This is a genomic window from Propionivibrio soli (assembly GCF_025770765.1).
Classification (GTDB): domain Bacteria; phylum Pseudomonadota; class Gammaproteobacteria; order Burkholderiales; family Rhodocyclaceae; genus Propionivibrio; species Propionivibrio soli.
Map to the genome: position 1 here is coordinate 225,626 of NZ_JANZKY010000007.1, position 41,749 is coordinate 267,374.

The 41,749-nt window shown below is 59.4% G+C and carries 42 protein-coding genes (1 of these 42 only partly in view); 21 read left to right on the top strand and 21 right to left on the bottom strand.

Annotated features, from left to right (window positions below; all coding sequences use genetic code 11):
• Window positions 1–221, top strand: partial view of a lipocalin family protein gene (locus tag NZ453_RS10370; protein WP_338051155.1) — the end only. The gene continues 361 nt to the left of window position 1, outside the view; only the last 221 of its 582 coding nucleotides appear in the window; its start codon lies off the left edge, out of view; its stop codon occupies window positions 219–221.
• A gap of 106 nt (window positions 222–327) precedes the next feature.
• On the opposite strand, the gene NZ453_RS10375 is transcribed toward NZ453_RS10370, so the two are convergent.
• The gene (locus NZ453_RS10375; RefSeq protein WP_263770484.1) at window positions 328–1,272 is read right to left on the bottom strand and encodes a LysR family transcriptional regulator; all 945 of its coding nucleotides are present in this window, start codon (window positions 1,270–1,272) and stop codon (window positions 328–330) included.
• A gap of 224 nt (window positions 1,273–1,496) precedes the next feature.
• On the opposite strand from NZ453_RS10375, the gene NZ453_RS10380 reads away from it, so the two are divergent.
• From NZ453_RS10380 to NZ453_RS10410, 7 genes are all read left to right on the top strand, one after another.
• Window positions 1,497–2,522, top strand: coding sequence for a TRAP transporter substrate-binding protein (locus tag NZ453_RS10380; protein ID WP_263770485.1), 1,026 nt, complete (start codon window positions 1,497–1,499; stop codon window positions 2,520–2,522).
• Window positions 2,523–2,632: 110 nt separating this feature from the next.
• Window positions 2,633–3,631, top strand: coding sequence for a zinc-dependent alcohol dehydrogenase (locus NZ453_RS10385; protein WP_263770529.1), 999 nt, complete (start codon window positions 2,633–2,635; stop codon window positions 3,629–3,631).
• Window positions 3,632–3,666: 35 nt separating this feature from the next.
• Window positions 3,667–4,329, top strand: coding sequence for an aspartate/glutamate racemase family protein (locus NZ453_RS10390; RefSeq protein ID WP_263770486.1), 663 nt, complete (start codon window positions 3,667–3,669; stop codon window positions 4,327–4,329).
• A gap of 49 nt (window positions 4,330–4,378) precedes the next feature.
• Window positions 4,379–5,224 (top strand): transketolase, encoded by an 846-nt coding sequence (locus tag NZ453_RS10395; RefSeq protein ID WP_263770487.1) that lies wholly within the window; start codon window positions 4,379–4,381, stop codon window positions 5,222–5,224.
• Window positions 5,224–6,174 carry a transketolase family protein gene (locus tag NZ453_RS10400; protein ID WP_263770530.1) on the top strand — a complete coding sequence of 317 codons (951 nt, stop codon included), beginning with the start codon at window positions 5,224–5,226 and terminating at the stop codon, window positions 6,172–6,174. The genes NZ453_RS10395 and NZ453_RS10400 overlap by 1 nt, the downstream gene beginning before the upstream one ends.
• A gap of 165 nt (window positions 6,175–6,339) precedes the next feature.
• A complete protein-coding gene (locus NZ453_RS10405; protein ID WP_263770488.1) occupies window positions 6,340–6,846 on the top strand; it encodes a TRAP transporter small permease in 507 nt (168 codons plus the stop codon).
• 19 nt (window positions 6,847–6,865) lie between these two features.
• Window positions 6,866–8,143: a TRAP transporter large permease gene (locus NZ453_RS10410; protein ID WP_263770489.1), complete on the top strand. Its 1,278-nt coding sequence runs from the start codon at window positions 6,866–6,868 to the stop codon at window positions 8,141–8,143.
• Window positions 8,144–8,250: 107 nt separating this feature from the next.
• Here the strand turns inward: NZ453_RS10410 and NZ453_RS10415 are convergent, their stop codons facing one another.
• Window positions 8,251–9,303, bottom strand: a complete 1,053-nt coding sequence (locus tag NZ453_RS10415) for a sugar ABC transporter substrate-binding protein (RefSeq protein WP_263770490.1) — start codon at window positions 9,301–9,303, stop codon at window positions 8,251–8,253.
• Window positions 9,304–9,654: 351 nt separating this feature from the next.
• Between NZ453_RS10415 and putA the strand changes: the two genes are divergently transcribed.
• Window positions 9,655–13,530, top strand: coding sequence for a bifunctional proline dehydrogenase/L-glutamate gamma-semialdehyde dehydrogenase PutA (gene putA / locus NZ453_RS10420; RefSeq protein ID WP_263770491.1), 3,876 nt, complete (start codon window positions 9,655–9,657; stop codon window positions 13,528–13,530).
• A 60-nt stretch (window positions 13,531–13,590) separates the two neighbouring features.
• Here putA and NZ453_RS10425 read toward each other — a convergent pair whose 3' ends face one another.
• From NZ453_RS10425 to NZ453_RS10450, 6 genes are all read right to left on the bottom strand, one after another.
• On the bottom strand, window positions 13,591–15,096 hold the full coding sequence (locus NZ453_RS10425) for a tripartite tricarboxylate transporter permease (protein ID WP_263770492.1): 1,506 nt from the start codon (window positions 15,094–15,096) through the stop codon (window positions 13,591–13,593).
• Window positions 15,097–15,104: 8 nt separating this feature from the next.
• Window positions 15,105–15,611: a tripartite tricarboxylate transporter TctB family protein gene (locus NZ453_RS10430; RefSeq protein ID WP_263770493.1), complete on the bottom strand. Its 507-nt coding sequence runs from the start codon at window positions 15,609–15,611 to the stop codon at window positions 15,105–15,107.
• Between the two features lie 73 nt (window positions 15,612–15,684).
• Window positions 15,685–16,647, bottom strand: coding sequence for a Bug family tripartite tricarboxylate transporter substrate binding protein (locus NZ453_RS10435; RefSeq protein ID WP_263770494.1), 963 nt, complete (start codon window positions 16,645–16,647; stop codon window positions 15,685–15,687).
• 114 nt (window positions 16,648–16,761) lie between these two features.
• Complete coding sequence (locus tag NZ453_RS10440; protein ID WP_263770495.1) at window positions 16,762–17,646, bottom strand: N-acetylneuraminate lyase; 885 nt, start codon at window positions 17,644–17,646, stop codon at window positions 16,762–16,764.
• Between the two features lie 13 nt (window positions 17,647–17,659).
• Window positions 17,660–18,484, bottom strand: coding sequence for an SDR family oxidoreductase (locus NZ453_RS10445; protein ID WP_263770496.1), 825 nt, complete (start codon window positions 18,482–18,484; stop codon window positions 17,660–17,662).
• Between the two features lie 106 nt (window positions 18,485–18,590).
• Window positions 18,591–19,304, bottom strand: coding sequence for a FadR/GntR family transcriptional regulator (locus NZ453_RS10450; RefSeq protein WP_263770497.1), 714 nt, complete (start codon window positions 19,302–19,304; stop codon window positions 18,591–18,593).
• A 414-nt stretch (window positions 19,305–19,718) separates the two neighbouring features.
• Here NZ453_RS10450 and NZ453_RS10455 point away from each other — a divergent pair, with 414 nt between their 5' ends.
• The 6 genes from NZ453_RS10455 to NZ453_RS10480 all read left to right on the top strand — a co-directional run bounded on the left by NZ453_RS10455 (window position 19,719) and on the right by NZ453_RS10480 (window position 25,863).
• Window positions 19,719–20,717, top strand: coding sequence for an aldo/keto reductase (locus NZ453_RS10455; RefSeq protein ID WP_263770498.1), 999 nt, complete (start codon window positions 19,719–19,721; stop codon window positions 20,715–20,717).
• Between the two features lie 531 nt (window positions 20,718–21,248).
• Window positions 21,249–22,391, top strand: a complete 1,143-nt coding sequence (locus NZ453_RS10460) for an ABC transporter ATP-binding protein (RefSeq protein WP_263770499.1) — start codon at window positions 21,249–21,251, stop codon at window positions 22,389–22,391.
• 70 nt (window positions 22,392–22,461) lie between these two features.
• The gene (locus tag NZ453_RS10465) at window positions 22,462–23,613 is read left to right on the top strand and encodes an ABC transporter substrate-binding protein (RefSeq protein WP_263770500.1); all 1,152 of its coding nucleotides are present in this window, start codon (window positions 22,462–22,464) and stop codon (window positions 23,611–23,613) included.
• Entirely contained in the window at window positions 23,613–24,464 is an 852-nt protein-coding gene (locus tag NZ453_RS10470; protein ID WP_263770501.1) for an ABC transporter permease, read from the top strand. Before NZ453_RS10465 ends, NZ453_RS10470 begins: the two co-directional genes overlap by 1 nt.
• The gene (locus tag NZ453_RS10475; protein ID WP_263770502.1) at window positions 24,461–25,303 is read left to right on the top strand and encodes an ABC transporter permease; all 843 of its coding nucleotides are present in this window, start codon (window positions 24,461–24,463) and stop codon (window positions 25,301–25,303) included. The genes NZ453_RS10470 and NZ453_RS10475 overlap by 4 nt, the downstream gene beginning before the upstream one ends.
• Window positions 25,300–25,863 carry a hypothetical protein gene (locus NZ453_RS10480; protein ID WP_263770503.1) on the top strand — a complete coding sequence of 188 codons (564 nt, stop codon included), beginning with the start codon at window positions 25,300–25,302 and terminating at the stop codon, window positions 25,861–25,863. Before NZ453_RS10475 ends, NZ453_RS10480 begins: the two co-directional genes overlap by 4 nt.
• Window positions 25,864–25,922: 59 nt before the next feature.
• On the opposite strand, the gene NZ453_RS10485 is transcribed toward NZ453_RS10480, so the two are convergent.
• From NZ453_RS10485 to NZ453_RS10510, 6 genes are all read right to left on the bottom strand, one after another.
• Entirely contained in the window at window positions 25,923–26,060 is a 138-nt protein-coding gene (locus NZ453_RS10485; protein WP_263770504.1) for a hypothetical protein, read from the bottom strand.
• A 157-nt stretch (window positions 26,061–26,217) separates the two neighbouring features.
• Complete coding sequence (locus NZ453_RS10490) at window positions 26,218–27,396, bottom strand: FAD-dependent oxidoreductase (protein ID WP_263770505.1); 1,179 nt, start codon at window positions 27,394–27,396, stop codon at window positions 26,218–26,220.
• The gene (locus tag NZ453_RS10495) at window positions 27,393–27,560 is read right to left on the bottom strand and encodes a rubredoxin (protein ID WP_263770506.1); all 168 of its coding nucleotides are present in this window, start codon (window positions 27,558–27,560) and stop codon (window positions 27,393–27,395) included. The genes NZ453_RS10490 and NZ453_RS10495 overlap by 4 nt, the downstream gene beginning before the upstream one ends.
• 48 nt (window positions 27,561–27,608) lie before the next feature.
• On the bottom strand, window positions 27,609–28,379 hold the full coding sequence (locus NZ453_RS10500) for a cytochrome b/b6 domain-containing protein (protein WP_263770508.1): 771 nt from the start codon (window positions 28,377–28,379) through the stop codon (window positions 27,609–27,611).
• Window positions 28,380–28,400: 21 nt separating this feature from the next.
• On the bottom strand, window positions 28,401–28,916 hold the full coding sequence (locus tag NZ453_RS10505) for a diheme cytochrome c (protein ID WP_263770509.1): 516 nt from the start codon (window positions 28,914–28,916) through the stop codon (window positions 28,401–28,403).
• Between the two features lie 29 nt (window positions 28,917–28,945).
• The gene (locus NZ453_RS10510; protein WP_263770510.1) at window positions 28,946–29,353 is read right to left on the bottom strand and encodes a DUF1924 domain-containing protein; all 408 of its coding nucleotides are present in this window, start codon (window positions 29,351–29,353) and stop codon (window positions 28,946–28,948) included.
• 109 nt (window positions 29,354–29,462) lie between these two features.
• Between NZ453_RS10510 and NZ453_RS10515 the strand changes: the two genes are divergently transcribed.
• From NZ453_RS10515 to NZ453_RS10535, 5 genes are all read left to right on the top strand, one after another.
• A complete protein-coding gene (locus NZ453_RS10515; protein WP_263770511.1) occupies window positions 29,463–29,798 on the top strand; it encodes a PepSY domain-containing protein in 336 nt (111 codons plus the stop codon).
• A gap of 14 nt (window positions 29,799–29,812) precedes the next feature.
• Window positions 29,813–30,472: a response regulator transcription factor gene (locus NZ453_RS10520; RefSeq protein ID WP_263770512.1), complete on the top strand. Its 660-nt coding sequence runs from the start codon at window positions 29,813–29,815 to the stop codon at window positions 30,470–30,472.
• The gene (locus NZ453_RS10525; RefSeq protein ID WP_263770513.1) at window positions 30,469–31,851 is read left to right on the top strand and encodes a sensor histidine kinase; all 1,383 of its coding nucleotides are present in this window, start codon (window positions 30,469–30,471) and stop codon (window positions 31,849–31,851) included. The genes NZ453_RS10520 and NZ453_RS10525 overlap by 4 nt, the downstream gene beginning before the upstream one ends.
• 39 nt (window positions 31,852–31,890) lie before the next feature.
• Entirely contained in the window at window positions 31,891–32,844 is a 954-nt protein-coding gene (locus NZ453_RS10530; protein WP_263770514.1) for a cation diffusion facilitator family transporter, read from the top strand.
• A 104-nt stretch (window positions 32,845–32,948) separates the two neighbouring features.
• The gene (locus NZ453_RS10535; RefSeq protein ID WP_263770515.1) at window positions 32,949–33,761 is read left to right on the top strand and encodes an alpha/beta fold hydrolase; all 813 of its coding nucleotides are present in this window, start codon (window positions 32,949–32,951) and stop codon (window positions 33,759–33,761) included.
• Between the two features lie 86 nt (window positions 33,762–33,847).
• On the opposite strand, the gene NZ453_RS10540 is transcribed toward NZ453_RS10535, so the two are convergent.
• The 6 genes from NZ453_RS10540 to NZ453_RS10565 form a co-directional block, all read right to left on the bottom strand.
• Entirely contained in the window at window positions 33,848–35,032 is a 1,185-nt protein-coding gene (locus tag NZ453_RS10540; protein ID WP_263770516.1) for a hypothetical protein, read from the bottom strand.
• A gap of 15 nt (window positions 35,033–35,047) precedes the next feature.
• Window positions 35,048–35,665 (bottom strand): LysE family transporter, encoded by a 618-nt coding sequence (locus tag NZ453_RS10545; RefSeq protein WP_263770517.1) that lies wholly within the window; start codon window positions 35,663–35,665, stop codon window positions 35,048–35,050.
• A gap of 73 nt (window positions 35,666–35,738) precedes the next feature.
• Window positions 35,739–36,326, bottom strand: coding sequence for a hypothetical protein (locus NZ453_RS10550; protein WP_263770518.1), 588 nt, complete (start codon window positions 36,324–36,326; stop codon window positions 35,739–35,741).
• Window positions 36,327–36,511: 185 nt separating this feature from the next.
• Complete coding sequence (locus NZ453_RS10555) at window positions 36,512–36,970, bottom strand: hypothetical protein (protein ID WP_263770519.1); 459 nt, start codon at window positions 36,968–36,970, stop codon at window positions 36,512–36,514.
• A gap of 97 nt (window positions 36,971–37,067) precedes the next feature.
• The gene (locus NZ453_RS10560; RefSeq protein ID WP_263770520.1) at window positions 37,068–37,436 is read right to left on the bottom strand and encodes a YbjQ family protein; all 369 of its coding nucleotides are present in this window, start codon (window positions 37,434–37,436) and stop codon (window positions 37,068–37,070) included.
• Between the two features lie 188 nt (window positions 37,437–37,624).
• Window positions 37,625–38,227 (bottom strand): DUF6624 domain-containing protein, encoded by a 603-nt coding sequence (locus NZ453_RS10565; protein WP_338051156.1) that lies wholly within the window; start codon window positions 38,225–38,227, stop codon window positions 37,625–37,627.
• Between the two features lie 558 nt (window positions 38,228–38,785).
• Between NZ453_RS10565 and NZ453_RS10570 the strand changes: the two genes are divergently transcribed.
• On the top strand, window positions 38,786–39,796 hold the full coding sequence (locus NZ453_RS10570) for a PLAT/LH2 domain-containing protein (RefSeq protein WP_263770522.1): 1,011 nt from the start codon (window positions 38,786–38,788) through the stop codon (window positions 39,794–39,796).
• 745 nt (window positions 39,797–40,541) lie between these two features.
• On the opposite strand, the gene NZ453_RS10575 is transcribed toward NZ453_RS10570, so the two are convergent.
• Window positions 40,542–40,997, bottom strand: a complete 456-nt coding sequence (locus NZ453_RS10575) for a hypothetical protein (RefSeq protein ID WP_263770523.1) — start codon at window positions 40,995–40,997, stop codon at window positions 40,542–40,544.
• Between the last annotated feature and the right edge of the window lie 752 nt (window positions 40,998–41,749).

Sequence of the window (41,749 nt, forward strand, 5' to 3'; positions counted from 1 at the left end):
TGTCGTTTCTCCCGGCTGTTTGGGGTGATTACTGGGTCATCGATCTCGATGCCGACTACCGGTTGGTGGCGGTGAGCGAGCCCAAGCGAGAATACCTGTGGATACTAGCGCGCACGCCGGAGGTGGACCAAGTGGCGTACGCGAGCTTGCTGAAGCGGTTGAAGGGCAGGGGTTTTGATCCCGAGCGTCTGGAAACGACGTTGCACATCAATGGCGAGTGAGGTCGGATTCCGCTCCCGCCACGCGATCGCTAATGAAAGATAACACTGTACATAATGAGTGCCGGAGCGACCGAAGGCGAGCTGCACCGATACCTGACACCTTTGCTCAAGAGTAGAGATCTGCCGCTACCGAGCGGACGTGCCTCAGTACCAAATTGGCGCCCTCCGACAGAAGCTGATCACGGGAGGTGATGATACCGAAACGCTCCATTCGGCATGGAATGTCGATCGGCAAGATGGTCAATTCGCCGGTTTTTACGTAATAGCGCGCCACTTCCTGCGGCATTACGTGCAAGTAGTTCGTCTGTGACAACAAACTCATCGTCACTGACATCGCGGTGGTTTCGACAACGTTCGACGGCATATCGAGGTCGGCGCGACGAAACAACATGTCAAAGCGGTTGCGCAGAATGCTTCCGCGCGCCGAAAGAATCCATGTGGCATTTGAGAGGTCTCTCAATGTCAGGTCTTTTCGGCCAGACAGCGGATGCTTCCTGCGGCCAACAACACACACGACTTCCTCACTCATGTCTTCGTAGAGGAGGTTAGGTTCATCTTCTTGTTCCAAGATCCGTGCGATCAAGAAGTCGTGACGCTCCTGCTTCAATTTCACGACCAGGTCATTGCTGGTACTTACTTCAACGCCGATACACAGGTTCGGCGCTTCCTCCTTGGCGCGTGCAATTGCTCTCGGTATCAGGGTCAGGGCAGGGGCCACGATTGCCCCAATGCTGACGTAACCCGAGAGTCCCGACTGCAACGTTGCGATCGATTCCTGGCCGTGCGCGAGGTGCGCCAATGCCATGCGAACATGACGAATTAATGTCTCTCCGTAGGCCGTGGGCCGGATACCACGTGGAAGGCGTTCGAAGAGCATGACCCCCATCAGGTCTTCGATGTCCTTGAGCATCTTCGAAGCACCGGGCTGGGTCATGTTTGTTTCTGCTGCGGCTTGATGCATGTTGCGCGTTTCATCGAGTGCGATCAGAAGAAACAAGTGCCTGGTCTTAAGCCTTGTACGCACACGACGTGCGGCATCGTTCTCGTTCATCCTCCATTCCCCTCCTGAAAGAATTTCCTTCCGCTCTCGTTTGATGAGCAGAAGATCGATACGAAAAATGGTATCGGAAATTACTATTTATTCATTTGTTTTGTATTTTACGTCTCCTTAATCTTCCTCCCACAAAAACAACGACGGCGTGCAACGCCGCGATTGCGGTTGTTGCCGTACCGGCTTCTTCGCATCACCGACCTACTATTCTTGGGAGGCAAGACATGACTTACGGTTTTCGCACCATCGCTACTCTTGTCGCCGCTGTCGCGGCAATGCTTCAGGCTCCATCGCTTCTTGCGCAGACTGCTCCCGAACGGAGCCTGCGTCTCGGCATCTGCATCGCCGAGGAACACCCACTCGGGCAAGGCTCGATCAAGTTCTCCCAGATCATGGACAAGTTGAGTGGGGGCAAGACGAAAGTGAAGCTTTATCCAGCCTGCCAGCTTGGGTCTGAGACGCAGCAAATAGCCGCCGTGCGCGGCGGTGTTCAAGATCTGACGATCGTGTCGTCCGCGCCAGTCGCCACCATCATCAAGGAGTTCATGCTGTTCGATCTTCCTTTCCTTTTCCAGACAGAAAAAGAGACCGACACGGTTCTCGACGGGAAACTTGGGCAGCACATGCTCGATCTTGCTCAATCGAAAGGAATGATTGGCCTGTGCTACTGGGAAAATGGATTCAGGCAACTGACCAACAGCAAGCGGCCCGTGGCGACCATGGATGACATGGTGGGACTCAAGGTGCGCGTGATGCAAAACCCGGTCTATCTCGATACGTTCAAGGCGATGGGTGCGAACGCTATCCCGATGCCCATGCCTGAGCTCTATTCGGCGCTCGAGACCAAAGCGATGGATGCGCAAGAGAACCCGATCGCGAACATCCACGCCAACAAGATGCACGAGGTTCAGAAATACCTCAGCCTGACAAACCACGCCTACGCCCCTTATGTCGTGCTCATCAGTAAGGCGTTGTGGGAAAAGATGGACTCCAAGGAGCGCGACAACATGCGGACGGGTTGCAATGAGGCCCGGGATTATCAACGCAAGCTGATCCGGACCCTATCCGCAGACCTTCTTCAAGACCTCAAGGCCAAAGGCATGACGGTCACCGCCGTATCCGACGCCGAAATGGCCAGGATGCGTGAGCGGACGAAACCGGTTGTCGATAAGTTCATACAGGAAATCGGTAAGGACATCGTTGCCCAGGCACAGCAGGAAATCGCGGCAGTGCGCAAGAACGGCAACTGATCAATCGAACGGGCAGGGTAATGCTCTGGCTTTACGCCTGCCGGTGCGAAACGCTTCATTGGGCAAGGAGAATGAATTTGAAAGCGCTCTACTACGTCGGCGAGAAGGCAATGGAACTCAGGGATGTGCCTGAGCCGCCCGCACAGGCCAACAAGTATCGGGTAAAGGTACGCTCGAACGGTATCTGCGGTTCAGACTTCGAAGGTTATCTGGGCAAGACGGGGCGTCGATTGCCGCCGATGATCATGGGCCACGAAGCTTCCGGCGTTATCGATTCTGTTCCCGGCGGCGGCAAGCTTCGTCGAGGGGAGCGAGTCGTCATCTTCCCAAAGCCTTTCTGCGGGGAATGTTTTTTTTGCAAAAAAGGCATGGTGAACGTCTGCCCCGCCGGCGTCTGCATGGGCGTCATGGATCAAGACGGCAGCATGGCGGAGTTCGTCAATGTCGAAGAGAAGTACCTGATTCCGTTCGGCCCGACGCTATCGTTCAACGAGGCCGCGATGACCGAACCCCTGGCCGTGGCCTACCGTTCGGTGCAAAAAGTATCGGATAACGAGATCGCCGAGTCGTCGTTCTGCATGGTCATTGGTGCCGGCACCATCGGTTTGCTTGTTGTCGCTCTGCTCAAACTCAGAGGTGCGAAGAACATCATCGTCTCCGATGCAGCCGATTTTCGCCTCGGCGTGGCGAGGAAGATGGGGGCGGATCATACGATCAATCCACGTAATGTGGATTTCCTCGATACGGTCAAGACAATCACCCATGGCGCAATGTGCGACTTCGCGATCGAAGCCGTAGGAATAGCCCAGACCGCAAGCAATTCTCTCGATTGCCTTCGTATTGGCGGTACGGTGATCTGGATCGGGAACGCTCAGAAGATGGTCGAGGTAAATATGCAGAAGATAGTGACCACCGAGCTGACGATCAAAGGTAACTATGTTTATGACTTCCAGGGTTTTGTCGAAAGCCTGAAGCTTCTGGAGGCGAAAAAAATAGATATCGCGCCTCTCATGACCAACGTCTATCCGCTCAGCGAAGGCGTTCGTGCCTTTAAGGATCAGGAAGAGAACAAAGAAGGAAAGATGCTGAAAGTCTTCCTTGAGAACTAAGGGTTCCTCACTTCACATCAACGAAGAGTACGGTAATGAAAAAAGTCGTTTTACTACAAACTAGCATGGTGTCATTCGATACCTTCAATCGTTTGTTTCGAGAAGTGATACCCGAGGCCGAGGTCTCGAATCTCGTCGACGAAGATCTCCTCGACACGTTGAACCGGAACCGGGGAATTACGCCCTCAATCATCCAGCGCATCGCCCAGTATTGTGTCGCTGCCGAGGCCGCGGGCGCTGACGTGATATTCAGCCAGTGCTCTTCGACTCGTGAAGGCATCGAATGTGCGCGGAAAATGACCCAGATTCCGATCGTGATGGTCGATGACGGCATGGCAGAGAAAGCCGTCACCATCGGCTCGCGAATCGGCGTTGCAGCTACCGCGGCGGCGACGCTCAAACCGACATCGGCGGCGCTCACGCAGGCGGCGCAGAGAGTGGGCAAGACGATTTCTGTCAAAACCTATCTGGCTGATGGCGCCTTGGACGTCTTGATGAAGGAAAAGAACCGCGAGAAACACGATCGGCTCGTTCTCGATTATCTCAGGGCGGCCGAGAAAGAGAATGACGTCATCGTTCTGGCGCAGGGCAGTATGGTCACCTTGGAGCCTTACCTTTCGGAGATGGCGGTTCCTGTGCTGACCAGTCCGCGCCTCGGCGTCGAGAAGGTACGCGAGATTCTGTTTCCCTGCCGGTGATGCACGCCCGAGCGCGGGCATCGGTTTGTACACAAGCGAGAATGACTGAATGGACGACCAAAAAATCAGGCACCTGCAGGCTACGGCTCAACAGCTTCGCCGCAACGTACTGGAAATGATCGGGATCGGAAAAGCCGGGCATTGGGGGGGCTCCAGCTCACTCGCGGAAACCATGGCGGTGCTCTATTTTCATGCCATGAGGGTAGATGCGCGTGAGCCATGCAACCCGGCGCGTGACAGGTTGGTTCTCTCGAAGGGGCATGCTGTGCTGATCCAGTACGCTGCGCTGTGCGAGCTGGGGTATTTCCCTCGTGAAGAGTTGAAGCGGGTAAAGAGCCTGGATGGCTTGCTCCAAGGGCACCCTGACCTGACGATCCCAGGCATCGAGGCGGTCACCGGGTCTCTTGGCCAGGGGCTCTCGATTGGCGTTGGCATGGCGTTGGCGCTTCGTCTTGAAAAGCGCCCGGCGCACGTCTTCGTGATCATGGGCGATGGAGAGCAATCAGAGGGCCAACTTTGGGAGGCAGCCATGGCTGCCAGCAACTTCGAGGTGGATAACCTTACGGCTTTCATCGATCTGAACCGGATTCAAGCAACCGGGCACACGGATGAAGTCTTCCGTATTCCCGATCTGGTGCAGAAATGGAACTCGTTTGGCTGGGAAGTGCTTAACGCGCGCGGGCACGACGTTACCAGCATTGCGGAGAACATCGACAAGGCAAGGTCCATCAAGGGCAAGCCAGCTCTGATAATCCTCGAGACGATCAAAGGGAAGGGGGTGTCGTTCGCCGAAAATACAGCGACATATCACAACGGGGTCTTTGACGATGCTCGATTCGCGCAAGCGATGCACGAAATCGCTCTGGCCACTGACATGAGAGAAGAGGTGGCGTGATGGAGACAAAAAGCCTGCGGCTAGCGTATGGCGAGGCGCTCGTCGAAGAAGGACGAGCCAACACGGATATCGTCGTGCTCGAAGCTGACCTTGGCAAGTCGACAATGTCCTGTCTCTTCAAGGATGCCTATCCGGAACGCTATTTCGAGATGGGCATTGCGGAGCAGAACATGGCATCGACGGCGGCCGGCATGGCGCTCGCCGGGAAAGTGCCCTTTTACAGCACCTTTGCTGTATTCGCGGCGGGGCGTGCCTACGACCAGATCCGTTGTGCCATCGCAATACCAGAGGCAAACGTGCGCATCTGCGGTTCAAGCTGCGGCCTTTCGGATTTTGGGGATGGCAAGACACACCAGTCGGTCGAAGATGCAAATATCATGTGTTCGATTCCCAACATGACCGTCCTTAATCCTTGCGATGCCGTTGAAACGCGCAAGATGGTTCGCGCGATGTTGTCGCACAAAGGCCCGGTGTATATCCGGATCAACAGAAACGAACTTCCGGTTTACACGGCTGCGGATACCGACTATGAGATTGGTCGCATGTACCGAATCCGTAAAGGATCGGATGTGGTGATCTTTGCCACCGGCTCCATGGTTTGGAAATCGATGCTCGCTGCGGACCTTCTCGAGGCCGCAGGAATTTCGGCCGAGGTGGTGAACGTGAGTTCGTTGAAGCCGCTCAGGAAGGAAGAAATCCTCAAATACACGCTCGGGAAGAAAGCGATTGTCACTGCTGAAGAGGCAAATCGCATCGGAGGTCTCGGCTGCGCGATTGCTGGCCTGATCATCGGCGAGGTTCACCTGCCTTTCGCCCAGGTAGCGATTGATGACCAATTCGGCACTTCGGCGTATGGCTACGATGAATTGCTTGAGCGTTACGGCTTGACGGAGCGACACATTGCTGAAGCGGCTTGCGGGGCGATAGCCAAACGGGCCATACGCCACTAGAAGATCAGCATTTTGGACAATCGGAGCAAAGGCGGAGGAACTCGATAACGCTCACGGGAGCGATGCCGGGAAAAGGACTTTGCGTCTTCAGGATTGCAGGGCGGTCTCGGTCGATTTGGCGGTTTTCAATCGAAACACGGTCAGTACTCATAAAAGGAGCGTCACATGGGAGCGTTGAACCGTCTGATCCATTTCGTGGAATGGATCTTGGTGGGGATGTTTGGGGTGATGGCGATACTGGTGTTTGGGAACGTGGTGTTGCGGTACGGATTCAACTCCGGGATTGTGTTTTCGGAGGAAGTGGCGCGTTTCATGTTCATGTGGCTGACGTTGATCGGAGCACTGATGGTCATGAAGGATCATGGCCACCTGGGCATGAGCAGCGTGGTGAGCCACTTTGGCGAGGCCGGGCAACGGATATGCCGGTTCCTGGCGGACCTGATGACCCTGATCTGCTGCCTTCTGCTGGCACACGGCACCTGGAAGCAGATGATCATCGGCATGGACGACCACGCCCCGGTGACCGGCATTCCGATGGGGATCGTTCAGTCCGCCCTGTTGATTTCCAGTGTCGGCATGTCGTTTGTCCTCGGATACGGCCTGTGGCGTCTTGTGACCCGGCGCATGAAGGCCGACGAACTTGTCCCCTTTAGCGGCAGCGTCGGCGAATAGGTCAGCGGAAGGAATAGAAATGACCATTGCCACCTTCCTCTTTTCATTGCTCGGAGCCATGGCGCTCGGAGCGCCCATCGCCTTCTCGCTTCTCATCTGCGGCGTTGCGCTGATGCTCCAGATGAACAACTTCGATACCCAGATCATTGCCCAGAACCTGCTCGAAGGAGCCAACAACTACCCGTTGATGGCGGTTCCCTTCTTCATGCTTACGGGCGAACTGATGAACGCGGGGGGGCTATCAAGGCGGATTGTCGAAGTGGCCGACGCTCTCGTTGGACATGTCCGGGGTGGGTTGGGCTACGTCGCGATCATTACGGCGGCCGTGGTCGCTAGCATCTCGGGTTCTGCCGTCGCGGATACCGCGGCTGTGGCCGCACTCCTTATCCCGATGATGCGCAACGCAGGGTACAACGTCCCACGGTCGGCTGGCCTGATCGCCTCGGCCGGTTGCATCGCCCCCGTCGTTCCGCCGTCGATCCCGCTCGTTGTCTTCGGAGTAACCACCCAACTTTCGATCACTAAGCTGTTCATGGCCGGCATCTTTCCCGGAATCCTGATGGCGCTGACTCTCTCCACCACCTGGTGGCTCGTCGCCAAGAAAGAACCGGGAGGCCGACAGCACGCCTTCGATCTTCGCCGTTTTCTTACGGCGTTGCGCAATGGCGTCTGGGCGCTGGTACTGCCCTTCGTTATCATCGGCGGCATGAAAGCCGGCGTATTCACCCCGACGGAGGCGGCCGTCGTCGCCGTTTTCTACTCACTGTTTACCGGCCTGTTTGTGTATCGCGAACTGGACTACCGCCAAGTGCCGAGCCTTATGCTCGCTGCGCTCAAGACCTCGAGCACCATCATGTTCCTGGTTGCCTGCGCGATGGTTTCCGCCTGGCTGATTACGATTGCCGACATTCCGGCACAGACCGTGGCCCTGCTCAAACCGTTCATGGACAGCCCGATCGTGCTGATGCTCGTGATCACGGTCCTGGTCATCATCGTCGGCACGGCGCTGGATCTGATGCCGACGGTGCTTATTCTGGGCCCTATACTGGTGCCGGTGGTCAAGCAGGCAGGGATTGATCCGTACTACTTTGGCGTCTTGTTCATCATGAACAATGCCATTGGCTTGCTCACCCCGCCTGTGGGTACGGTACTCAACGTTGTCGCGGGAGTATCGAAAGAATCGCTCGACAAGGTGATCACGGGGGTTTGGCCCTTCCTGCTTGCTGAAACCGTCCTCATGTTCATCCTCGTGCTCTTCCCCGCACTCGTTACCGTTCCCATGAAGTGGCTGATGTAACGCCGTAGCGCGCGTAATTAGACTTCGGCCGACGACGGGAAACCCCATCCGGATGTCGGCCGTTTTTTGAGCAGCCGCTTATGTCATCTTATGCTTCTCCGTACGCCTCAGCGGTACGAGCCGCTGTACATCTCTACCTTGGCGGCGTTTGCGCGCGTAACGTATCCCGGCCCGGAATCGATGTGGCGTTTGCCGAAGGAGCGCAACTCGATGTCGTAGTCGGACATCCGCTTGTGCAGCTTCATGTTGGTGTATAGGGCGAGCTTGTTGATCGAGAGATCAAGGTTCTTGTTGCGCAGGGTGATGGCCATCATCGCTACAGAGAGGTAGCCCTGAAGGTAGGGCTGCTGGTCGATTGCAAAGGCTATTTGTCCCGCTTTCACTGCGCTCGTGATGGCGTTCGAAAGATCGAAAGTCACGATGTATGGCTTTTTCTCGAGCTTGACGCTCTTCAACGCGGCGAGCGTCGCATGTGCCGGCTGCGGGCCGAGGGCGAGCAGCGCGTCCGCGGAGTTGCCGTGGGTACTAAGGTAAGCCGAGATTGCCGCCTCGATGCCCTTGTCGTCGGTCGGTAGCGTCAGTTCGTTCGCCTTCGATAGTCCCAGTCCCTTGGCAAAACCCTGGCAGCGCTCATGCGAGGCCGGGTTGTTGGAATAGTGGTTGAGGCACACGAACGACTTCACACCCTCCTGAGCGGCCCTTTGTCCCGCAAGAACACCAGCCTCGAATTCAGGCTGGCCGATATGCAGCAGGGCGCCGACCGACTCGCTCTGTTCGTACGTGCCGGAGTTGTAGGTGATGAGCGGAATCTTGTATTTCTGCGTGACGCGCGTCAGCGGGTCCTTGAGTACCTTGTAGTCACCGATCGTCGAGATGATGCCGTCCGGTTTCGATTCGGCCGCGGCGTCGATGATCTTTGCCATTTCCTCGATGCTGCCGTCCTTTGGATTGCGGAACTCGACGCGGACACCGTAGTCCTCCGCCGCCTGTTTGATCGAGTTGCGGATCGTGTTCCACCACGAGTCGGCGTCGGGTGCGTGGGAGATGAAGACGATCCGCTCCTCGGATAGCGCCATACCGTGCGGCAAGGCCAGGAAAACGGCCAGGATCGGTACGGCGCAAATGCGAGCCAAGTCTAGGCGCGATACTGCATTGAACATGTTGTTCCCCTCCATTGTTATCAGCGAAAAAGCGGTGGGCGCCCGGCGCAAGTAGGCCGTTTCTTGTTTTATGTGCCAAGACGCATGACGTTTGGCAGATTGATGCTCCCTCGGATCGATTATATCGATGGGTGATCGAACGGGAAAAAACTAATTCCCCCTCGATCTCGCACCCGTTCCGGAGGCGAGAAGAGAACGATCGGCTAATGGGAGCAACCCGGATGCGTCTCCAAGCGGTACGCGCAATTTTCTTGCGCGAGTTTGGTCTACCTTATGGGTGAAGGGGGAGAAGTCCATGCGAAGCGATACTCATCGCGGCGCATGGCTGAGTGCGAGAGCAAGGAGACGACAATGACAGCGGCGATCACGGCGGAACTGCGAAAGGCGATACGGGCCGCGTATCGCCGCGATGAAGCGGCCTGCATGGAGGACATCGGGCGCGAGGCCATGGCGGCCGAGTATGACCGGGGCGAGGCGCGTACCTTGGCCTTAACGCTGATCGAAAGTGTGCGCCGTCGGCGAGCGAGGGCCGGGGGCGCTGACCGCTTGATGCACGAATTCTCGCCCGATACGCGGGAAGGGGTGGCACTGATGTGTCTTGCCGAGGCTCTCCTGCGCGTTCCGGACGCGCCAACGGCCGATCGGCTCATCCGCGACAAGATCGGGTACGCCGACTGGAAATCACACCTCGGCAATCCCTCGCTCTTCGTGAACGCCGCGACTTGGGGGCTGATGCTCGGCAGCAAGTTGCTGACCGCGGACGACCGCGACGGCGAACGCGGTGTTCTCGGCAGCACGCTTGGCGGCATTCTCGCCCGCGGCGGCGAACCGGCGGTACGAGTCGGCGTCGAGTTCGCTGCGCGGCGATTGGCGCAGCAATATGTGATGGCGCCGACGATAGAAGCCGCGCTGGTGCGTGCCGCATCAGCGGAAGCGCGTGGGTACCGCTACTCGTTCGATGTGCTCGGCGAAGCGGCGATGACCGCCGAAGAGGCAGAGCGTTATGAGCGGGACTACGCGAAAGCGATCGAAACCGTCGGGCGCGCGAGCCGCGGCCGCGGGGTAAAGCTGGGGCCTGGCATTTCGGTCAAGCTCTCCGCGTTGCACCCGCGCTACACCCACCGTCAGCACGACCGCGTAATGGCCGAGTTGCTGCCAAGGCTGGTCGGGCTTGCCCGGCTCGCCCGGGAACACGACGTCGGGATATCCATTGACGCTGAAGAGGCCGATCGTCTTGAACTCTCGCTTGATCTTTTTGCCGCGCTTGCCGAGGAAAAGTCACTGTCCGGTTGGGACGGCCTTGGCTTTGTCGTCCAGGCCTACCAGAAGCGTGCCCCGTTCGTCGTCGATTGGTTGATCGATCTTGCGCGGCGCCGGAAGACACGGCTCATGGTCCGGCTGGTCAAGGGGGCTTACTGGGATAGCGAGATCAAGCGAGCCCAGGCCGACGGGCTGAGTGACTTTCCTGTCTTTACTCGCAAAGTGCACACGGATGTCGTTTATCTCGCTTGCGCGCAGCGACTGTTGCACGCCGCGGAAGCGGTCTATCCGCAATTTGCCACGCACAATGCCTATGCTGTCGCTGCACTTGCGCATATGGCGCGTGCGGCCCGGGTTGAGGATTACGAGTTCCAATGTCTGCATGGCATGGGCGAGACCCTTTACGACGAAATTGTCGGCAAGGAAAAGCTCGGAAAGGCTTGTCGGATCTATGCGCCGGTAGGTACCCACGACACTCTTTTGCCGTACCTCGTCCGTCGCCTGCTGGAGAACGGTGCCAACAATGCGTTCGTCCGCCAATTGGCCGACGCCTCAATTCCGCTCGACCGACTGGTCGAGGATCCCCTCGATACGATGCGACGGGAAGGCGAGGGGCCGCACCCGGCGATTCTGTTACCTGGGCAACTGTATGGCCCACGGCGATTGAATTCGGAGGGCGTCGACCTTTCGGACGATCCGACCATCGACCGACTCGGGGCGGCGCTGATGGGCCTGGCCGCGCAACGCTGGATCGCCGAACCGCTCGTCGCTGGGATGAACGCCTTCGGCACGGAACCGGGCCAAGCCGGCTTGGCTGCCGGCAGTTGTCGGGTCAGTCAACCCATCGTCAATCCGGCAGACCGGGACGATACCGTCGGCCGGGTTTTTGCAGCGACACCCGAACAGGCCGATATGGCCGTAACCCGGGCGGTCGAATTCGCCGACACCTGGTGGCGCACCCCGGTTGCGGAGCGCGCGGCGGCGTTACGCCGGGCAGCCGATTTGTTCGAGCGCGAACGCGACACCCTGATCAGCCTGTGCATTCGAGAAGCCGGCAAGACCTGGAGCAATGCAATCGCTGAAGTGCGCGAAGCGGTTGACGCCTGCCGTTATTACGCCGAGCAATTGATCGAAAGCGGCGACCGACCGGGGTCGACATGGGCGGGTTCCGGCGAGGGAGTGGGACGACATCCGCAGGAAGGTGTTCGCCGTCCTGCCGGAAGCGGCTTCGCGCGGCACGAGGCCCCGCTTCCGCGCAACGCGGCGCGTACCGTGTTCGATGAGCTTCTCACCGAAACTCACGGTTCGCCGTTGCTCGCCTACCCCGAGCGCGGCCGCCTGCCCAGCGGAGAACCGGCCCCGGGGCCGGTGGTATGCGTCAGCCCGTGGAATTTCCCCTTGGCGATTTTCGTCGCGCAGATTGCCGGCGCATTGGCGGCCGGCCGTACCGTCATTGCCAAACCGGCCGGACAGACACCACTCGTTGCCAGCTTCGCCGTTGAACGTCTGCGCGAAGCCGGAATTCCCGACGCGGCGCTTCAGTTTCTTCCTGGCAGCGGGGCGAGTGTGGGGGCACCGCTGATTGCCGACGAGCGGGTCAGCGGTGTCCTGTTCACCGGTTCTACGGAAGTGGCGCGAGGTATCGAGCGAACGTTGGCGACCCGGCCTGGCAGTTGCCTCATTGCCGAAACCGGCGGGCAGAACGCAATGATCGTGGACTCCACGGCGCTCCCCGAGCAGGTCGTGGCCGACGTGCTGGCCTCGGGCTTCGACAGCGCGGGTCAGCGCTGTTCGGCGCTGCGCGTGCTCTGCCTGCAGAACGACATCGCCGAGCGGACTTTGACGATGTTGCGTGCGGCGATGCGCGAGTTGGCCGTTGGCGATCCGGCTCGGTTGGATACCGATGTGGGGCCCGTGATCGACGCGGCGGCGCGCGCCGCGCTGCTTGCTCACGTGGAGACAATGCGCCATCGCGGAAAAAGAATTTATGAGGTCGATTTGCCCGATGCTTGCGGCGCGGGCTGTTTCGTTCCGCCGACGCTGATCGAGATCGATTCGCTCGCCGAACTTGAGCAGGAAGTGTTCGGGCCGATAGTCCATGTGCTGCGCTTCGACGCCGGACGACTCGACGAACTGATCGACGCGATCAATGCCACGGGATACGGCCTCACGCTCGGCATTCACAGCCGCATCGACGAAACCGTGCGACGTATTTCGAGCCGGGTACACGTCGGGAACGTCTATGTCAATCGCAACATGATCGGCGCGGTTGTCGGCGTTCAGCCCTTCGGTGGCGAAGGGCTGTCGGGAACCGGCCCCAAGGCGGGCGGCCCGCTTTACGTACACCGTTTGCTCGGCAGCGAGAACGTCCTGCCGGCCGATTACGGCGCCGTACGCGAAGCGGACCCGCTGCACGGCGACACGTTGTTCTCGCGTCTGACGAAGTGGGCATTCTCGAGCGGACGGCGCGATCTTGTTCGCTATTGCACGGCCTATGCCGAGCTAACGCCCTTCGGTGCGCGTGTCGACTTGCCCGGGCCGACGGGGGAACGCAACACGCTGACCTTCGCGCCGCGCGGGCGTTTGCTGTGCGAGGCGAGCGACGCGGGGAGGTTATTGAACGCCCTGGCGGCCGCTTTCGCCACGGGCAACGAAGTAGCCGTCCCCGACAACTCGGTGGCAAGGTCGATACTGGCGAACATCCTGCCGCGTGACATCGCTTCGCGGATCATGGTTCGTACAGTGGAAGAAGCCGCTGGCCTGGCCGGCGTCCTGTGTGCAGACGCCACGGCGGAGGCAGCTTGGCGAATGCGGTTCGCGGCGGAGGAAGGGCCGTTGCGCCCTGTTTACACGCCGGGACCGGCAACCGGCCTGTACCCCCTTTACCGGATGATGGTCGAGCGCGTGGTGAGCGTGAACACGACGGCGTCGGGAGGCAACACGAGCCTGATGATGCTCGGCGCCTGAGGTACGGTTCGGGCCCCGGGGGGCGGACAGCCGGAACCGTACCGAGTCGCAGGTGCGACTCTAGGCGTCGATGTCGTCGGCGAGCAAGCCGCGCTTGTTGCGGATACCGGCTATGGCGCCGGCAACGAAAATGACGAGCGCTACCACCAGCAGGCCGCAGGCGAGCGGGCGACCGAGGAAGCCGAGCGGGCTGCCGTAGAAGTAGATCAACGACTGCACGAGCGAGTTCTCGATCATCTTGCCGAGCACGAACGTGAGCACGATGGGGGCCATCGGGATGTCGATCTTCTTCATGATGTAGCCGATGACGCCGAACACGATCATCACCCAGATATCCCAAATACGGTTGCCGGTGCAGTAAGCGCCGACCACCGACACAATGACGATGCCGGGATACATGAACGCCGGCGGGATCATGGCCACCTTGCCCCAGATGCGGGCGAGCGGCAGGTTCATGATCAGGAGCATGACGTTGCCGATGAACATGCTGGCAATCACGGCCCACACGAAGTTGGCGTTGTTCTGGAAGAGCATCGGTCCGGGCGTCAGGCCGTGCATGATGAACGCGCCGAAGAGGATGGCGATCGTCGGCGAACTCGGGATGCCGATCGTAAACAGCGGAATCAATGCGCCACCGCAGTACGAGTTGTTCGCCGTCTCCGGCCCCGCGACGCCTTCGATGGCGCCTTTGCCGAAACGCGACGGATCCTTGGCGAGCTTTTTCTCGATCGAGTACGACAGGATCGCCGGGATGACCGAGTTGGAACCGGGGATCAGGCCGATCAGGAAGCCGAGGCCCGTGCCGCGACCGATCGCCTTCAGCGTCGGCAGCCATTCTTCGCGCTCGGGGAGCAGCTTGCCGACCTTGGGCAGTGCACCGAGGTGCATGGCCTGTTCCATCCCGATCATGACTTCCGAGATGCCGAACAGCCCCATCGAGATGACGACGAAGTCGAGGCCTTCGACAAGGTTCGGCTCGCCGAACGTGAAACGCAGGTTACCGGTGAGCGGGTCCATGCCGACCAGCGACAAGCTCAGGCCGATGAGCATCGAGATGAGGCCGCGCAGCAGTGACTTGCCCATCAGGCCGACAACCATGACGAGGCCGACGACCATCAGCGCGAAGAACTCCGGAGGACCGAAACCCAGAGCCATTTCGGCGAGCGGCGGGCCGATGAAGACGATGCCGAACATCGAAATCGTCCCGCCGATGAACGAGCCGATCCCGGCCACTCCCAGCGCCGTACCGGCCCGGCCTTGACGTGCCATCGGATACCCGTCGAAGCAGGTCGTCACGGAGGCCGCTTCACCGGGTGTGTTGATCAACACCGAGGTGACTGTGCCCCCGTACATCGCACCGTAGTAGATGCCGGAAAGCATGATGATCGCCGGGATGGCGTCCATCGAAAACGTGATCGGGAGGAGAAGAGCGATGCCGGTCGTCGGGCCGAGGCCGGGCAGAATGCCGACAAGCATTCCGATGGTGACGCCGAGCAGGCAATAGAACAGGTTCCACCCCATCATCGCCGTGTTGAAGCCGTCGAGCAACGGCATGATCGAATCCACGCTACCTCCTACCAGCCAAAATCGTTAACGGGCAGTGATACGCCCAGCAGGGTCTGGAAGGCCACGAGAAGCAACACGGCCACCAACACCGACGACGCCAATGCGAAATACCATTTGAATTTGCGCATGGTCATGAGAAAGATGAGCTGAGTCGCCGCGACGACGAATCCAACCGTCTCGACGACCAGAGCGAAGATGCACAGCCCGCCGAGCATCAGGAAGATGTCAGCGCGTGCATGGGCGGGCGGCCACAGATCGGCGAGCTTCACGCTCTCGTCCTGCGCCGCACTCTTGGCCGAATCCCAGATGTAGCAAAGAGAAACGACAAACAGAATTCCGCTCAGCCAGAGCGGCAGGAATCCCGGGCCGGGGCCCATGGGATTCGAATAATTGAGCGTCAGGGACTGCTGGAACAGCACGCCTGAATAGGCCAGCAGACATACCCCCGCCCAGACACCGGCATTCTTGATCAACGCTAAACCTCCGAGAAGCGGCGCCCGCGCGGCGCCGCGCATTTCCCTGTTTCCGCTTCCGCCGGGCAGGCGGCGGTTTGAGCCACTGTCGGCCGCTTGCCCGGGGACTTGCCTTTTATTTCTTGTTGATGCTTTCGACGACAGGCTGCAGAACTTTCATGTCGGCTTCGACCATCGCCTTGAAATCGGCGGGGTTCTTGTACTCGATGCCGAGGAACGACTTGTTCATGAACTCCACGAACTTGGGATCCTTGACCGCCTGCGCGACGGCGTTCTCCAACACCTTGGTCACCTCGTCCGACGTCTGCGGCGGTACGGCGATGCCGCGATAGGTGCCGCAGAAGATGCTGAGACCGCGCTCCTTGAAGGTCGGTACGTCCTTCAGTCCTTCGACGCGCTTCTCGGCCATCACGGCGAGCGGGCGCAGCTTCCCGGCTTCCACCTGGGCCTTGATCTCACCCGGGTTGTAGATGCCGAAATCGGAACGCCCGCCGAGGATTTCCGTCATTGCCGGCGCGGCACCCTGGAAGGGCACGGTAACGAAATTGACGCCAGCCTCGATGGAGAATTGCACGCCGTAGAAATTCGGGGCCGAGGCGGCAGCGAACTTCAGCTTGCCCGGGTTGGCCTTCATCGCGGAGATCAGATCTTCGATCGTCTTGTACGACGACTCGGACGAAACCACGACCACTTCCGGATCGACGTTGACGTTGCCGACGTATTTGAAGTCGAGCGTCTTGAAGGGGGCCTGACCGAGCATCGGCAGGATGGCCACTTCACGCGTGACCATCGTGATCGTGTAGCCGTCCGGCTTGGCGCGCAGGCCTTCGTTCATGCCCACGGCGCCGGCGCCGCCCGTCTTGTTCACCACGACGACGTCCTGCTTCAGGATGTTCTTCATTGATTCGGCAAGCACGCGTCCGACAGCGTCTGTGCCGCCGCCGGCGGCGTAAGGCACGATAAGCTGAATCGGTTTGCTTGGGTACTTGTCCGCGGCTTGCGCCGTGGTCGTGAAAGCGGAGAACGCGGCCGAGATGGCCAACAGGCCGGCCGGCAACAACGACAATTTTCTTTTCATTTCGACACTCCTCTATCGGCTGGTTGAATTACGGAGCGGGGGTTTGCCCGCTGGGGTTCGAACTCCGCTGGAAACACGCGGCACATGCCGCAGGCATTCCATCGCTCGGCAACGTCACAGGGCTTCTCCCAGATTCTTTTCGAGAATCGCCCGTACGCGCTTCTTGTCATTGTCCTGAAGCGGCTTGAACGGTCCGCGGCAGGCGCCGCAGTCGACGCCGCGCAAGGTCATCGCGTACTTGACGGCGCTGAAGACGCCAACCTCGACCATCGTCTCGATGATCTCGTTCGCTTCGCGCTGCAAGCGGAAAGCCTCGGCGTTGCGGCCCGCCTGGAACGCATCGCGGAGGATGATGAACTTTCTTGCCATGAAGTTCACCGTGCTGCCGATCATCCCCGTGGCCCCCATGGAGAGTCCGGAGAGGAAGGCTTCGTCATAACCGTTGAGCGCGATCAACTTGGGGTTGTGGGCCAGCACGCGCTCCAGTTCGTACATGTTGGTGTTCGTGTGCTTGAGCGCAACGACCCGCGGGTGCTTGAACAATTCGCGGATCGGCCCCTGCGTCATGTTGATCCCCGTAAATGCGGGGATGTTGTAGACGACGAGCGGCATATCGGAGGACTCGATCAGATCGAGGTAATACGCGATGACTTCCTCTGTCGTGTATTTGAAGTAGATCGGCGGCACGGACGATATCGCATCGGCGCCATTTGCCTTGGCGTGCAGTGTCAGGCGCCGCGCCGCGTCGGTGCCGCCAGCTCCCGTGTGCACGATGACGTTCACGCGGCCGGCCGCGTGGTCGAGTACGGTCTCGGCAACGCACTTACGTTCGTCTTCGGTGAGCAGGAACGATTCGGCAGTCGAGCCGCCGACATAAAGGCCGTCGACACCCTGATCGATTTCGAAATCGACAAGTGTCTTCAGGACGCTGTAATTGACCTCGCCGTTGGGCGCCATCGGCGTCGGCAGGGCAGGGTAGATGCCGTTCAGGTTCTTCATCGCGCGCTCCCGTTTACCAAGCCGTCCAGCCGCCGTCGACGACGAGGTTGGAGCCCGTCATGTAGCGCGATGCGTCGGACGCGAGGAAAACGAGCGCGCCGTTGAATTCGTCTTCTTCTGCCATGCGGCCCATCGGCATGCGCTGGCAATAGTTGGTCTGGAATTCCTTGTCCTGCGTGTCGCGGCGCACGCCCGACGGCGTGAGGATGTTGACGCGCACGCCCTTACGGCCCCAGTACGTGGCCAGATAACGCGTGAAGTTGTACAGGCCGGACTTCGATGCGCAGTAAGCCACCGGTTTGACGAAGGGGGTGCCGGTCTTTTCCGCCTTGTAGGCGTAGATGTCCTGAACCGGCGAGAGCATGCCGTAGATCGAACCGATGTTGATCACCGAGCCGCGCCCTTCGCGGGCCATTGCGCCGCCGATGACCTGGCAGCACAGGAAGGTACCCGTCATGTTCACTTCAAGCACTTCACGCCACACATCTTCCGGGAATTCCTCGAACGGACCGGAGACTTCGGGCGGGGCACTCGGCTGCGTATCGAGGCCGGCGTTATTCACCAGCACGTGCGGAACGCCCCATTTGGCGACCACTTGCTCCAGGCCGGCTTTCACGGAGGCCTTTTTCGTTATGTCTACGGGGCAGAAGATGACGCGTCCGGTATCGACTGGGAAACGCTCACGCAATACTGCTTCATCCGGGATGCGGCGGTTGAAGATGGCGACCCGCGCCCCGCGGTCGATGAGTTCCAGGGCGAACTGGCGGCCGATCTGGCCAAGGGCGCCGGTAACGACGACTATGCGGTCGGTGAGGTCGAAGACGTCTTTGCGGTTCATTGGATACCTTTCTTTTCCTTTCTTGTTGCGTTGCGAGAGCCCTTCAGTGCCAGGGTAGCCGGCTACGGTTCTCGGTGTTTCGTGTCGTCGTCGGACGGGTAGGGCGCTATTGGCCAGCGCCGAGCGACATGTCCTCCAGCGCCTTGAACAGGTGGCTCTTCATGTAGCGCTGGGCCCCAGCCGAATCGCGTTTCTGCAAGGCGGCGACGATTTTCCGGTGCGGCCCCACGGCGTTGCGGGCGTGTGTTTCCACCCGGAACGTCCGTTCTCGGAAATCTCTGAACGCCTCGATGACGAGGTTATTCAGGTCGATCAGGAGTAGGTTGTGGGAGGCTTCGCCGATCGCTCCGTGAAACCTCGCATCGAGGTCGCCGAGCTTTTCGCCGATGGCTTCGGTGAACGGTCCGGAAGCGAGTGTGGCTTCGTATTCCTTGCGGATGGCGTCGATCTGCGTGATGTCTTCGTCGGTGGCGCGTTCCACGGCGAGGCGCACGGCGAGCGGCTCGAGCTGCATGCGCACTTCGATCAGGTCGGCTACTTCGGTCTTGCGGCTGCCGAGCCACGAGAGAATCCGATGCACCGGCGTTTCAAGCGTCTTGCGCTTGAGGAAGGCGCCGCGCCCCGGCTCGATCTTGACGTAGCCCATCACCTGCAGAGCCTTGATCGCTTCGCGTACCGTCGAACGGCCGACACGTAATTGATCGCACAGATCCATCTCGGTCGGGAGCTTGTCGCCTTCCTTGATCGCATCCGTCAAGAAGAACTTTGTCAGTTCCTTCACCACCATGTCAGTTTGCGACACGCGCTTGATCGGTTCCATGCCCGTCCCGTTATTTTGTCAGATTGTCTGATGTCATGCTGTCGGGCGAAAGATTAGCGCTGGTTCCGATACGAGGTCAATCGATTTCTTGCCGTACGCCACCCTTTTTGCTCTTGTATTCCAGGTAAAACAGTTGGTTACGTTTTGTTCGTCAAGCTTTGTCGAGGGTCCGAAACGTAAGTCTCGGCCGTTGGCGAGGGTCTGGAGTCCAGATCTTTCGTCAAGAACGTCGTTGAAGCGGGGTCTTACGCGGGGACAAATGGCCGGTTTCTCTTTCTCTTTCCTGGACGTCGTTTGCGGCTGAGGGGCGACCAGGCATGCAACTGAACGGCGCTTTTCGGGTCCGTCACTCCGCGAGATACTGAAGGCCGCACCGGTCACAACCGGAGCGGCGCATCTGACGGAGGAAACGACATGGAATACAGAAGACTGGGCAAGACGGGATACAACGTATCGTCGGTTTCCCTCGGTACGTGGCAAGTCGGTGGCGGCTGGGGCGAGCCTTTCGACGACGCGCTGGCCGAGCGCATCATCGAGGGAGCGATCGAACGCGGCGTGAATTTCATCGATACGGCCGACGTGTATGGCAACCGAGCCAGTGAAGCGGCGGTCGGCCGCGTCGTCCGCCGTGTCAAGGCGCGGCATGGTGACCGGGTTTACGTGGCTACCAAGTGTGGTCGTTTCATCAACCCGCACATTGATGCAGGTTACACACCCGCTGCGTTGCGCGGTTACGTCGAAGATAGTCTCCGCAACACGGGCCTGGAGGCGCTGGACCTGATCCAGTTGCATTGTCCGCCAACGCCTGTCTATTACCGTCCGGAAATATTCGAGTTGTTCGACACACTGAAGGCCGAGGGCAAGATCCGCCAACTCGGCGTGTCGGTGGAGAAGGTCGAGGAGGCATTGAAAGCAATCGAGTACCCGAATGTCGCCACGGTCCAGATCATTTTCAACATGTTCCGCCACCGTCCTTCGGATCTGTTCTTCCGCGAGGCGGAGCGCCGCGATATCGGCATCATCGCCCGCGTGCCGCTGGCGAGTGGCCTATTGACCGGGCGGTTTGGACGCGACACGACGTTCGGCGCGGATGATCACCGAACCTTCAATCGAGAAGGGGCCGCATTCGACAAGGGCGAGACGTTTTCAGGCGTCGATTATGGTCAGGGGCTTGCCGCCGTCGAGGCGCTCAAGGCAATCCTTCCTCCGCAACCCGGCCTCGCCGCGTGGGCTCTGCGGTGGGTATTGATGTTCCCGGAAGTGTCGACGGTTATTCCGGGAGCCTCGCGCGTCGAACAGATCGAAGCCAACCTCGCCGCCGCCGACTTGCGCCCGCTAACGCCTGCGGAGATGGACGCCGTGGCTGGCGTCTACGAGCGATTGATCAAACCAAGCGTACATCACCTCTGGTAACGCGGTCGGCGAGCTATGGCTACGGGCTTGCTTATACCGCCGCCTATGCGGCCGGTGTGCAGCACGTGAGGTTGTGCCCGGCTTCAAAATGCGGTTGAGGAGGACGCGCGCGTCCTCTTTGGGTGGAACTGTGTGGCTTCTTGCCGCAAATGCTTGCAGTCCTCCTCAACCGCGTGTTTTGGTAAATTTCTTCTGATACGGTTCGATTTCGGAACTATTTTTCGCGAATTCGTTCTGAAAGCATTGCACACGTGTGCTTCGTCTTCTAACATCAAGAAAACAGAGTGCAGAAGCGGTCTAGAAGAGCGGTGCATGAATGATAGGACTCGGGCAGGGAGTTGAAAAAAGCCAAAATTAGGCGCTAAATCCTTTTTTATAAAGGGATAAAAGAGGGCGTAAGCAACAGAGTTGAGGTCGGTCAAATCGCAGATCGTGGGCAAGAGCGGCATCCTGTAACCGGTTCGTAACCTTCGTCTGCCACGCTGTCGGCATTGGACAGGTGTGCAATCTACGAAAAGAACGGCGAACAAGATGCGAACGGTAGTCGGCGGCAATGAATCGGGGGGAACGATGGGGGCGGAACCAATCATCTCTTTACGCGGCTTGCGGGTGGCCTACGGGAGTAACGAGGTACTCAAGGGCATCGACCTGGCGATCACACCGGGCAGTTTCGTCGCGCTGTTGGGCGCTTCGGGCTGCGGGAAGACCACGCTGCTACGCACGCTCTCGGGGTTTACACCGGCCAGCGGCGGTTCGATCACCGTCAACGGGCGCGACATCCAGAACGAGCCGCCGGAACGTCGCGGCATGGCCATGGTTTTCCAGTCGTATGCTTTGTGGTCGCACATGAGCGTGGCGCAGAACATGGGCTATGGCCTGAAGCTGCGCCGTGTGCCGCGTGAAGATATCCGCCGCCGCGTCGACGCCTTGCTCACCATGCTCGGTCTTGAAGGGTATGGCGATCGCTCGGTCACCGAGCTGTCGGGCGGCCAGCGCCAGCGCGTGGCGTTGGGACGGGCCTTGGCCGTGGAGCCTCAAATCCTGCTGCTCGATGAACCGCTGTCGAACCTCGACGCCCGTATCCGCCTGCAGATGCGACACGAGATCCGTTCGATCCAGCGTCATCTCGGCGTGACGGCAATCCTCGTCACCCATGATCGCGAGGAGGCGATGGTGATGGCGGATCAGGTCGTCATCCTCGATCAGGGAAAGATCGCCCAGATCGGCTCGCCGGAGGAGGTCTACCAGCGGCCGCAGACACCGTATGTCGCGTCCTTCATGGGCGCGGAGAACATCGTCGCATGCGAGACGATTCGTGATGCGGCCTCGATGACCCTGCGTCTCGCGCATACGCCGCAGGTCGCCGTCCGCCTCGACGAAAACGCGTTTTCGGTTCCCGCCGGTCCGGTGCAAGTGCATTTCCGTAGTGAGATGGCATCGCTCGGCGCGGCGGGCGACGCGCCGGACAACTGCCTGCGCATTCCCGGCACGATTACCCAGGCGAGCTACCTCGGCGGCGGCTATCGCTGCGAGATCAAGACCGACTGCGGCCACTTCTTCATCGACCATCCGCGGCCGGCACAGATCGGCGATGCCGCCACCATCAACATCCCTGTTTCGGCCTTGCACGTTTTCGTCCGCCCCGGGAATACCGAAGTCCCGCGGCCGTCCTGAGCCGTCACCCCAACGCCTCGCGACGACTGCATTTGCAGCACGGCAGCACTCAACTCCGAAGGAGAGAACTATGAAACGGTTGCACCGAACGCTGGTCGTCTCAGCCCTTATGACGCTGGGCGTATTGTCGGGAAGCGCGAATGCGCAAGTCACGCTCAATGTCATCAGCGGCGGGTCGCAGAACATGGTCGACTATGTGACCGACTATCTTGGCCCGCTATTCGAGAAGCAGAATCCGGGCGTTAAGGTGAGCGTGGTCGGGACCGGCCCCGACGACGCCGGTTCGCAGAAGATGCTGGAAAAACTGCTGGCGCAGAAGAACGCGGGTCTTGCCGTATGGGATACCGACGTCATTGTCCCGAACCAGCAGAAGACGGGCGAGATGGTCAAGGAAGGCTTGTTGATGAAGTACCGCGACAGCATTCCGACCGGCAAATACGCCATCAGCCAGTCGGCCAAGCAGGCGCTCGGCGTGAACGTCGACGGTTACGTAATGCCGATGTTCGAAAGCCAGACGGCCCTCGCGTACAACCCGGATCTGATCAAGACGCCGCCGTCCTCCTTCGATGAATTGCGCGCCTTCGTCGCCAAGAACCCGAAGAGTTTCGGCTACAACGGGCTGAAGGGTGGCATGTCGGGCGTGGCCTTCGTCGTCGGCTGGATGTATGCCTACGGCGGCAACCCCGAGGTCATCCAGCAGGGGCCGTACGACCAGAAAGCGTTGGCCGGTTGGGACAAGGCGTTTTCCGAACTGAAGGCGTTCAACCAGCAGGTGGTGTTCACGCCGGGTAACGCGGGCACGCTCGACATGCTCAATCGCGGCGAGATCGCCATGGGCCCGGTGTGGGTGGATATGTTCCAAACGTGGAAGGCCGAAGGCCGCCTGGCGCCGAACCTGAAACTCAAGATCCTCTCGCCGGGAATGCCCGGGCAGCCTTACTACTACGCGATTCCGGCCAAGGCGAAGAACGTCGAGCTGGCGAAGAAGTTCATCGCGCTGGCGACGAGCCCCGAAGTACAGGCTGAAGGCATCGTCAAGCGCTTCAATTGGTATCCGGGCATCGATGCCAACGTCGTCAAGCCGGCACTCGATACGAAGACCTGGAACCAGCTGTTCGTCGATGTGACGCCGGAAGACCTGGCGAAGAATGCCAAGCCCTTCCCGCTGGCGCCGTTCTTCAAGGACATGCGCGAACAATACGAAGCCAAGGTGCAAAACTGATGGATACGCCCCGCCTGCGCAAGAATCTTCCGCTCGTAGCCCTGCTGCTGCCGGCTTTGCTGATGGTGGGGCTGCTGTTCGTCTATCCGCTGCTGTTCTCGCTCGCCTATGCCTTTCGCAACGAAGGTACGGGCGGGTGGGATCTTAGCAACTTCACCAAGGCGTTTGCTCTCTACGGCGCCGACGTATCGCTGACGATCGGCGTCACGCTGCTGTCGACGGCGCTTGTCGGCGTGCTTGCGGTGGCGGTCGCCGGCTACCTCACGCTTGGTGAGAATCCTCGTGCCGTCGCGGTGCTGCGCTGGATCTACCGCTGGCCGATGTTCATTCCGTTCGTTGTCGCCGCACAGCTCATGCGTACTTTCCTCGCCAAGAGTGGCATGCTCAATAACACCTTGATGTCGCTTGGGCTCATCGAGCCGCTCAACGCCATGAGCCTTCTCGACTGGCGCGGCGTCGTCGTCACTTTTGTCTGGAAACAGCTGCCGTTCGCTGCCTTGCTGATTGCCGGCGCCATGGCGTCGATGGATCGATCGCTGATGGAATCGGCGCGCGGGCTCGGCGCAGGGCGCTTGCGGATCCTGATTGAAATCGTCCTTCCGCAGGTGAGCGCGACGGTTTGGGTGAGCCTCATCCTGTCGTTCGTCACCATGCTTTCCGCACTGTCGGTGCCGATGATGATCATCGCCGGCACGCCGACCATGATCACCGTCGACATGGCGTGGCGGGTCAATTCGTACGGCGACTACGGCGTTGCCAACGCGCTGGGCTTTATCTCGTTTGCCTTGAGCGGCGCGGCGGCGTGGTTCTACCTGCGGCAGGGCGTACGCGAAGGAGGGAAACCGGCATGACGCTCAGTCAATATCCTCTCCCGCGTTACCAGATACCCGGCGTCGTCGGGACATTGGTTCGCTATGCGTTGATTGGGCTTTTTGCCGCAGCCGTCTTTGGTCCGCTGCTCAACATGCTGATCTGGACCGTGGCCGAAGCCTGGTACTTCCCCGCCAAGTTGCCGTTGCGTTGGGGATTCGCGTTCTGGACGAAAGTGTTCCGGCCCGAAGCCGGTGCGATGAAAGCGCTCTACACGAGCATGGTCATCGCCTGTTTAACGGTCGCGCTCAGCCTCGTGCTCGCCATTCCCGCCGGATACGCGCTCTCGAAGCGCAGCTTGCCGCTGCGCAGCCTGTTCCTGCTTTTCTTTCTGCTGCCGCAGGCATTCCCCACGGTCGCGGTGCACATGAACATCGCGCGGATTTTTTATGGGTTCGGGCTGACCGGTACCATCTGGGGCGTGATGCTCGTGCACGCCATCCAGGGCCTCGTCTTCGCCGTGTGGATCGCCTCGGCCGCCTTTGCCGCGATCGGCGAGGAGCAGGTCGAGGCCGCGCGCAATCTCGGCGCCACACCGCTGCGCGCGTTCATGACCGTTTCCCTGCCGCTTGCCGCGCCCGGCCTTATGGCCAGCGCCATCTTCGTGTTTCTGATTTCGCTCGACGAATTCTCGGGCACGTTTTTCGTCGGGGTTCCCGACATACGCACGCTACCGCTCACCATGCTCAATGCCGCGCTCGAAGGGAACTATCAGATCGCGTCGATCACGGCGTTGCTGCTGCTCGTGCCTTCGATCCTCTTCATGCTCTTCGTCGAACGCTTCTTGAAGGCCGACGTGCTGGCGAGCGTCGGGAAGTGAAAGACGCCATCGCCGTCAAGGAACAGGAACAACACGAAATGAACGCGGAATGCTCGATATGGTTGCTTCCCGAAGCGGCACAGGAAGAGGAACTGAGAAAGACGATCGCCGAACTCTCGCCATTGCTCGGCGAACCGCCCTTTGCGCCTCACGTCACGATACAGGGCGATCTGTCATGGAGTGCCGAGGACCTGGACGGGTCGCTCACTCGATTGGCGACCATGCTTCCGCTACAGCGCTGGCGGGTGAAAGACGTCGAGTGCAGTGAGCATTTTTTTCGCTGTCTCTACCTGCGTTTTGTAGACCAGCCAGCCTTCCCCACCATGCAGGAATTCGCCAAGAATCTGAGTCGGACGGTTGTCGGCCTCTCCCCATTCCCGCACCTTAGTCTGGCTTACGGGAGTGCCGACGATGAAACGCGCCGCTTGCGCGACGGCTTGGCGCGCACGTTTGCCGGTCAGGAAATCGTCTTCGACCGGATTGCCGTCTGTCGCTCGTCGAAGGATGTCCCGATCGATAAGTGGCAGGTTCTCAGGGAGTATCGCTTTTCCGGTAAATGAAGGCGTGGCGGGTGCGAGGCGAATGGGCAATGCCGTTTCGCCTCTATCGCTCGTCTTACTCAAGTCAGATGCTGAGTTGAGTTGGCCGCTGCGATCGTGAGGGGAATCGAGACAAAGGCGTAGCTCGACACCACGAACAAAGTGCCGGCGATGACGGCAACCAATTGCTTGAAAAACACAGTTTCGCGAAGTTTCATCGGTTTGTTCCTCCAACGACGTGAATGCGTCGGTTCGTTCCCGTCGAGCGGGATCGTTTGCCGAAGCGTGATCGTATTGTGTGGAACAGCCGCTGAACGAATCATGAACCGCGCGTTGTGGTGGCATTCAGCTTCGGCAGACGGGCCGCGAGCGAGATCAGGCCAGTGTTGGAGGGAGGGCATTCAAGAATGCCGTTTTTTGCGCTATAGCTTTTCCGGTGAGGGCGAAGCCGAGCAGGTTGTCGTGCTCGTCAGCGAAGCGAGCGACGATCCCTTCGGCATCGGAGTCGACGGTCCACGTACCCGCGGCGCCGGTGGCCGGAGGCGAAGCTACCACAGGGATGGCCGGTGTTTTGACCACGATCGGCATGGCGGGATAACGCAGCGTCGCCTCCTGGCCGGCGAGGTGCGCGGCCAATGTTCGGGCGGACTGAAGAAGCGGCATGACGAAGGGCAGCAGTTGTCCTTCAACCTCTGCGACATCGCCCAGGGCATAAATGTCCGGCTCACTGGATTGCAGTTGGCGGTTGACGACGATGCCGCGGTTCGTCTGCAAGCCTGCTGTCCTGGCCAGATCCGTGCGCGGTCGCAGACCCACAGCCGATAGCACGACCTGGGTGGTTAACCGCTCACCGTCGCCGAGTTCCAGCTGCACGCCCTGGCCGCTCTCGTAGACGGCGTTTACCGATACGCCTAGACGAAAGCGTACGCCCTCGCATGACAACGCATCACGTACCCGTGCCCCCACTTCCGGGGGAATCAGGCGGCTAAGCGGTTGCGCATCGGGAGCCACGACGTCAACGAGATATCCCGCGCGAGCCAGATCATTGGCGAATTCACAGCCGATCAGGCCAGCCCCGATGATTGTCACGCGTTCGGCGTTCGCGAGCGTCTCCCGAAAACGGGCATAGTCCGCCAGGTCGTTGACCGACAGCACTTGATCGACCGCGTCGCCCTGTAGTGATAGACGCAGCGGATCGCTCCCGGTCGCCAGCACGAGTCGTCGATAAGCCACAGTGCCGCCCGTCGTGGACACGGTGTGGGCTATGGGGTCGATCGCTGTCACCTGGGTAAATGCCATGACGTTTACATCAAGCTGCTCGGCCATGGCCGAGCGTGTAGCCGAAATGAGCTGAGCCGCCGTCTTGCCGTTGCTCAGCGCATTCGACAGCATCGGCTTGCTGTAATAGTCGCCGCTGTCGCGAGTAATGAGCGTGACAGGCATTCGAGCGTCGAGCTTGCGGAACTCGCGAGCCAGCGACCAGGCGGCCAAGCCCGATCCGATGATCACCAGGGCGGAAGCTCCGCGAGTTGCGCGTTGGTGCGGATCGCTCATCCGACCTCAACCATCGTGAAATCGGCTTTGCCCACGCCACACTCCGGGCAATGCCAGTTGTCCGGTACATCGGCCCAGCGTGTGCCGGGCGCGAGGCCGTCTTCGGGCCGGCCGGCCGTCTCGTCGTAGATGAATCCGCAAGCCACGCATAGCCAAGTTTTCATGAAAAGGCTCCAGTAACGTGTTCGGTGAAGGGGGGCGGAGATCGACGGTCAGTCATCATCGTCGTGTCCGCGGTGATGCGTAGCGCCGGCCCCGGGAGTATTGAGCACCGAGCCGCGGTCCATCCCCGGAATCAGTCCGCGCGGTGAGCTCTGCCACTGCCCGGCACCGAAAGCGAGCGCGGCAAACAGGAGCACAACGGCGAGCCAGAGCCGGTTGTGCTGTACCGGGCTAGGGCCTGCGCCGGGCAGACGCCCGGTAAGCATGGGCAAGGCCTGGTTCTGGCGTCGCAGCAGGCTCAGCAGCGCGATGAAGCCGAGGTGTGCCGCCACGGCGATCAGGAAGGTGTTGGCGAAGAACTCATGAGTTTCTTCGAGCCAGTCGCCGCCCCACTCGTTGTAGGTGGCGTATCCGCTGAGCGTGAGCGGGATGACGAGCGCCAGCATGAGAACGATGAAAAACGTCATGACGAAGTTCTGGCCCTGCCGCCAATTGACGTTACCGAACGGCCCGGTGGCTCGCAACGAACGCAGCCAAGACGGGCCGGCCCCGAGTTTGCGCCACAGCAGACCCAGGCCTGACTGACGCGGTCCAAACAAACCGTAGAGCAGGCGAAAGCCGAACAGGCCGGCGAACGTGTATCCCAGCGTCACGTGCAGCAGGCGCCAGTGTTCGCTCTCGGCTGTCAGATACGCTCCCATGAAACTCAATGCGAACAGCCAATGAAACATGCGCGTCGGCGCATCGGTAACCAACCGGCGGGGAACCGATGCCGTGGCGTTGCCGTTGGCGGGAAGCTCGATGGAGTGTGAAGTGTTCATGATGAAGGGGCCTCGCTTGTATCAGTCCTGCCAGGTTTGGCGCTGCGGCGGCGTCAAACCGGCGGGCAGGCGCAAGTTGTCGTCGTCGAAACGGCCCTGATCCGCGCCCGCATGGCAGGCCGCGCAATTGGCCGCGCTCTTGACGCTCGGCAGGGCCCACACGGCGGATTCGATCTTGCGGTGCTTGCGCTCGAACCAGGCCAAGCGCGTGATGCGATCATCCGGCGGTTCGCTGGTCACGCGTTTATAAGTCCCGGCGTGCGCTTGCAGCCAGGCGTCGAGTTGCTGCGTCGTGGCGGCGTCCAGCGAGGCGTCTGTGCCGTAGTGCCGATCCAGGCCGGCCATGATGCGTTGCCAGGAGCGCGCTGGCAGTAGTCCGGGTGGATAGGCCGTGTGGCAGGACGCGCACTCCTGAATGTAGGGTGGCGGCACCGGCTGTGGCATCGCGCGGCCTCCGTCGGCCAATGCGACTCCGACAGATAACAGGCCGATCGCCGAGGCTAGCGTCAGCGAGGAGAAGCGCGAGGTACGGCTCATATCGGGCATCCGTCCATTCAAGAATCGGTTCATTTGAGGCTGTTGAGATAAGCCAGCACATCCGCTTTTTCGGAAGCGCTGCATTCACGCGCGAGGACGTCCTTGCAGTTGCGACGGAACCATTTGTCGATCTTCGCGGTGTCCGTAAACGCTTTGGGATTGAAAGCCGGCGCCAGCGGGGCGATCGCTTTTCCGGTCGTGGCATGCTTACCCTCGTTTACAGGGGGCATGCCGTGGCAGGAGGAACAGGACCATTCGCCTCCGTGCGGTGTCCCGAAGAAGCTTTGCCCCCGTGCGGCGTTGCCTGGTGCACCAGCCTCTTTGGTCCAGTACGCCAGTTGCTGCGCTGGCGTGGTATCGCCCGCCATGACGGGAGCAGCGAAGCTCGTGAACAGCGCGGCGGCTAGAAGCGCGAAGGTCAGCGGACGGGTTTTCACGATGGAGCTCCGTTGAATGCAGTGTGCGCAGCATGGGCTCCCGTGCTTGAATGGAATCTGAATCACCCGTTCATCTGCCATTCATCCGGCCGGTAGGACAATGATCGCTATGAAACGCGCGCTTTCAACCATTGTGCTTTTGCTGGCCGCGGCCCTTGCGGTGTTGTTGGCTGCCGCGCCGACTTATGCCGACAGCGACCAGGACCGCGCGCGCGCCGCCGTGCAGTCCGGGCAAGTGCTGCCCTTGAAAACCGTGCTGGAGCGGCTGGAGCGGGAGCAGCCTGGGCAGATGCTGGAGGTCGAACTGGAACGCGACGAGCACGATGGCGGGTGCTGGCTTTACGAAGTCAAGCTGCTGCAAGCGGGTGGCCGGCTGCTCAAGCTCGAAGTGGACGCCAGTACCGGTGAAATACTCAAGCGTCGTGTGCGCGAACGTCGTCCCTGATACGCTTTTGAATCATGCGAATCCTGCTAGTCGAAGATGAGCCGATCTTGCGCGCCCAATTGCGTGCTGCCCTGGTCGAAGCCGGCTATGCGGTCGACGAGGCCGACAATGGGCGCGATGCTCATTTTCTTGGCGAGACGGAGACTTTCGATGCAGTGGTACTCGATCTGGGCCTACCGTTGCTCGACGGGCTGTCGGTGCTCAAGCGCTGGCGCGACGCCTCGCTTGCCATGCCCGTGCTCATCCTGACGGCGCGTGACAACTGGAGCGAAAAGGTGGCGGGTATCGACGCTGGCGCCGACGACTATGTGACCAAGCCGTTCCATATGGAAGAACTGCTGGCCCGGCTGCGCGGGCTGATTCGGCGTGCGGCGGGCCAGGCCTCGCCGGTGTTGCGGTGCGGCGAATTGACTCTCGACACACGCAGCGGCCGCGTCACCCTGGCCGGACAGCCTGTGACGCTCACCAGTCACGAATACAAAGTGCTCGACTACCTCATGCATCGGCCGGGCGCCGTCGTGTCGCGTGCCGAGTTGACCGAACACATCTACGCACAGGATTTCGATCGCGACTCCAATACCATCGAGGTCTTCGTCGGACGCCTGCGCAAGAAGCTGCCTTCGGGGCTGATCGAAACCGTGCGCGGCCTGGGTTACCGAATCGCCGCGTCATGAAGAACTGGCGATGGTCGGGCTCGTTGCGCCTGCGTCTGCTGGCGGCAACGCTGGTGACACTGATGCTGGCGCTCGTTGGCGCCTATTGGTGGCTCGGCGGATTGTTCCGTGACCACGTACTACAGCAGTTCGACACGGCGCTGATTCGGCAACTCGACCAACTTACCGCGCGATTGGAATTCGACGCGCAAGGCCAGCCGCAGATCGACCCGCGCCGGCTCTCCGACCCGCGCTGGGATAAACCGTATTCCGGTCTTTACTGGCAAGTCGATCGCCTGAGTCCGGATGGTCAGGTGCGCAGCGGCGTGCTGCGTTCGCGTTCGCTCTGGGATACCCAACTTACCCTGCATGCCGATACGTTGGCGGATGGCGAACTTCACACCCACCGGGGCAACGGTCCTCAAGGTGAGGCGTTGCGCGTGGTCGAGCGTGCGCTACGCGTTGCCGATCAGCCGGAGGTGCGTTGGCGCCTCGTCGTGGCCGCCGGAACGCGCGAAGTATCGGATGCCGTCGAGCGCTTCAACGGCGTACTGGCCGCCTCGCTCGCTGGGCTGGGCCTGCTGCTGGCACTCGCCGCGCTGGCCCAAGTAGCGGTGGGGTTGGCCCCGCTCAAGGCGATGCAGCGTGCCCTGCAACGTGTGCATGAGAACCGCGTGCAACGGCTGGAAGGTCGTTTCCCGGTCGAGGTGCAGCCGCTTATCGACGATTTCAATAGCGTACTCGACCGCAATGCCGAAGTCGTCGCCCGCACACGGACACAGGCGGGCAACTTGGCCCATGCGCTGAAGACACCGCTGGCGATGTTGAGCAGCGCGGCGCAGCAGTCCAACGGTACTGATTTCTGCGCGCTGGTGGCCGAGCAGGTCGAGGTGGCGCAACGCCATATCCAGTGGCATTTGGCGCGCGCACGCGCCGCGGGAACACAACACCTGCCGGGGCAACGCACTCCATTGCAGCCGCTGCTGGCCGGCCTTCTGCGTGTGATGGCGGCAGTGCATGCCGATCGGGTATTGAACCTGGGCACCGGCGAGCTGTCCACGAACCTCGCTTTTGCGGGTGAGGCGCAGGACCTTCAGGAAATGCTGGGCAACCTGCTGGACAACGCCTGTCGGAGCGCACGTTCGGAAATACGGGTAGCGGCCCGGCGCGATGGGAGCTGGTTGCGTATCACGGTAGACGACGATGGTCCCGGCATTGCACCCGAGCAACGGGAGGCGGTGCTGCAGCGCGGCGTGCGTCTCGACGAGTCCCGCCCAGGTAGTGGCCTTGGCTTGGCGATCGTGGTGGAACTGGCACAGCTTTACGGCGGTGGGCTTACCTTGGAGGCGAGCGACGCCGGTGGTTTGAGAGCCTGTCTGTCGCTTCCTGCGGCGGCTTGATGTTTCAAAGCCATATCGACACTAAGAGGAGTGCGCTTGATGCTTCCCGAACCGTATGACGATAAGGAAGAACCCAGCCATGATCCGGCCGAGCGCGCCGCCGCGGCAGCGAAGAGCACCTGGGTCAGTGTCGCCGTCAATCTCATCCTCACCGCCGCGCAGATTTCGGCGGGCTTCCTCTCCAAGTCGCAGGGGTTGATCGCCGACGGTATCCATTCGCTCTCCGATCTCGTGGCTGACTTCGTGGTTTTGGTGGCGAACCACCACAGCCAGAAGGACGCAGATTCAGATCACCCGTACGGCCATCATCGGTTCGAGACGGCAGCCTCGTTGGTGCTCGGCGCGCTCCTGCTTGCCGTGGGACTCGGCATGCTGTGGTCCGCGTTTCTGAAACTGGAGAATCCGCACTCCGTCCAGACGGTGCATGTCGCTGCGTTATGGGTTGCGGGTGGCGCGCTGCTCGTGAAGGAAATGCTCTTTCGCTACATGTTGGCTGTCGCCAAGCGGGTGAAGTCGAGCATGCTTGTCGCCAACGCCTGGCACGCCCGTTCGGATGCTGCGTCGTCGCTCGTCGTGGCCTTGGGTATTCTGGGCAACCTTGCGGGCTACCCCATACTCGATCCGATCGCCGCGGCGATTGTCGGGTTCATGGTCACCAAGATGGGCTGGGAGTTCGCCTGGGACGCCTTGCACGACCTGATGGACCGGGCGATCGAGGACGAGGAAGTCGCCGCCATCCGCCGAACCTTGGAGGAAACGCCAGGCGTGCAAGGCGTTCATGACATCCGCACGCGAAAGATGGGTGACTTGATCGTAGTCGACGCGCATCTCGAAGTTGATGCCACCTTGAGTGTTGAAGAAGGGCACGACATTGCGGTGAAAGCGCGCGGTCGCGTCATGCAGCGGCATCGCGTGTTGAATCTGATGACGCACGTCGATCCGTGGCATCGAGTGGATCTGGACCATCTGTCCATTGCTCACCGGGAAGGCTGAATGAATCCAGCTTCGGCCGCGAGCGGCAGGAATGATTGACCTGGGTTGAAAGTCGTTTTGGGGGCGGTAGAATTTCCTCAAGAACACCAAGAGTAGAGGGGTACATGGCCACTGACCCGTTAGCGCTGAATAACGTGACGGTGGCTGGAAACCTCAAGGCCGCGAAATCGATGGTTTTCGTCAACGGCCTGGGTTATGACAAGAGCTTTTGGAATCGCCTGACCCCGGCGTTCGCGGACGACTACCGGCTGGTGCTCTTCGATCACATCGGTTCCGTAGCGTCGAATCAGGCCTATTTCCGCGAGAATCAATATCGCTACTTGAACGTGAGCGGATACGCGGCTGATCTGCTCGAAATCTGCACTGCGCTCAAATTGGGTGGACACACGATAGCTGTCGGCCACTCCCTTGGCGCAATGGCGGCGCTCCTGGCGTCAATTCAAGCGCCTCTCCAATTCAGCCGGCTGGTTCTGATTGGCGCTTCGCCGCGCTACGCGGATGCCGAGGGCTACCGAGGCGGATTCAGCAAAGAAAACATCGCCGCGACCTATACGGCACTGCAGCACGACTATCTCGATTGGTCGAAGCGGTTGGCTTCGCTGGCCATGGCCACCCCCGATAAGGTTCATCTCGCGAACGCATTTGCGGAAACTCTTGCCCGCATTCCGCCCGAGATGATGCTGACCGTCCTGTGCTCGCTATTGCAGACCGACCACCGGGCCGATCTTGGCAAGGTGCGCGTTCCGACGTTGGCGATCCAGTCTCGGCAGGATTATTTCGTTCCTTTGGGCGTGGCCGAGTACATCCAAGCCCATATCCCTGATTGCCAGTTGGCGGTCATCGATGCGGTGGGGCACTTGCCTCATGTGAGCGCGCCGGACGAAGTGATCGCCGCCATCAACCACTTCGTTACATGACGGCGAGCACGGCTCTCACGTGGCCGCTTGTGGTCAATGAGCGATAAGCCACCGGATGCGATCCGTGAAACCTGACGAACATCAGCTTAGCTGAGCCCGTCGCCCGCTGAGGCTGGCTGGTTATCGTTCTCAAGGTCGAAGAGACACTGGAAATACCCGGCCACGGAACTCCAGGGTTCCTGGCGATCGTATTTGTCCACCAGGATCTTGCCGACGTCGACGACGTTGGGTTTCATCTCCAGTCGTGCTCGATACGAATCACGCGAATCATGGAGGCCGTGTTTCTTGTGGTCCTGGTTGGTGTAGGAGCGGAACGATCGAATGACTCCCGGGTGCGGCAGCTCTGATTCCGGGCAGGTTGCTCCGGCAACGGGCGGCGCCCGATCGGCGTGGCCGAAGGCAAAGCTGTCTTCCACGAGATGGAGCAGGCTGCCGAACGCCATATCACGGATGTTCCGGCGTAGCGCGGAGTTGCCCAAAGTATAAAGCGTGAGAACGTCTTGCCCCGAGTTGCCAAAAAACTCTTCGAAATCATCGATCTTGACGTTGGCGAGCAGCGTGGCGCTCGGGATCTGTCCCGTGGCCACGCCCCACGAGAATTCCGCCCACATCAGGATGCGCCCGCGAGTGACGGCGGCAGGTTCGCCATCCTTCGATGCCATGGCATGGAGAAACTGCAGGTCGCCAAAATGGGAGCGATACATCATGTTCCAGCGTTTCGATTTTCCGTCGAAGAAGGTCGTCTTCGAGCGGGCTTCGGCGTGCTTGAATAACTTGTACCAGCAGATCGGCTGGGTAACGACCCGAACCGTTTGTTCCGCTCGGCATTCGGGAATGCTCGTGGAATTCAGCTTGAATGGGGGGTCGTCGTTCCACCTGACGCCGGCCAGGATGGAGTTAGGTGCGAACTCCATGGTCGGGTCGGAGCAGCCTTCCTCGTCAATATCGCAGCCAAAAATGTACTGAGTGATTTCCTCATGAACGGGGTGGGTGAATTGATAGACACCCCAAGAGGCGACGTTAGTCGTGTAACGCTGATACCAAGCCGCATTAACCTTTACCTGATGCCTTTCGAGAGGCGTTCCTGACGGGGAAAGCTGGAAGGCGGCAGCGGGCGACGCGATACCCACCAGATAGGCCAGAAACAACGGCCAGCGAAGATACCAATGAGCCTGCTTGCCCATGCGCATGAGTGACTCCTCCAGATCGGGTACAGGAATTATCCATCCGACATTGACGAAATGCCACGTGGGCGTTCCCTGAATCGCCACAGTTCATCCGCACGTTCATTTCATCGAGAACGCCGCCAGGCTGAGGCCGAGCGCTACAAGCACGGCGCCGATGCTGCGCTCGACGATGTGCCTCGAGGTTGCAACGAAACGCTTGGCGACATCGGAAGAGAACGCGTAGGCGACCAAGACAAACCAGGAAAAATGGGCCAGGGACATGAAGGCGCCGTAACCTAGTTGCACCGCGAACGGCGTGCTTGGGCTAATGACTTGAGTAAACAACGCAACAACGAACAGCGTCGTCTTGGGGTTTAATGCATTGGTCAGAAAGCCGATCTTCAGCGCATCGAGATCGGACAGCGGTTCGGCAACCTTGACCACCTGTTCCGGATCGGCCTTTTTCGCCCGTAGCATCGTGACGCCGAGGTAGATCAGGTAGGCCGCGCCAATGAATTTGATCAGGTTGAAGAGCAGGATCGATTTCGAAATCAGAAGCCCGATGCCCGCCATTGAATAAGCGACATGAACCAGCACGCCCAGGGATATTCCCGTGGCGGTCAGTACGCCGGCACGGCGCGACAGAACCATACTGTTGCGCGTCACCATGGCGAAATCCGCCCCCGGGCTGATGACGGCAAGTATCGTGATTGTGGCGACGGCTAGCATCTCGATCATGTTTTTTCCATTACGGGGTTATAGCGCCGCAAAGGGCGTGTGGAATGCGGTTTGACTCACCGACGGTGTGCGGTTATCTCTGCAGCGTCCGGCGGAAAGCCGCGGTGACGCATAGTGACCGTGCCCATGCGAAGAGAGCGACATATCCCTTCTTCGCAAGGAAATACATAACCATCAGCGGCATCACCATCAAGGCTTGAACAAGCTGCATCTTAACCGACCCGATCCCCTCAATGACCGACGCGAAATAGCTCATTCGTCCGGTAGCGTAGTTTGCCCAACCGAATGCAATCGGCAGATAGATCAAGGTCAGGAAAAGCCATGCACCAGTGACAATCGGAGCGGCCGCGAGCAATTGTTCGGTAAAGCGATTGGCGCAAACAAAGTGCATTGCGGCAACCAGCATCAATAGGCCGACCAGTGCAACGGAGTAGGGCGGTGCGCCTATGAAGGCCAAGCTATACGATACGCACAGCACAGCGAATAGCATGGGCAGTTTTGAGCGCCAGCGTATTGAAATAGCCGCCGCCCCCAAGACAACGAGAAGAACGGACAGAACAAACGCTCTTTCAAGAAAGATAAAACGCGGTACCCCTGTGTAGATCAGGATCAGGTCGACCCAAAGCAAAGGGACCGCTAGGTACAGAGCAAGAAGCTTCACGGCGATGAGTGCCGCTTGTTTTGCCGGGATTTTCACGTTGTGCCCCAACACTTGAGCTGAACCGACCATAGAAGCAAGCGCCACTGGCAGGCGGGATCAACATGATAAGCGGCTCGTGACGGTCAGTGGGCTTTTCCGGAGCGGGTCGATTCGAGTGAAGAATTAGGCTCCACTGTGGAACGCCGTTACTTGCTCGCGGGGCTTACGGTAGCCTCAGGCGCAGGTGGTGATGAACTCACGCCCCCCTTCTGTTGGGTGCTTCCCTGATCCTTCGTTATGTCTTTGGCCTGAACTGTAGATGGTTGGTTGAGCGTCGACTGGACGACGCTTTGCTGTCCGAAGTAGTAGCCGAGAACGAGCGTCATAATCGGAGGGATTACCTTGACCATCGTATCAAAGATATCCTTCCCTGCGGGGTTCGCGGGATTCTGCGTGCTTAGCGACGCGTATATGGCGACGCAGAGCAAGAGTATGAAGGCCAAGACCGCCAGGACGCCGGCAGCGAAGAAGAGCTTCCGTACCTGGAAGAATGAGTCGGCGTCGTACGTGATACTTAGGTGAGAAGGCTGGAATAGCCCAGAGATCAGCAGTACCACCAAGACGCCTGCTATCGCAACTATCGTCCATATTGACCATGCACTCATGACTATCTCCCGTGGTGAAGAGATTTGCACAGCGAGGACTAACATCTGAATTCGAGGACCTACGCGCGTGATCGCGCGAGTTGGGTGAAATAGTAGGTCAGACCTCGCGATTCCCGAGGACGGAGGTCGGTTCTTCAATGGGAACAACGACCACAGCGGTACCGTAGCAAAGAACTTCAGTTAATCCGGCCATCAGTTCTGTAGCGTCGTAGCGCACTCCGATGATCGCGTTGGCTCTTAGCGATTGACCGTGCTGTCGCATGAGCTGAAAGGTTTCTGAACGTGCACGTTCGCAGAGCTCCGTATAGATCGTGATGTTGCCTCCGAACAATGACTGAAGGCCGCCGAAGAAATTTCCAACGATTGATCGCGACCGAACCGTGATCCCTCGAACGACACCAAGATTCTTCGTAATCCGATAGCCGGGCAGCTCGAAGGCGGTGGTAATCATCGCGTTGTCCATCATGTCTCCAGACTTTATTGATACGTAATTGGCGTCAGGGCTTCTCGAAGAGTATAGATGGCTTCATCGGGTCTGGCATCCGATGTGAGGCGGCACCGACGGCAAGCCAGTCCAGGACGTTGGAAGAGTGAGACGCATAGCCTGGAAGCGGGCAGATTGGCCGACCGTTGGGCCTCGCCTCGGCCGAGGAATCAGGCGTCGTCGGCGCCGATCCAGCCAACTTTGATACGCCAAGCCTTCTCTTCTGCCTTGCGTGCTTGGTACTGCTCGGCGGTTGGGTATGGCCCTCCTTGCAGTCGCACCAAATGTTCTGCAACCGTCCCAAGTCCTACCGAGAGTCGGCGCGCATTGACGGACTCAGGGTCCTCGGTTGAGCAGAGTCGCGGGCCGTCCGGCGTGACTTCGAACTGTGTGCCGTACCGTTGAGGGAGCCCCTCGGAAACCCGGACACGATCATAGATGTACGCGAACTGCCAAGCGGGGACTCTGCCTGCGGCGACTTCGCGGTCAAGCAGCTCGCAGCAAGTGCGCATGAACCCTGGCTCCGAGATCGCATGCTGCGCAATCAGCCAAGCGGCTTCCGCGCCATCACGACCAACCAGTTGTTCGTTAGGCCAACCAACCTGTTTGATGATCTCGCGCAGTTCGTTTGCGTTGTCCCGGTGTACGGCTTCCATACGCGGGTGATAGCCATGATAGAGCGAACCGTCTTGTGCCAGCTCTTCGCGCATGCTCAAGTCGCGGTGCTGCAAACGGAGAAGAGTATGTCGAAGGTTCCCTGCGTTCGAAGCCATGATGGTATCGAGTAACGTAGAACAACCGGCGCTGCGCGGCTTTTTCGCGGATATACAACTGCACGCGCTTTCTTCACGCTACAACAATAGATTACTCACCTTGCATTCTAGGGAAGGGAATATATGATGAATTAGTACTCTTTTTGGGTAACCACATGGTTTATCGGCACATCGCTGACGCGTCGAGTTTAGCAAGCGCTGAACGTCGCGAGCGCGAGAGTGGAAAATGTGGCCGAAGAATACATAAGAGGAGAGACTGTGGCGGCGCCTGAACCTGAATGACTGCGAAGGGGAAGCTGCGTGGGCGGTTAAAACCGTGGGGTGACCTACAGGAGCATGCCTAGGAGAGACCAATAAAGACGGGAGGTGGGCGCAAGCGTGTTGAGACGACTGAAGGATGAGGTTTGCTGGTATATGACTTAGGAGCTCTACCGTTGAGTTTGGGGGACTGACACTGACATAGCGCTTGAAACATACCACTAAGCTTCACGTCGTAGCGCAGCTGAACAGTAATGCATCCATGTATTAACAATGTTGGGCGCTGGAGGAGAGAGAATCATGCCGAGCTGGAAGTGGATCGCACGGGCGACTGGGCTTATTTGTCTGCTGTTGTCGCTATTGGGGTCAAGCTGCCAAATTCCGCCCGCATCGACGGAGCAGATTCTTCGCGATGCGGTGGAACAGCTTAGCAGCGAGTCGTCCAACTGGCGGCAGATCTTGGAGGAAACTCGAGACAAGTTGGTTAGCGACGCCCAATCGTCAATACGGAACGAAGTGAGCGTTGTGTTATCGCGAGCGGTTGCGGCGGCCGGTTCAGAGGTCATGTGTGTAACGGACTTCATTCGCGATCGCGCCAAACAAGACCTGCTAAGAATTCTCGACCGGCTGGAGGGGCGCACACCGAGCCCAACGCTTCCCGTATTTTGCCAAGTCATTCCACAGAGTGTGGATGCCGAGTTGGTCCCGAATAGGCTGCGCTTGCTTGAGTACTATGGGTATGACTTCGATCGATCGCCAATTGCTGCCTACCTGGAGAACTCAAATGGACGTACCAATGTCTCGCGGTACTTGGATTTTCCGACGCACTACCACATGACCCTGAACCTTGGTACTCAGGGCGTTGCTATCGGTCCTAACAGTCGTCGGTTTGTGTTTGCCTGGGATGGGAGAGACCAGGCCTCTGTGGCTATTACCCAGTCTCCGCCGCCGCCAGTACGTCCGACCTACTTCATAAGCATTAGAACTTGGGACATGGAGGCCGGCGCGGCCGCCTCCGATGGAAAGGTGTTCGTAACGTTTGTGGGTTCGCATGCAACTTCTGATGAACTGCGTGTGCCAGGAGACTTCCGCCGTGGAGAGGTGGAGACGGCTTCGTTCGTATCCGATGATCTTGGCAATGTCTCCAGCGTGACAATTCGCTATGACGATGGTGTGGAGAATAATGCGTGGGCGTTGGACTGGATTGAGATTAAAAACATGACCGCTGCTGCGACTTGGTTGTGCCGGGCGAACACTTGGCTAGGGCATCAAGCACCCTTGACGAAAAATGTACTCTGCGCCCGTCAGTAGCCGGAGTCAGTCCTGCGCTAGACAACGAAGCTAAGGAGAAATACTTCCATCGGTGCATCGTGCCTCGGCCCATCAAAGTCATTCTCTTCGCCTACAGTCGGAGTGACAAACTATCGGTTCCGTATTCGTTCGCGAAACAACCTGGAACTCTGGGTTGTTCCAGGATATCCGTTGAAATAGTCCGGGCGGATGCGCCATGGCTCTCAAGACGGCTAACGTTCGACGTAAGGGGCGCCCGCAAGCGGGCGCAGCCCGCTTGTGGGCGTCCCCTTGACGGAGGGGTTAGGTGCAACGAATGGGCACCTACCGTGTTGGCGCTGAAGAAGGCTCAAATGGCGCTGGGAACCAGAGCAAGAGCTATGAATGAGCAAGGCTGCAACGGGCTTCATTTTCGACCGTGATTCTGCGCTCGAACCGATGCAGGGGCACCTCCCGCACTGAGCGCGGAGGGTGAGCGAAGGCACAAATCTGGCTCGCCACGCGCGACGACGGCCGACTTGGCGCGGGATCACCCTTCGACCAGCGCTCCGACGAAGGCAAAGAGACCCCCTCACCAGGCTACGCCGATGGAAGATGAGGCATTTGATGGCAACCGTTCGATCACTGGCTCGGCGACTAGACGTGAAGGCCTTCACTGCTCACCCACCTCCGCACCTAACGTTTGACGTGAGGGGCCGCCGTAGCGGCGAAGCCGCGAAGGGAACCCACAAGCGCAGCTTGTGGGCGGTCCCTCTCGACGGAATGGTTAGGCAGCGGACTGGGGCCACGCATTGACTTCACCTGCAGCAGCAACAGTGAAAGGTTGGCCAAATGTATAGCCGCCCAAGAACTTCTTTTTGAATGGTAGATACAGAGCGACGACCAAGCCCCGCTTGTGCTCAAACAGAACCTTAATGGCTTCAGTAGATGGCTGGCCATTTGGCGTAACCGTGACGTTTTCGGCAACACCGATTGCGATTAGATCTTTTTCTTTCGCGCTTGCGCACAGCCCATCATGCAACAGTGGCAATACCTCTGTTGAATTGGTGATGTCGTTTTCTGGTGCGGCTGCGACTAACCCTACTTTTCCATCGGCGCCTAGGTACGCGCCGTGAGGAAGAAAGTTGCCACGCTTTTTAAGGCACTGCTCGGAAAAATCAAACAGTGGATTGGCGACGGCGGCAACATCGCCTTTGAGCTCTGCATACAATTCAGCGGACATGATTTTTGAGTAGCCTAACGTAGAGCTAACCGGCGCCGCGCGGCTTTATCGCGCAGCGTCCAGCGACCAAAAGGAGCGAGGTTGAGCGCCATGTTAGAGCTGCCCCAACTCTTTGCGTCTCTCAAGTATCTCTCGTTCCATCGCAAGGTTGGCACTGTGCCTCCTTTTCGACTCTTTGCCATCGCCGCGAAATAGAGCGACTGCTACGATAACAGCAAGAACATACCAAGGACCCAACCAATACAGATATTCAGGCTTAGCCAAGCCGGTCAAGAAGTAGCCAACAAATCGTCCAATGGAAACGAAGACCAATCCAATTAGGTATAGGCACGGGACATCGAACCTGAAGACTGTTGGGCTCTTTCGAATGAACCAAAACACGCAAAGTAAGAGTAGTGGCAAAGCAATTAACGTAGGAATTGGATTGATAGAGAATGCATCAAAAGCAGAGCATCCCCAGCCTGACTTACCCCAACCATAGGAAGCGCAGTTCTTGCTCAGCGCAAGAGGCGTGGCAAGGTCTCGTGGGATGTCGCTTGTTTGCCAGATAAAGATGATCAGGCAAGGGACTGCCACAAGGAAGGCAATTAACGAAGTAAATCGTGTGAGGATGGACCGCATAGCGCTAACGTTTGACATAACCGGCGGGCAAAAAGCGCAGCTTTTTGACTGTCCGGTTGATGGAAGGGTTGGGCATCATGATGGCTCACCCAACTGACCATCGGCATAAGCGAAGACCTGCCACCGTCTCT

Coding starts and splice junctions, on each gene's coding strand:
- NZ453_RS10375 (WP_263770484.1), bottom strand. CDS start 1,272: ATGAACGAGAACGATGCCGCACGTCGTGTGCGTACAAGGCTTAAGACC.
- NZ453_RS10380 (WP_263770485.1), top strand. CDS start 1,497: ATGACTTACGGTTTTCGCACCATCGCTACTCTTGTCGCCGCTGTCGCG.
- NZ453_RS10385 (WP_263770529.1), top strand. CDS start 2,633: ATGGAACTCAGGGATGTGCCTGAGCCGCCCGCACAGGCCAACAAGTAT.
- NZ453_RS10390 (WP_263770486.1), top strand. CDS start 3,667: ATGAAAAAAGTCGTTTTACTACAAACTAGCATGGTGTCATTCGATACC.
- NZ453_RS10395 (WP_263770487.1), top strand. CDS start 4,379: ATGGACGACCAAAAAATCAGGCACCTGCAGGCTACGGCTCAACAGCTT.
- NZ453_RS10400 (WP_263770530.1), top strand. CDS start 5,224: ATGGAGACAAAAAGCCTGCGGCTAGCGTATGGCGAGGCGCTCGTCGAA.
- NZ453_RS10405 (WP_263770488.1), top strand. CDS start 6,340: ATGGGAGCGTTGAACCGTCTGATCCATTTCGTGGAATGGATCTTGGTG.
- NZ453_RS10410 (WP_263770489.1), top strand. CDS start 6,866: ATGACCATTGCCACCTTCCTCTTTTCATTGCTCGGAGCCATGGCGCTC.
- NZ453_RS10415 (WP_263770490.1), bottom strand. CDS start 9,303: ATGTTCAATGCAGTATCGCGCCTAGACTTGGCTCGCATTTGCGCCGTA.
- putA (WP_263770491.1), top strand. CDS start 9,655: ATGACAGCGGCGATCACGGCGGAACTGCGAAAGGCGATACGGGCCGCG.
- NZ453_RS10430 (WP_263770493.1), bottom strand. CDS start 15,611: ATGCGCGGCGCCGCGCGGGCGCCGCTTCTCGGAGGTTTAGCGTTGATC.
- NZ453_RS10435 (WP_263770494.1), bottom strand. CDS start 16,647: ATGAAAAGAAAATTGTCGTTGTTGCCGGCCGGCCTGTTGGCCATCTCG.
- NZ453_RS10440 (WP_263770495.1), bottom strand. CDS start 17,646: ATGAAGAACCTGAACGGCATCTACCCTGCCCTGCCGACGCCGATGGCG.
- NZ453_RS10445 (WP_263770496.1), bottom strand. CDS start 18,484: ATGAACCGCAAAGACGTCTTCGACCTCACCGACCGCATAGTCGTCGTT.
- NZ453_RS10450 (WP_263770497.1), bottom strand. CDS start 19,304: ATGGAACCGATCAAGCGCGTGTCGCAAACTGACATGGTGGTGAAGGAA.
- NZ453_RS10455 (WP_263770498.1), top strand. CDS start 19,719: ATGGAATACAGAAGACTGGGCAAGACGGGATACAACGTATCGTCGGTT.
- NZ453_RS10460 (WP_263770499.1), top strand. CDS start 21,249: ATGCGAACGGTAGTCGGCGGCAATGAATCGGGGGGAACGATGGGGGCG.
- NZ453_RS10465 (WP_263770500.1), top strand. CDS start 22,462: ATGAAACGGTTGCACCGAACGCTGGTCGTCTCAGCCCTTATGACGCTG.
- NZ453_RS10470 (WP_263770501.1), top strand. CDS start 23,613: ATGGATACGCCCCGCCTGCGCAAGAATCTTCCGCTCGTAGCCCTGCTG.
- NZ453_RS10475 (WP_263770502.1), top strand. CDS start 24,461: ATGACGCTCAGTCAATATCCTCTCCCGCGTTACCAGATACCCGGCGTC.
- NZ453_RS10485 (WP_263770504.1), bottom strand. CDS start 26,060: ATGAAACTTCGCGAAACTGTGTTTTTCAAGCAATTGGTTGCCGTCATC.
- NZ453_RS10490 (WP_263770505.1), bottom strand. CDS start 27,396: ATGAGCGATCCGCACCAACGCGCAACTCGCGGAGCTTCCGCCCTGGTG.
- NZ453_RS10495 (WP_263770506.1), bottom strand. CDS start 27,560: ATGAAAACTTGGCTATGCGTGGCTTGCGGATTCATCTACGACGAGACG.
- NZ453_RS10500 (WP_263770508.1), bottom strand. CDS start 28,379: ATGAACACTTCACACTCCATCGAGCTTCCCGCCAACGGCAACGCCACG.
- NZ453_RS10505 (WP_263770509.1), bottom strand. CDS start 28,916: ATGAGCCGTACCTCGCGCTTCTCCTCGCTGACGCTAGCCTCGGCGATC.
- NZ453_RS10515 (WP_263770511.1), top strand. CDS start 29,463: ATGAAACGCGCGCTTTCAACCATTGTGCTTTTGCTGGCCGCGGCCCTT.
- NZ453_RS10520 (WP_263770512.1), top strand. CDS start 29,813: ATGCGAATCCTGCTAGTCGAAGATGAGCCGATCTTGCGCGCCCAATTG.
- NZ453_RS10525 (WP_263770513.1), top strand. CDS start 30,469: ATGAAGAACTGGCGATGGTCGGGCTCGTTGCGCCTGCGTCTGCTGGCG.
- NZ453_RS10530 (WP_263770514.1), top strand. CDS start 31,891: ATGCTTCCCGAACCGTATGACGATAAGGAAGAACCCAGCCATGATCCG.
- NZ453_RS10535 (WP_263770515.1), top strand. CDS start 32,949: ATGGCCACTGACCCGTTAGCGCTGAATAACGTGACGGTGGCTGGAAAC.
- NZ453_RS10545 (WP_263770517.1), bottom strand. CDS start 35,665: ATGATCGAGATGCTAGCCGTCGCCACAATCACGATACTTGCCGTCATC.
- NZ453_RS10555 (WP_263770519.1), bottom strand. CDS start 36,970: ATGAGTGCATGGTCAATATGGACGATAGTTGCGATAGCAGGCGTCTTG.
- NZ453_RS10560 (WP_263770520.1), bottom strand. CDS start 37,436: ATGATGGACAACGCGATGATTACCACCGCCTTCGAGCTGCCCGGCTAT.
- NZ453_RS10565 (WP_338051156.1), bottom strand. CDS start 38,227: ATGGCTTCGAACGCAGGGAACCTTCGACATACTCTTCTCCGTTTGCAG.
- NZ453_RS10570 (WP_263770522.1), top strand. CDS start 38,786: ATGCCGAGCTGGAAGTGGATCGCACGGGCGACTGGGCTTATTTGTCTG.
- NZ453_RS10575 (WP_263770523.1), bottom strand. CDS start 40,997: ATGTCCGCTGAATTGTATGCAGAGCTCAAAGGCGATGTTGCCGCCGTC.